At 58.7% G+C, this 57671-nt stretch carries 48 protein-coding genes (2 of these 48 only partly in view); 31 read left to right on the forward strand and 17 right to left on the reverse strand.

What is annotated here, in order from left to right; genetic code table 11:
- Nucleotides 1-2908 carry the 5' portion of a ribonuclease E gene (gene rne, locus BLU07_RS05630; RefSeq protein ID WP_197675068.1) on the reverse strand. 386 nt of this gene lie to the left of the window's left edge, so the window shows 2908 of its 3294 coding nt (coding positions 1-2908); the start codon lies at nucleotides 2906-2908; the stop codon falls past the left edge of the window.
- 529 nt (nucleotides 2909-3437) lie between these two features.
- Here rne and rluC point away from each other — a divergent pair.
- From rluC to sppA, 3 genes are read left to right on the forward strand one after another with little or no spacing between them, the layout of a single operon-like run.
- Complete coding sequence (gene rluC / locus BLU07_RS05635; RefSeq protein WP_092389608.1) at nucleotides 3438-4400, forward strand: 23S rRNA pseudouridine(955/2504/2580) synthase RluC; 963 nt, start codon at nucleotides 3438-3440, stop codon at nucleotides 4398-4400.
- Nucleotides 4393-5070 (forward strand): HAD-IA family hydrolase, encoded by a 678-nt coding sequence (locus BLU07_RS05640; RefSeq protein ID WP_092384990.1) that lies wholly within the window; start codon nucleotides 4393-4395, stop codon nucleotides 5068-5070. The genes rluC and BLU07_RS05640 overlap by 8 nt, the downstream gene beginning before the upstream one ends.
- A 39-nt stretch (nucleotides 5071-5109) precedes the next feature.
- Nucleotides 5110-6081, forward strand: coding sequence for a signal peptide peptidase SppA (sppA, locus tag BLU07_RS05645; RefSeq protein ID WP_092389610.1), 972 nt, complete (start codon nucleotides 5110-5112; stop codon nucleotides 6079-6081).
- A 21-nt stretch (nucleotides 6082-6102) separates the two neighbouring features.
- On the opposite strand, the gene BLU07_RS05650 is transcribed toward sppA, so the two are convergent.
- From BLU07_RS05650 to BLU07_RS05675, 6 genes are read right to left on the reverse strand one after another with little or no spacing between them, the layout of a single operon-like run.
- On the reverse strand, nucleotides 6103-7773 hold the full coding sequence (locus BLU07_RS05650; RefSeq protein ID WP_092384993.1) for a BatD family protein: 1671 nt from the start codon (nucleotides 7771-7773) through the stop codon (nucleotides 6103-6105).
- Nucleotides 7770-9521 carry a VWA domain-containing protein gene (locus BLU07_RS05655; RefSeq protein ID WP_172830090.1) on the reverse strand — a complete coding sequence of 584 codons (1752 nt, stop codon included), beginning with the start codon at nucleotides 9519-9521 and terminating at the stop codon, nucleotides 7770-7772. Before BLU07_RS05655 ends, BLU07_RS05650 begins: the two co-directional genes overlap by 4 nt.
- Nucleotides 9514-10506 carry a vWA domain-containing protein gene (locus BLU07_RS05660; RefSeq protein ID WP_092384997.1) on the reverse strand — a complete coding sequence of 331 codons (993 nt, stop codon included), beginning with the start codon at nucleotides 10504-10506 and terminating at the stop codon, nucleotides 9514-9516. The genes BLU07_RS05655 and BLU07_RS05660 overlap by 8 nt, the downstream gene beginning before the upstream one ends.
- Nucleotides 10499-10960, reverse strand: a complete 462-nt coding sequence (locus BLU07_RS05665) for a DUF4381 family protein (RefSeq protein WP_157719093.1) — start codon at nucleotides 10958-10960, stop codon at nucleotides 10499-10501. Before BLU07_RS05665 ends, BLU07_RS05660 begins: the two co-directional genes overlap by 8 nt.
- Nucleotides 10957-11907, reverse strand: coding sequence for a DUF58 domain-containing protein (locus BLU07_RS05670; protein WP_092385001.1), 951 nt, complete (start codon nucleotides 11905-11907; stop codon nucleotides 10957-10959). Before BLU07_RS05670 ends, BLU07_RS05665 begins: the two co-directional genes overlap by 4 nt.
- A 3-nt stretch (nucleotides 11908-11910) precedes the next feature.
- Complete coding sequence (locus BLU07_RS05675) at nucleotides 11911-12870, reverse strand: AAA family ATPase (protein ID WP_092385002.1); 960 nt, start codon at nucleotides 12868-12870, stop codon at nucleotides 11911-11913.
- A gap of 134 nt (nucleotides 12871-13004) precedes the next feature.
- On the opposite strand from BLU07_RS05675, the gene BLU07_RS05680 reads away from it, so the two are divergent.
- Both BLU07_RS05680 and BLU07_RS05685 read left to right on the forward strand, forming a co-directional pair.
- Entirely contained in the window at nucleotides 13005-17864 is a 4860-nt protein-coding gene (locus tag BLU07_RS05680) for an NAD-glutamate dehydrogenase (protein WP_092385003.1), read from the forward strand.
- Nucleotides 17852-18070, forward strand: a complete 219-nt coding sequence (locus tag BLU07_RS05685) for a DUF2835 domain-containing protein (protein ID WP_092385004.1) — start codon at nucleotides 17852-17854, stop codon at nucleotides 18068-18070. The genes BLU07_RS05680 and BLU07_RS05685 overlap by 13 nt, the downstream gene beginning before the upstream one ends.
- A gap of 97 nt (nucleotides 18071-18167) precedes the next feature.
- Here the strand turns inward: BLU07_RS05685 and BLU07_RS05690 are convergent, their stop codons facing one another.
- From BLU07_RS05690 to BLU07_RS05695, 3 genes are all read right to left on the reverse strand, one after another.
- On the reverse strand, nucleotides 18168-18383 hold the full coding sequence (locus BLU07_RS05690) for a hypothetical protein (protein ID WP_092385005.1): 216 nt from the start codon (nucleotides 18381-18383) through the stop codon (nucleotides 18168-18170).
- Between the two features lie 252 nt (nucleotides 18384-18635).
- Nucleotides 18636-19079, reverse strand: coding sequence for a hypothetical protein (locus BLU07_RS17525; protein WP_157719094.1), 444 nt, complete (start codon nucleotides 19077-19079; stop codon nucleotides 18636-18638).
- Nucleotides 19076-23191, reverse strand: a complete 4116-nt coding sequence (locus tag BLU07_RS05695) for an RHS repeat-associated core domain-containing protein (protein WP_172830091.1) — start codon at nucleotides 23189-23191, stop codon at nucleotides 19076-19078. The genes BLU07_RS17525 and BLU07_RS05695 overlap by 4 nt, the downstream gene beginning before the upstream one ends.
- A gap of 505 nt (nucleotides 23192-23696) precedes the next feature.
- Here BLU07_RS05695 and BLU07_RS05700 point away from each other — a divergent pair.
- Entirely contained in the window at nucleotides 23697-24626 is a 930-nt protein-coding gene (locus BLU07_RS05700; protein WP_092385008.1) for a chemotaxis protein, read from the forward strand.
- Between the two features lie 48 nt (nucleotides 24627-24674).
- Here the strand turns inward: BLU07_RS05700 and BLU07_RS05705 are convergent, their stop codons facing one another.
- A complete protein-coding gene (locus BLU07_RS05705; RefSeq protein ID WP_231701700.1) occupies nucleotides 24675-26612 on the reverse strand; it encodes a transglycosylase SLT domain-containing protein in 1938 nt (645 codons plus the stop codon).
- A gap of 215 nt (nucleotides 26613-26827) precedes the next feature.
- Between BLU07_RS05705 and BLU07_RS05710 the strand changes: the two genes are divergently transcribed.
- Nucleotides 26828-28744 (forward strand): ATP-binding cassette domain-containing protein, encoded by a 1917-nt coding sequence (locus BLU07_RS05710; RefSeq protein ID WP_092385010.1) that lies wholly within the window; start codon nucleotides 26828-26830, stop codon nucleotides 28742-28744.
- A 3-nt stretch (nucleotides 28745-28747) separates the two neighbouring features.
- Here BLU07_RS05710 and BLU07_RS05715 read toward each other — a convergent pair whose 3' ends face one another.
- Nucleotides 28748-29317, reverse strand: a complete 570-nt coding sequence (locus tag BLU07_RS05715) for a Smr/MutS family protein (protein ID WP_092385012.1) — start codon at nucleotides 29315-29317, stop codon at nucleotides 28748-28750.
- Between the two features lie 88 nt (nucleotides 29318-29405).
- On the opposite strand from BLU07_RS05715, the gene prmB reads away from it, so the two are divergent.
- Nucleotides 29406-30326: a 50S ribosomal protein L3 N(5)-glutamine methyltransferase gene (gene prmB / locus BLU07_RS05720; protein ID WP_092385014.1), complete on the forward strand. Its 921-nt coding sequence runs from the start codon at nucleotides 29406-29408 to the stop codon at nucleotides 30324-30326.
- An 18-nt stretch (nucleotides 30327-30344) separates the two neighbouring features.
- Here prmB and BLU07_RS05725 read toward each other — a convergent pair whose 3' ends face one another.
- Nucleotides 30345-31127: a hypothetical protein gene (locus BLU07_RS05725; protein ID WP_092385016.1), complete on the reverse strand. Its 783-nt coding sequence runs from the start codon at nucleotides 31125-31127 to the stop codon at nucleotides 30345-30347.
- 136 nt (nucleotides 31128-31263) lie between these two features.
- Nucleotides 31264-32055, reverse strand: a complete 792-nt coding sequence (locus BLU07_RS05730; protein WP_197675069.1) for a sulfite exporter TauE/SafE family protein — start codon at nucleotides 32053-32055, stop codon at nucleotides 31264-31266.
- Between the two features lie 98 nt (nucleotides 32056-32153).
- On the opposite strand from BLU07_RS05730, the gene aroC reads away from it, so the two are divergent.
- The 3 genes from aroC to BLU07_RS05745 all read left to right on the forward strand — a co-directional run bounded on the left by aroC (nucleotide 32154) and on the right by BLU07_RS05745 (nucleotide 35020).
- Entirely contained in the window at nucleotides 32154-33245 is a 1092-nt protein-coding gene (aroC, locus tag BLU07_RS05735) for a chorismate synthase (protein WP_092385018.1), read from the forward strand.
- 36 nt (nucleotides 33246-33281) lie between these two features.
- Nucleotides 33282-34430, forward strand: coding sequence for an MFS transporter (locus BLU07_RS05740; RefSeq protein WP_092385020.1), 1149 nt, complete (start codon nucleotides 33282-33284; stop codon nucleotides 34428-34430).
- A gap of 62 nt (nucleotides 34431-34492) precedes the next feature.
- The gene (locus BLU07_RS05745) at nucleotides 34493-35020 is read left to right on the forward strand and encodes a cupin domain-containing protein (RefSeq protein ID WP_092385022.1); all 528 of its coding nucleotides are present in this window, start codon (nucleotides 34493-34495) and stop codon (nucleotides 35018-35020) included.
- A 67-nt stretch (nucleotides 35021-35087) separates the two neighbouring features.
- Here BLU07_RS05745 and BLU07_RS05750 read toward each other — a convergent pair whose 3' ends face one another.
- Nucleotides 35088-35666 (reverse strand): Maf family protein, encoded by a 579-nt coding sequence (locus BLU07_RS05750; RefSeq protein ID WP_092385024.1) that lies wholly within the window; start codon nucleotides 35664-35666, stop codon nucleotides 35088-35090.
- 110 nt (nucleotides 35667-35776) lie between these two features.
- Here BLU07_RS05750 and BLU07_RS05755 point away from each other — a divergent pair, with 110 nt between their 5' ends.
- From BLU07_RS05755 to BLU07_RS05850, 20 genes are all read left to right on the forward strand, one after another.
- Nucleotides 35777-36298, forward strand: a complete 522-nt coding sequence (locus tag BLU07_RS05755; protein ID WP_092385026.1) for a YceD family protein — start codon at nucleotides 35777-35779, stop codon at nucleotides 36296-36298.
- A gap of 20 nt (nucleotides 36299-36318) precedes the next feature.
- A complete protein-coding gene (rpmF, locus tag BLU07_RS05760; protein ID WP_092385028.1) occupies nucleotides 36319-36501 on the forward strand; it encodes a 50S ribosomal protein L32 in 183 nt (60 codons plus the stop codon).
- Nucleotides 36502-36504: 3 nt separating this feature from the next.
- On the forward strand, nucleotides 36505-37518 hold the full coding sequence (plsX, locus tag BLU07_RS05765) for a phosphate acyltransferase PlsX (protein WP_092385030.1): 1014 nt from the start codon (nucleotides 36505-36507) through the stop codon (nucleotides 37516-37518).
- A gap of 79 nt (nucleotides 37519-37597) precedes the next feature.
- Complete coding sequence (gene fabD / locus BLU07_RS05770; RefSeq protein ID WP_092385032.1) at nucleotides 37598-38545, forward strand: ACP S-malonyltransferase; 948 nt, start codon at nucleotides 37598-37600, stop codon at nucleotides 38543-38545.
- A 1-nt stretch (nucleotide 38546) separates the two neighbouring features.
- A complete protein-coding gene (gene fabG / locus BLU07_RS05775) occupies nucleotides 38547-39290 on the forward strand; it encodes a 3-oxoacyl-ACP reductase FabG (RefSeq protein WP_092385034.1) in 744 nt (247 codons plus the stop codon).
- Nucleotides 39291-39474: 184 nt separating this feature from the next.
- On the forward strand, nucleotides 39475-39711 hold the full coding sequence (gene acpP / locus BLU07_RS05780) for an acyl carrier protein (protein WP_092385036.1): 237 nt from the start codon (nucleotides 39475-39477) through the stop codon (nucleotides 39709-39711).
- A gap of 224 nt (nucleotides 39712-39935) precedes the next feature.
- Nucleotides 39936-41174, forward strand: a complete 1239-nt coding sequence (gene fabF / locus BLU07_RS05785; protein ID WP_092385038.1) for a beta-ketoacyl-ACP synthase II — start codon at nucleotides 39936-39938, stop codon at nucleotides 41172-41174.
- An 8-nt stretch (nucleotides 41175-41182) separates the two neighbouring features.
- The gene (gene pabC, locus BLU07_RS05790; RefSeq protein WP_092385040.1) at nucleotides 41183-42013 is read left to right on the forward strand and encodes an aminodeoxychorismate lyase; all 831 of its coding nucleotides are present in this window, start codon (nucleotides 41183-41185) and stop codon (nucleotides 42011-42013) included.
- A complete protein-coding gene (gene mltG / locus BLU07_RS05795; RefSeq protein WP_092385042.1) occupies nucleotides 42010-43086 on the forward strand; it encodes an endolytic transglycosylase MltG in 1077 nt (358 codons plus the stop codon). The genes pabC and mltG overlap by 4 nt, the downstream gene beginning before the upstream one ends.
- Nucleotides 43083-43715 (forward strand): dTMP kinase, encoded by a 633-nt coding sequence (gene tmk / locus BLU07_RS05800; RefSeq protein WP_092385044.1) that lies wholly within the window; start codon nucleotides 43083-43085, stop codon nucleotides 43713-43715. Before mltG ends, tmk begins: the two co-directional genes overlap by 4 nt.
- Nucleotides 43708-44700 (forward strand): DNA polymerase III subunit delta', encoded by a 993-nt coding sequence (locus tag BLU07_RS05805; protein ID WP_092385046.1) that lies wholly within the window; start codon nucleotides 43708-43710, stop codon nucleotides 44698-44700. Before tmk ends, BLU07_RS05805 begins: the two co-directional genes overlap by 8 nt.
- A 74-nt stretch (nucleotides 44701-44774) precedes the next feature.
- Entirely contained in the window at nucleotides 44775-45131 is a 357-nt protein-coding gene (locus BLU07_RS05810; RefSeq protein WP_092385048.1) for a PilZ domain-containing protein, read from the forward strand.
- Nucleotides 45132-45276: 145 nt separating this feature from the next.
- Nucleotides 45277-46053 (forward strand): TatD family hydrolase, encoded by a 777-nt coding sequence (locus BLU07_RS05815; RefSeq protein WP_092385050.1) that lies wholly within the window; start codon nucleotides 45277-45279, stop codon nucleotides 46051-46053.
- 278 nt (nucleotides 46054-46331) lie between these two features.
- The gene (locus BLU07_RS05820; RefSeq protein ID WP_092385052.1) at nucleotides 46332-48485 is read left to right on the forward strand and encodes an adenosylcobalamin-dependent ribonucleoside-diphosphate reductase; all 2154 of its coding nucleotides are present in this window, start codon (nucleotides 46332-46334) and stop codon (nucleotides 48483-48485) included.
- Nucleotides 48486-48528: 43 nt separating this feature from the next.
- Nucleotides 48529-49230, forward strand: coding sequence for a TSCPD domain-containing protein (locus BLU07_RS05825; RefSeq protein WP_092385054.1), 702 nt, complete (start codon nucleotides 48529-48531; stop codon nucleotides 49228-49230).
- Between the two features lie 225 nt (nucleotides 49231-49455).
- Nucleotides 49456-50373 carry an AAA family ATPase gene (locus BLU07_RS05830; protein WP_092385056.1) on the forward strand — a complete coding sequence of 306 codons (918 nt, stop codon included), beginning with the start codon at nucleotides 49456-49458 and terminating at the stop codon, nucleotides 50371-50373.
- Nucleotides 50373-51323, forward strand: coding sequence for a DUF58 domain-containing protein (locus BLU07_RS05835; protein ID WP_092385058.1), 951 nt, complete (start codon nucleotides 50373-50375; stop codon nucleotides 51321-51323). The genes BLU07_RS05830 and BLU07_RS05835 overlap by 1 nt, the downstream gene beginning before the upstream one ends.
- Nucleotides 51320-53356 (forward strand): transglutaminase TgpA family protein, encoded by a 2037-nt coding sequence (locus BLU07_RS05840; RefSeq protein ID WP_092385060.1) that lies wholly within the window; start codon nucleotides 51320-51322, stop codon nucleotides 53354-53356. Before BLU07_RS05835 ends, BLU07_RS05840 begins: the two co-directional genes overlap by 4 nt.
- 88 nt (nucleotides 53357-53444) lie before the next feature.
- Entirely contained in the window at nucleotides 53445-53900 is a 456-nt protein-coding gene (locus BLU07_RS05845; protein ID WP_092385062.1) for a DUF3429 domain-containing protein, read from the forward strand.
- Between the two features lie 182 nt (nucleotides 53901-54082).
- Nucleotides 54083-54418, forward strand: coding sequence for a PilZ domain-containing protein (locus BLU07_RS05850; RefSeq protein WP_092385064.1), 336 nt, complete (start codon nucleotides 54083-54085; stop codon nucleotides 54416-54418).
- Here BLU07_RS05850 and cobA read toward each other — a convergent pair.
- Entirely contained in the window at nucleotides 54415-55194 is a 780-nt protein-coding gene (cobA, locus tag BLU07_RS05855) for a uroporphyrinogen-III C-methyltransferase (protein ID WP_092385066.1), read from the reverse strand. The genes BLU07_RS05850 and cobA overlap by 4 nt on opposite strands.
- A gap of 145 nt (nucleotides 55195-55339) precedes the next feature.
- A protein-coding gene (locus BLU07_RS05860) for a nitrate reductase (protein ID WP_092385068.1) crosses the window boundary here: on the reverse strand, nucleotides 55340-57671 show its 3' portion. The gene runs 380 nt beyond the window's last position; 2332 of the gene's 2712 nt are visible here — the last part of the coding sequence; the start codon falls outside the window, past its right edge; its stop codon occupies nucleotides 55340-55342.

The raw sequence follows: 57671 nt of genomic DNA on the forward strand, positions 1-57671 counted from the left end.
ACGCACGACCTGAGGCTGTCAGCGCAGGCGCTTCCACCACGGGCTGGACTTGTTCGGCAGGCGCTGAAGGCGCTGCTGTTTCCGGCTCTTTTGCTACGGGTTCGGCCTGAATTTTAACGTCGGGCTCAGCCTCTGCAGGAGGAGTGACGGACATCTTCACTTCGCCTGATGCGGGTTCGTCGCTGGTGGGCGATGGTTCGCTCGCCGCTTCGGGTTTTGCCGGCGCTTCTTCAACAACCGTTGCCGGCTTTTCGGTTTCAACCGCTTCGCTAGCGTCACTGGCAGCCTTGACTGAGGCTTCCGCATCGGCTTCAGCAACCGTTTCACTGGCGTCAGCTTTTGCTGCCGGGCGCTCGCGACGGGGACCGCGCGACCGGCGTGGACGGGTTGGTGCTGCGTCGGTCTCGGTAGTCGTGCTTTCGGTAGCAGGCGTCGGCTCGCTGTCTGCCTGGGGGGGCTGCTCAGTCGGTTTGACCCGGGCCTGCTCTTGCTCGGCGGTATCGTTGTCCCTCGGTTGTGCCTGGGCAAATGCATCGACGGCTTGTTCAATGCTGGCTTCTGCCTGATCGGCAGCCTGATTGAGGCTGTCTTCTACCGGTTTCTTGAGATCGGCCACAGAAGCCTGCTCAGTAGCTTCTGCAGTGCTGGCCTGTTCAGACTGCTCACCCTGATTGGCACTGGCTTCTGCTGACTGATTTTCATCCGGATTCGTCCGGCGACGATTGTTGCGACGACGCTGGCTATTCCGCGAGCGGCGGCGTGGACGCTCGCTGTCGGTCGCTTCTTCGCTGCCGGCCTCGGTATTTCTGGTCGGTTCGTTGTCAGTGTCCTCACTGCTTTCCTTGCGAGGACGACGCTCCTGGGGTGCCGGAGTTGCCTTGCGAGCTTCGTTGTTGTCAGTGTCGGCTACGGCGCTGGCATTGCTCGCTCCACTCGGGCCGCGACGACGCCGGCGACCTTGCGGGCGCTCTTCACTGCTCGCTTTCTCGCTGGGAGCTGATTCACTGCGTGCCGGGCTGCTGGCGGCTGGCTTGGCTTTGTCACCCTCGCTCCGCTCTGTGCGCTCGTTACGTGGCCGACGGTTGCGCGTGTTGCGTCGCTCGTTGCCACCGCGACTGTTGCGCTGATTGCGGTTTTTCTCTTCGGGCTTGGGCTGCTTGTCTGCGCTGGCATCCTCTTCGCTGTCGGACTGGTCGGCAGCAAACAGGCCAACCAGAGATTTGATCAAGCCTTTGAACAAGCCGGGTTGCGACTCTTGTACCGCCTGAGTCGCAGCAATGGGCGTTGCCGGGGTGGCGGGAGTCGGTGCCGGACGCGTTGGTTCAATGCGCTTGACGGCGGCTTCCGGGCGCACAATGGCTTTGGTCTGGCTGACCGGGACCGGCTCTTCAGCTTCAATCTCGGTGCTCATGCTGTAGCTGCTCTCGCCGGTCATCACGGCTTCGCTATCGTCGCGCAGGCGCTGGACGTCGAAGTGCGGCGTGACCATATGCTCGCTGGGCAGCACCAGAATGCGCACGCGGGTGCGACTTTCGGTGGCGGCGAGAGCTTCGCGTTTTTCATTCAGCAGGAAGGTTGCAACCGCAACAGGTACATGAGCGCGTACTTCCGCGGTGCGGTCTTTCAGCGCTTCTTCTTCGATCAGGCGCAGGACCGACAGTGACAGTGATTCAACGTCACGAATGGTGCCGCGGCCATTACAGCGAGGGCAGACGATACCGCTGGTTTCACCCAGTGACGGACGCAGGCGCTGGCGGGACATTTCCAGCAGACCGAAGCGCGAGATGCGGCCGACCTGAACGCGCGCACGATCCGCTTCCAGGCTCTGGCGCATGCGGTCTTCCACGGCGCGCTGATTGCGTGCCGGGGTCATGTCGATAAAATCGATCACGATCAGGCCGCCGATGTCACGCAGGCGCAATTGGCGAGCGATTTCTTCAGCGGCTTCCAGGTTGGTGTTCAGTGCGGTTTCTTCGATGTCGCCGCCTTTGGTGGCGCGTGCCGAGTTGATGTCGACGGAGACCAGTGCCTCGGTATGGTCGATAACAATCGAGCCACCCGAGGGCAGTTTGACTTCACGTTCGAAGGCGGTCTCGATCTGGCTTTCGATCTGGAAGCGGTTGAACAGGGGCACGCTGTCTTCATACAGCTTGATCTTGCTGGCGAACTGCGGCATTACCTGATCGATAAAGGCAAGGGCGTCGTCGCGTACCGAGGGATTGTCGATCAATACTTCGCCGATATCCTGACGCAGATAGTCGCGGATGGCGCGGATGATGACATTGCTTTCCTGATAGATCAGGAAGGGGGCCGATTTCTCGGAAGCGCTCTTGATCGCATCCCACAGCTGCAGCAGGTAATCCAGATCCCACTGCAGTTCTTCGGCGCTGCGGCCAAGACCGGCGGTACGCACGATCATGCCCATATCAGCAGGCACATTCAGGCTGTTGAGGGCTTCGCGCAGCTCGTTGCGCTCTTCGCCTTCGATACGACGGGAAATGCCACCGGCGCGCGGGTTGTTCGGCATCAAAACCAGGTAGCGACCAGCGAGGCTGACGTAGGTGGTCAGGGCGGCGCCCTTGTTGCCACGCTCTTCCTTGTCGACCTGGACGATGACTTCCTGGCCTTCCTTGATCACTTCCTTGATGTTGGCGCGGCCTTCCGGCTGCCTGGAGAAGTATTCGCGGGCAATTTCTTTCAGCGGCAGAAAGCCGTGACGCTCGGAGCCGAAGTCGACAAAAGCGGCTTCCAGGCTGGGTTCGACGCGGGTGATGCGGCCTTTGTAGATGTTGGCCTTTTTCTGTTCGCGGGCGCCAGACTCGATATCGAGATCATAGAGGCGTTGGCCGTCGACCAGAGCAACACGCAACTCTTCGGGTTGAGTTGCGTTAATCAGCATTCTTTTCATGAAGTACCGTTGTGTTTCCGATGCTGTCCGGAGCACACGAGTACGGCACCTACGACTCTTCCGTTAGGTGTCAGGTGTGTTTCTGTTTGGGCCAACCTTGCCCTTGTTCAGAGTTCGCGCAGTGCCGGGGCAGTGCGCTGACTAGCTGTGTCTGGCGAGTACAGAAAAACGTCTTAATGGAGGAATCAGCCGGATTGGGACGGGGACATTGATTGGCATGTCGGCACGCGTCGCATCATCCTGAAGCTGTACATCTCCACCTATACACTTACCCATCTGAATCGGGTGCCGCTCGTCGACTGTTCGGAGAGCGGGTTTAAAATGACCCGCCAATGGGGCGGGGCTTCAGTGGTCAGCGGGCGGGGCAATTCCTGAAAGGCGCCAGCAGCGCCCGTCTGACAGTGTTTCTGGGGACGGGATCCGCGTTATGGCGTGATCATCTTTCCCCGGCTGCGGGTATAGCAGCTTCGCGGAATATAGCAGTATTTTTTAAGTGCTTCAATTGAATGAAAAAATGTATCATGCACAAATGAAAGAAATAGCCAGCAATTCCCCTGCCCAGGTGCAGTTTGAAACCATCTCGGCCGAGCAGGCCGGGCAGCGTATCGACAACTTTTTGATCACCCGTCTCAAGGGTGCGCCGAAAACCCTGATCTACCGGATTTTGCGCAAGGGGGAAGTGCGCATCAACAAGGGTCGGATTAAACCGGACTATAAATTGCAGGCCGGCGATCTGTTGCGCATTCCCCCGGTTCGCTTGCCCGAGGCCGATGAACCGGTGTTGGTCGGGCAAGGGATTCTCACTGCTCTGGATAATGCCATTATCCACGAAGACAAAGCGTTGATTGTCGTCAACAAGCCCCCGGGATTGGCTGTGCATGGCGGTAGTGGGTTGCATTTTGGCGTCATTGAAGCCATGCGACAGCTAAGGCCGGATTGCCCGCAACTGGAATTGGTGCATCGGCTTGATCGGGATACCTCGGGCTGCCTGATGATTGCCAAGCGGCGAAGCATGTTGCGCCACCTGCATGCAGCCCTGCGCGCTGAAGGCGGTGTCGACAAGCGCTATCTGGCACTGGTGAGAGGGCGTTGGCCTACCGGTACCAAGCGCGTACAGGCGCCGTTGCAAAAAAACAATCTGCGCTCCGGGGAGCGCATGGTCGAGGTAAACACCGAGGGCAAGCCGTCACTGACCGAGTTTTCGGTGGTACAGCGTTTTGGCGACCTGGCGACGCTGGTTGAGGCAAGACCGATTACCGGGCGTACCCATCAGATTCGCGTGCATGCCAAGCATGCCGGGCACCCGATTGCCGGGGACCCGAAGTACGGTGACGACGAATTTTCCCAGACAATTCGTGAGCTGGGTGGCAAACGGTTGTTCCTGCATGCCGCTTTTCTTGCGCTTGAACTACCCGATGGTCAGCGCCTGGAATTGCGTGCCGAGCCTGGTCGGCAGTGGGATGCGACGCTGCGGAGGCTGGCAGATGACTGAGTTGCAGACATTGATTTTCGACTGGGATGGTACCTTGGCCAATTCGGTTGAAAAGATCGTGTTATCGATGCAGCGGGCGGCCGACGATGTTGGGCTCGACCCGTTATCGGCACAGGCTGTCAGAGAGATCATTGGACTTGGCCTGCCGGAGGCAATTGCTGTGCTCTACCCGAATGTAGAAGATAGGCAGTTGGCCGAACGACTCGGTACCGCCTATGGACAGCACTACCTCACCCTGGAAGAGGTGCCATCGCCATTGTTTGACGGTGTGCGAGACGCGTTGGATATTTTCCGCGATGCCGGGTTCCGGTTGGCGGTAGCGACGGGTAAAAAACGCCGGGGGTTGGCGCGCGTGCTGGAAAAGCACGGGCTTTCCGGTTTTTTTGATGCCACCCGCTGCGCCGATGAAACGGCCAGCAAACCGAATCCGCTGATGCTTGCGCAAATTCTGTATCAATTGGATACCCCGGCAGAGCGCGCCATTATGCTGGGTGACAGTGTGTTTGATCTGCAAATGGCACATAATGCTGGCGTTCGCCCGGTTGCAGTCAGCTACGGGGCAATGACTCGAGAGCAGCTTCTGGCCTGTGAACCAGAGCACTGCCTGGATACTTTCAGTGACTTCCATCACTGGGTCATGCGTGAGCAGACTCAGGGTGTTGGTGTTTAAGGAGCACGCATGTCGTCAGATCGGTGGACCCGGGGTGAAATGGTCAATGCGAAGCAGGCGCAGGCCAACAAGGAAGATGCCAAAGCCTGGACGTTGCTGGAGAACACCCTGCAAGCCTCCCTGCAGGAGCAACGGCGCACCCGACGCTGGGGGATATTTTTCAAGAGCCTGACTTTTCTGTACCTGTTTGTCGCCATCATGTTGTTTTCACCCCTGGGCAATATGGATGCGGCGAGCACGTCGACCGGGCCGCACACGGCAGTGATCGAGGTGCGTGGGCTGATTGCTGATCAGCAGGAAGCCAGTGCCGACAACCTGATAACCAGCCTGCGCCGTGCTTTCGATGATGAAAATACCCGTGGCATTGTCATGCGTATCAACAGCCCGGGTGGCAGTCCGGTGCAGTCAGGCTACATCTATGATGAAATTCGTCGTTTGCGCAAGGAGCATCCGGATACTCCCGTATACGCAGTAATCACTGATCTGGGTGCCTCGGGCGCCTACTATATTGCTGCTGCTGCAGACGAAATATATGCTGATCGTTCCAGCCTGGTTGGGTCGATTGGCGTGACCGCGGCCGGGTTCGGTTTTGTTGGTACTCTGGACAAACTGGGTATCGAACGGCGCACCTACACTTCTGGCGAGCACAAGGCCTTTCTTGATCCCTTCCAGCCCGAGCGGCAGGATGAGCGACAGTTCTGGGAAAATGTGCTGGAGAATACGCATCAGCAATTTATTGATCGCGTCAAGGAAGGACGCGGCGACCGCCTGGCTGACAATGAAGACCTGTTTACCGGCTTGATCTGGAATGGTGAGCAGGCCCTGGAGTTGGGCCTGGTTGATGGCCTCGGCAGCACTTCCATGGTCGCGCGCGATGTGATCGGGGTTGAGAACACGACCGATTTTACCTATCGCGAATCGCCCTTCGAGCGTTTTACTCGTCAGCTTGGTACTTCCGTAGGCAATACCCTGGCGGTGCACCTGGGCTTGAGTGGGCCGGTTATTCGATAAGAAGGTGGCTGCCAGGCCAGCTCAGGTTTTCGGGTAAATGTCTGGCAGCTCACTGGCCTTGGCTTCTGGTTCGAGTCGCTGTTCCTGGATGACACGCCGTACTGCACGCCATAGCTGCTTGCCGCGCCATGAATCCGGGTTCTGGCCGAACAGGCTGGCATTCAGGTGTTCCAGGGCAACTGCCAGTTCCGGGTGTTCCTGGCTGAGATGAAGCAAACCGTCGCTATCCTGTTGTTTGGCCCAGGCTTCCAGCGCCTTGCGGGCTTCGGCCGGGTGGTTGTGACGGCAGGCTGCCTGCAAGTCGGCCAGAGGGTTGTTGTCAGCGAGATCGACGGGGCCATCACCACCGCTGTCGAGGACGAATTCAAGCAGTCGGCGCCGCGTCCGCACGAGTAGCCAGATTGAACTGGCGAGGGCGAGTGCCAGCACGGCGCTGAACAGTTGCCACGGCCATATCAATGCCACCGGTTCAGCCGGGTCGCCGGGTGCAGCCTGGGGGCCGCCGGTCAGGAAGCTGTCGGTACTTTTGACCCGCAATGCCTGGGGTTCAAGACGGATTATTTCCAGGCGATCATTGTCGATATCCCACCAGGGCAGGGTAAGGCCATCAAGCAGGTATTCGCCGCCCTGCTGGGCAACAATGGCGGCACTGTCCTCGCGTTCGGCCTGGGCACCGCTGGCAGTCAGCTCTGTTGTCAGTTGTGGTTGGTCGGCATACAGACGCAGGGCAGGGTCGGCGTTGGCACCAAGATGATTCAGCCCGGGAAGCTGGCTGGCGAGCACGCCGCTGGCCTGGATGTGTATGGTGCGGGTGAGCGGTTCGCCGGTCAGCAGATCCTGCTCCGGGTCTGGCTGCCAATGCTGCTGCAGACTGAGCTGGCGGGCAGGTAGCCATTGGGCATCCGCCGGAAAAGCAGCGGGAATGGGTTGCACTGCCAGCTGTATGCTGGGAGAGCGCACTTGCATCAGTTGGCCGCTGCGCGCAGAGAAACGTTCCCCCGGATCACGCGGAACCAGAATAGTGGCGCTGAATAACTGTGCGGGTATCTCCAGGTTACCACTGCGTTGAGGATAGATCGCATAGCGGGCTTCAATCACCCCATGCCGTATTCCACCAATGACCTGCTCGTAATTGTGCGGCTCCCCCAAACGCTCAACTCTTGCATCGGGGATGTCGAGCCCGCTGAGTATGGAGTCATCGTACAGCGAGACTGAATGGAAAACACGCAACGTAAGTAGAACCTGTGCCTGCACATAGGGCGTTTCATTGTCCACTTCACTGTCAATGAAAATGGGTGCCAGTTCGAGCCCGGCATCCTCTGCGGCCTGCTCCGGTGTGAGGACCATCAGGCTGATGGCTTCGCTTTGCTCTCCATTCAGATTGAGCGGCGGGATTTCCAGATAACCGGCTTCACGCGGGCGCAAACTGATAATCCAGCGAGTGACCGGGCGAGTTCGGCCGTCCAGCTGACTGATAAGACTCAGCTGTCGGCTGGCACGCACTTCAAAGTGACTCTCCAGTGGGCTCAGGTCGGGACGGTTGGCACGGCTGCTGGCCACTGTTTCCAGCGTCAGTTCGAGGCTGTCGCCGAGCAGGAGCCTGGTGCGGTCGACGCTGGCTTCCAGCGCCCAGCCCATGTTGGTCCAGCTCAGGCCAAGTAGTACCAATAGCAGGTAGCGGCGGAAGGTCATGGTGATTCCTGCATCAGTTGGTATTCGTGACGAAATTTGCGGCGCAACAGCTCGCCGGGATTGTCGTCAATTTCGTCTAGCCAGCGTCGCTGCGCGGCCTGTTCGCGAGTATTCGTCCGAGGTTGGTGTTCGGTGCCTGGTTGCCTGTCATCTGCCTGCGAAGAGTCTTGAGCCTTGCCATTCTCCGCGGCCGTAGCGCTGGACTCAGAGGGGCTGGTTGCGGTCTCGTTCGGCAATGATCCGGCCGGTTCGGAATCCGCCGATAAATCCGCAGTGGACGGTTTTTCATCGTTCGCCTGGTCGCTGTCTTTAACCGTTTCCGAGGCTTGACCGGTGTCTTCATCCGTTTCACCCGGATCAGTCGGGTTTTCCTGTTGGAGGTTTTCCAGATAGGCCTCAACCCGATTACGGTTATGTCGTGCTGCCTGATGGTCGGGCGCTCGGGTGAGCGCTTGCTCGAAGGCTTCGAGCGCGGCTGTATAGCGTCCCGCAAGGGCCAGCGAGGTCCCGTGGTTGAAATGATAATCCGGATTTTCCGGTGCTTCGGCAACCAATTGTGCCCAGGCATCAGCAGCCCGGGCATAATCATCAGCGGCATGCCAGGCCCAGGCGCGCCATGCCGGGTGCTCAAAGCGTTCAGCGGCGGCGGCAGGCTGCTCTCGCTCCAGCAGCTGCATGGCTTGTTGGTCTCGGCGTTGCCACAAATCTTGCCACCAACTGGCTGCAGCCGGAGCTGGCAGCCACAATACGGCGAGCAGAACGACCAGCAAGCCGCGGCGGGCCCCCAGCGCTGCTAGCGGTACCAGCAGAAGCAATAGCCAATGCCCCTGGTCCGCCAGGCTTCGTCTGGGGTCCGGCAGGCGCTCGCTGGACTGAAACAGGTCACCCAGCAGGTAATCGATATCCGTGTCATCCAGCGTCAGGCCATGATACCCGGCGCCATGGCGGCGAGCGATTGAGGCCAGGGCGGGCGCATCCAGGCGCGAGAGCATGATGCGGCCGTCGCTCTGCCGCATGAAACCACCGTCGGATACCGGAATCGGTGCACCTTCGGCACTGCCTACGCCAAGAATTACCAGGCGTGAACCAAGTTCACTGGCGTGCCGTTGCAGTTGCTCCTGTTGGGCTTCGGGCAGGCCGGCGGTGATCAGCAATACATGCGAGCTGTCGGGCGGTAACTTGTCCAGTGACTCCCGTGCCAGCTCCAGCGCCAGGTCAAGACGCTGGCCGTCACGTGGCATGATTTCCGGGTGCAGGCTGTCGACCATGGCGCGCAGGGTTTGCGCATCAGTGGTCAACGGCGTGACCCGGTGGGCACTGCCGGCATAGACAACAAGGCCGAGCTGGCTGTCAGCATGCCGCTGGCTGATGTCATGAATCTTGCGTTGTGCCAACTGTAGCCGGTTGGGCAACAGGTCGTTGGCCAGCATCTGGCGAGATACATCCAGCACCATGACCAACGCTGATCGGTCATTCAGCAGAACCTGCTCGTCGGTTTCCCATGCCGGTCCACCGAGTATCAGGATTGCCAGGCTCCAGCCGAGGCCGAGCAGCCAGTAGCGTCCTTGACGCTGGCTGTTGGCTTGCTGCTCAAGCAGCCAGGGCTGCAAGCGGGCGCTGATCAGTCGCTGCCACTGTTGGCTGCTGCGACCGCGACGATACAGTTGCCAAACCAGCCAGGCGCCGGGTAACCAGAGCAATAGCCACCAGGGTCTTAGCAAGGTCAGACCAAACAGGCTTTCAGGCATGCCTGACCTCCGCATGCAAACGTCGGGCAGCAAAGCCAAAACCGATCAGCAAAGCGGCCAACACGGGCCAGTGATAGAGTGGTCTGACACTGCGCATGGGGCGTGTTTGCTGGATCGCCGGTTCGAGTTGATCAATGCGTTGATAGATGGCCTGCAGGCTATCGCTATCTGCTGCGCGGAAATATTCACCGTCGGTCAGCAAGGCAATATCCTGCAGAGTGGCTTCATCCAGATCAATCGATGGATCGGCACTGAAGCTGAACTGACCTTCCGGGTTGCTCGCTTGGGGATTGTCGGCGCCGACGCCGATGGTAAATACGCGAATACCTTCGGCAGCAGCCAGGCGGGCGGCCTGAATCGGTGTCAGCTGTCCGGCGTTGTTGGCACCATCAGTGATCAGTAACAGCACCCGGTTCTGGTTGGGTTGATCCTGCAGGCGTTTGATTGCCAACCCCATGGCGTCACCGAGCGCGGTCTGGCGGCCAGCAAGGCCGATAAAGGACTCGTCCAGCCACTGCCGAAGCGTATCCAGGTCATGGGTCAGGGGCGACTGAACATAGGCCGCTGATGCAAACAGAATCAGGCCCATGCGATCCCCATTGCGGCGTTGAATGAAAGCGTCGAGTAGTGCCTTGAGCACTGTCAGCCTGTCGGCTTCTTCCCCGTTCAGTTGCATGTCACGGAATGCCATGCTGCCCGACAGATCCACCGCCAGCATGACGTCGCGACCACTGATAACCTGAGGCAAGGGTTCGCCGGGCAGTTCCGGGCGCATCAACGCAAGGACAAGCAAGGCCCAGATCAGAAGATAGAGTTGCCGCAACGAATGACTGCCCGGGTTGCTGGCAGCGGGCAGGGTGTGCAGGCGTTGCAGGAAAGGTACCCGCAGGGCTGTTGCCGGTTGGCGTATGGCCGGCATCAATTTGCGCAGCAGCCAGGGCAGCGGGAACAGCAAGAGGGCGAATGGCCAGGCAAACTCAACCATGGGTATGCCTCAGCCAGCGGCGTAATTCCTGCAACAGTAACTGACGTTGCAGCAGGTCAAGCTGCATGCCGGGCTGGTAATGGCCGTCAGCCAGCGGCTGCAACAAGTCGCGTTGCGCCTGGGGACGGCGGGCGCACAGATAATCCAGCCAGTCATTGCCATGATAAAGCATGGCGGCATGATGTCCCTGTTGCTTGCAGGCGCGCTTGAGCACCAGGTTCAATTCCGTCAACCAGGGGCCGTCCGGCAGGTCGGGATCGACGTCTTCCAGCCAGCGTGCAGCCTGGCGTTGCCGTTGTTGCCGCCGGTAAATAAAGCCAATGCCGATGCTCAGCAGGAGCAACGTTGTCAGTACCGCGAGCAGTAGCAGCCACCAGCCGGGTGCCAGTGGCCAGAAAGCAATGGGCTCAGGCTGAATGGGGGGAATCAGCGCTTGCTGTAAAGGGCTGCTCATGGGGCATGCCTCGGCAGCTGCCCGTTCAGCCACAGACTGAGTTGCGCCAACGCGGGCGTGCCGGTAATCAGTGGCAGCAGGTGGGCGTGTATACGGCTTGCGAGTTTCTGCCATTGTTGCTGCTGGGTGGCATAGTCGGCCTGATAGCGGTAGCGCACCCGGGCGTCACGACTGTCGATCTGCAGTTGCTGGACTCCATCGGTAAAGTCCCAGATGCCGGCGGGCAGCTCGGCATCCAACGGATCACTTATTGGCAACAGGACAATTTCATTGTGTGCCGCAAGCATGGCCAGCTGGCCTTGATCCAGGCGGTGGATGGCGCTGTGGTCGCACAGGATGAAGACAATGCTGCCCGGGCGCAGGATCTCTCGTGCGTGACGCAGAGCCAGGTTGACTGGCTCTGGACGCTGGTCAGGCAGCGTCTGTTCGCGGACACCGGACAATTGATGGTTGGCCTGATGCAGGTGTCGCAACAGATTGATCAAGGCATGACGGTTGCGACGCGGGCGGCTTTCGCGGCATTGAAGGTCATTGACTATCAGGCCGCCAATGCGATCGTTATTGGCCAAAGCAGACCAGCCAATAAGTGCAGCACATTCGGCGGCCAGCACCGACTTGAATTGCAGTTGACTGCCAAAGAAAAGCCGGCTGCTCTGTTCGCAGAGAACGAAAACCGGGCGCTCGCGCTCCTCGTTGAATACCTTGGTATGTACCGCACCGGTTCGCGCCGTCACCCGCCAATCAATGCTGCGCATATCATCGCCAGGCTGGTAGATGCGCACCCGGTCGAAATCAACCCCGCGACCACGCAAGCGGGCACGTTGCTTGCCATGCTGTCGGCCGCTGCGCTGCGGGCTGCCAAATAATCTCAGCTCGCGACAATGCAGGCGAGCTTCGAGCAAGTCGGTCAGGCTGACCAGTACTCCCGGCGCCGAAGATTCCTGCATGGCTCAGACCACCGCAACCGAATCCAGCAACAGAGTGATCGCCTGATCGCTGTCAATGCCGTTGGCTTCGGCCTCGAAACTGAGCAGCAAACGATGACGTAGAACATCGTGTACGACGGCCTGAACGTCCTCCGGGCTGACGAAGTCGCGGCCAGCCAACCAGGCATGTGCCCTGGCGCAGCGATCCAGTGCGATGGTCGCACGGGGACTGGCCCCGAGTTCGATCCATTCGGCCAGTTGCTCGTGATATTCCCCCGGGCGTCGAGTCGCCATGATCAGTTGGATCAGGTATTCCTCAACGGCGTCGGCCATATACAGCGCAAGCACTTCCTGGCGCGCAGCCAGAATCTCTTGCTGACTGACAGGTTGCTGGATTACCGGCTCCTGGCCCTGAGCTTCACCACGGGCAAAATGCAGGATCTGGCGTTCCAGGCCAGCATCGGGGAAGCCGATACGCGCGTGCATGAGAAAGCGATCAAGCTGCGCCTCCGGCAACGGGTAGGTGCCTTCCTGTTCGATCGGATTCTGGGTTGCCATGACCATGAACAGCTCTGGCAAAGGGTAGGTGGCGCGACCGACACTGACTTGTTGTTCGGCCATGGATTCCAGCAGGGCGGACTGAACCTTGGCTGGCGCGCGGTTGATTTCATCGGCCAGTACCAGGTGATTGAAAATCGGGCCCTGCTGGAAGCTGAAGCTGGCGGTTTCCGGTCGATATATCTCGGTACCCGTGATGTCCGCCGGCAGCAGGTCAGGGGTGAACTGGATGCGCTGGAATTCCGCTTCTATACCATTGGCCATGGCCCGTATCGCCTTGGTTTTGGCCAGCCCGGGCGCACCTTCAACCAACAGATGGCCACCTGCCAACAGGGTGATCAGCATGCGCTCGATCAGGTACTCCTGACCGAATATCTGCTGCTGGATAAAGTCCTTGAGTTTGAGCAGGGCCTCGCGTTGGCTCATGGCGGCCTTCCATTTCTATGATCGGATTGGCGTTTCACCTGATGTCAGCTGACATGCGTCATCTTACTGATACTGGCGTGGTCTAGACTAACCCATGAGAATGATTTTGTCGGTGGTGTTTTCGAGGAGGTTTCATGGCGCATATTATGGCCAGCAGCAAAGATGAATTCCTGCAACAGCTCAGTGACCGCCTACTGCCGCTGGTCAGCAGCGACCATCGGGCCACGCTGGAATGCTTTGCACGTCGGCTATTTGCCATTGTGCCCCTGGTTGAATTACAACAGCGTCAGGACACTGACCTGCTGGGTTGTACCCTTGCATTCTGGCGGTTCTATCAACATTTCAGCGGGTCGCAGGAGCAACTGCGGGTATTCAACCCGGACACCCAGGAACATGGTTGGCAGTCGACGCACAGCATCATCCAGATTATCCATCCTGACAGCCCCTTTCTGGTTGATTCCGTGCGCATGGCGCTGAAGCATCATGGCCTGGCAATTCACAGCCTGCAAAATGCAGTGCTGCGCAGTCAGCGCGACGCCGGAGGCAATCTGCAACAGCTGTTTGCCAGTAATGACAGCCAGGGTTCTGCTGAATCGATCATGCATATCGAGGTTGACCGCTGTTCGCGAGCCGGTGAGTTGCAGGCAGTCAATGATCTGTTGCAGTCCGTGCTGGCCGAAGTGCGTGCGGCAGTAGGGGACTTCGCTGCCATGCGGGAACAGGTGGAGGCACGGATAAAGGCGTTGCAGCAACGCAGGAAAAGCTTCTTCCCGGTAGCCGAGCGCGAGGAAGTCGTCGCTTTTCTGCAATGGCTGCTGGATGACCATTTCACTTTTCTCGGTTACGAATGCTTTGCCATCAATCAGGGGCTTCCCGACGGAAATCTGGGGCTGGATAATGGCCAGAGTCTGGGTGTTTTGTGTCAGGGGGCAATTGATGATCGCGTCGATGACATGCCCGATACCGTTATCGAGTACTTGCGCAGCCCGCTGCTGTTGTCTTTTGCCAAGGCTTCGCAGATGAGTCGGATTCATCGCCCCGCATACCCTGACTACGTCTCCATCCGCGAAGTGGATGCCAAGGGAACCGTGATTTGCGAGCACCGTTTCATGGGGCTGTATACGTCCAAGGTGTACAGCACCAATGTGGCCAGCATTCCCTGGTTGCGGCAGAAGGTGGAATGGGTCAAACAGGAAGCTGGTTTTGATCCCGGCGGACATCTGGGCAAGGAGCTGAATCAGGTATTGCAGGTACTGCCCCGTGACGACCTGTTTCAGATGAGTGCCCGCGAGTTGTGTGATACCGCAGTGAGCATCGTACAGATGCAGGAGCGGAGCCAGATCCGACTGTTTTTACGGCGCGGCAACTATGGACGCTTCTACTATTGCTTGGCCTACGTGCCGCGCGAACTTTACTCCACGGCGATTCGACAGAAGATCCAGCAGGTGCTGATGCGGCGCCTCCAAGCCAGTGAATGTGAATTCTGGACCTATTTCTCGGAATCCGTGCTGACGCGGACTCAATTTATTCTGCGGGTAGACCCGCAACAGGCGGTGGATGTGGATCACGACAAGATTGAGCAGGAAGCTGTTCAGGCCTGCAGCAGTTGGCAGGACGATTTCAGGATGCGTCTGCACGACCGGCTTGGAGAAGCTCCGGCCATGCAGGTGCTGCAAGATTTTCCCGATGGCCCGCCGCCCGGTTACAGCGACCGTTTTACGCCGGCGAGTGGGGTGGTGGATGTCGAACACCTGCAGGCACTGACCACCGAGCAGCCACTGGGAATGAGCTTTTATCAACCCTTGGCACAGAAGAGCGGGGTGCTGCACTGCAAGCTTTATCACCTGGGCGAGTCATTACCCCTGTCGGATGTATTGCCGATCCTGGAGAACCTCGGGTTGCGCGTGCTGGGTGAATACCCTTTCCAGTTCCGTCATCAGAATGGCGCCGAGTACTGGATTCACGATTTCGAGTTCACCTGCAGCGAAGCCCTGGATATTCAGGAGGTCAACCAGTTGTTCCGTGAGGCCTTCCTCGCTATCTGGAATCAGCAGGCCGAGAATGACGGCTTCAATCGTCTGGTGTTGCATGCGCACATGCCCTGGCGGGAAGTGAGCCTGTTACGAGCCTATGCGCGGTATCTGAAACAGATCCGGCTCGGGTTCGAGCTGCCCTATATCGCCAATACCCTGAGCAATCATGCGACCATCGCGCATGAACTGGTGCGGTTGTTCAAGACCCGTTTCTACCTGGCGCGCAAGCTGGGCAATGACGATCTGGCGGATAAGCAGAACCGTCTGGAACAGGCGATCATCAGCGCCCTGGATGATGTCGCCGTACTCAACGAAGATCGTATCCTGCGGCGTTATCTGGACCTGATAAAAGCCACCCTGCGGACCAACTTCTACCAGGTGGATGCCAATGGCGATAGTCATGATTACCTGAGCTTCAAACTGGACCCGCAACAGATTCCGGATTTGCCGCTGCCGCGGCCGATGTATGAAATCTTTGTTTATTCGCCGCGTTTTGAAGGTGTCCATCTGCGTGGCGGCAAAGTGGCGCGCGGTGGCTTGCGCTGGTCTGACCGCGAAGAGGATTACCGTACCGAGGTGCTTGGTCTGGTCAAGGCACAACAGGTGAAGAACGCCGTTATTGTGCCGGTAGGTGCCAAGGGTGGTTTTGTACCCCGGCGCTTGCCGCAGGGCGGCAGCCGGGATGAGGTACAACAGGAAGCTATTGCCTGCTATCGCCTGTTCATTCGCGGCTTGCTGGATCTGGCGGACAATCTGGTCAATGGCGAGTTGGTACCACCGGACGGTGTGGTTCGGCACGATGATGATGACCCCTATCTGGTGGTGGCCGCAGACAAGGGCACCGCGACCTTCTCGGATATTGCCAACGAGATAGCGGCCAGTTACGACTTCTGGCTGGGTGATGCCTTCGCCTCGGGCGGCTCGGCCGGTTACGACCACAAGAAAATGGGCATCACAGCCCGTGGCGCCTGGGTGTCGGTACAGCGGCACTTCCGCGAGATCGGTATCAATGTGCAGAAAGACCCGGTCACTGTGGTCGGCATCGGCGATATGGCCGGTGATGTGTTCGGCAATGGTTTGCTGCAGTCGCGCAGCCTGAAACTGGTTGCCGCATTCAACCACCAGCATATCTTTATTGACCCTGATCCCGATCCGGAGACCAGCTATGCAGAGCGCGAACGCCTGTTTGCGCTGCCGCGTTCCAGTTGGGCGGATTACGACAGCACGCTTATTTCCCGTGGTGGCGGAATATTCGAACGCAGCCTGAAACAGATCAAGCTGAGCGCAGAAATGCAGAAGCTGCTGGCCACCAAAGCCACTGCGTTGACACCGGCAGATTTGATCAGCCTGTTACTTAAAGCACCCGTTGATCTGATCTGGAATGGTGGTATCGGCACTTATGTCAAAGGCGCGCAGGAGCAACATGCCGATGTCGGTGATAAAGCCAATGACAACCTGCGCATCAATGGCAGCGAGTTGCGCTGCAAGGTGATTGGGGAGGGCGGCAACCTGGGCATGACCCAGTTGGGACGTATCGAGTTCTGCCTCAAGGGCGGCCGAGCGAATACCGACTTTATCGACAATGCCGGTGGGGTTGATTGCTCGGACCATGAGGTCAACATCAAGATCCTGCTCAACGAAGTGGTCGCCGAGCAGAACATGACGGGCAAGCAACGCAACAAATTACTGGTCGAGATGACCGATGAGGTTGCCGAGCTGGTGCTGGCCAACAATTACAAGCAGACGCAGGCGATCAGTCTCGCCCAGCGACAGGCGCTGCAGACCATGAGCGAGTATCGTCGCTTTATCAGTAACATGGAAAGCAGTGGCAAGCTGGATCGAGGGTTGGAATATATCGCCGATGATGAGCAGCTGTCCGAGCGCTCGGCGCTGGGCAAGGGGCTGACCCGCCCAGAGCTGTCGGTACTGGTGTCCTATGCCAAGGCGGATCTGAAGGAAACTCTGGGTAGTTCGGGCATTGCCGATGACGAGTACCTGACCGCAGAGTTGCATAGTGCATTCCCTCGGGTGCTGGGAAAGAAATTCGCCAGGGCGCTGGATAATCATCGCTTACGCAGTCAGATCATTGCTACCCAATTGGCCAATAATCTGGTCAATCATATGGGCATTACCTTTCTGCGCCGTTTGGAGCAGTCTACTGGCGCCCCGGTTGGCGAAATTGCCAAGGCCTACGTGGTCGGTCGGGATGTGTTCGGCCTGATGGACAGTTTTGCGGCCATCGAGTCACTGGATTACCAGATACCCGCCGAGGTGCAGCTGGAATTGATGGATGATCTGATGCGCCTCGGCCGGCGGGCAACCCGCTGGTTTATCCGCAACCGGCGGACCGAACTGTCGCCTGCCCGGGAAGTCGCACATTTTGCCCCGCGCATCCGTGAATTGGCCAGCGACTTCGAGCGACGCCTTCAGGGCCCGGTACTCAGCCAGTGGCAGGACAAGGTCAAGCGCTATACCTCAGCCGGCGTGCCTGAGGAACTGGCGAGCAAAGTAGCCGCTACGGGCCAGTTCTATACCATGCTGGGGATTATCGAGGCAGCCGATGCCGTTGCCCAGCCGCCGGAACGGGTGGCTGAGGTATTCTTTGCCATTGCCAGTGAACTGCAGTTGCCCTGGTTTGCCCAGCAGGTCAACAATCTCCAGGTGGATAATCACTGGCAGGCGCTGGCGCGGGAAAGTTATCGGGATGATCTCGACTGGCAAACCCGTGCCATGGCGGTGTCTGCACTGCAAAGTGGCCAGTCGGAGCAGTCAGTCGAGGAGTTGGTGGCTGACTGGATAAGCCGTCAGGCCTTCATGGTACAGCGCTGGCAAGCTATGCTTACCGATCTGAAGAGTGCTGGCAGTGGCGACTACCCGATGGTTGCGGTAGCCATGCGCGAGTTACTCGATTTGGCGCAAAGTGCGCGATTGTCTGTCGAGGCCAGTGAGTGCAGCAGCTGATATTCGATATTGCCTTGCCTGCTGAGCGCTACCTGGCCTGGTACCAGGGGCGCGCAGGTCGGGTCTGGCTGCGCAGTCGTGATGGGCGCAGCATCAGCCTGCCTGCCCATCACCTGCGGCGCTTTCTGCGCCATGATGGCGTATACGGCAGCTTTGTCATGCGCTTTACCGATGATGGAAAATTGCATGATCTGCAGAGGCTTTAGGGTGACTCACCGAACCAGAGGTTAAAATCAGGCGCCGCCAGTAACAAAAGCCAATCTTCATCATAATTGAAGTGGCTCCTCTCCCAGCGGGCTTTGTTCAAACCGGTGCGGGCATCGTACGGGTGGCTGTTCTGCCAGCTCCTGCGGTCTGGTCTTCAAGGGTGAGCTGGCAGAGCTTGTTATAGTGCCGTTCGATGTGGATGTCCAGGGTGGTGTTGACGGCACCGAGCAGCTGGCTATCCCGATTCCATTCGAAGGCTTCGGTTTGCGCCAGGGAGCTGTCGTTGGCGGGCAGGTGTCTAGTTGTAGTCATAGCTGCTCAGGTGGCTGCTGTTTTCAAGGCAAAAGGCAAGACTCGACCCCGCAACCACACCCCAAAGCAGCGGCCTGCCATATCCAGAGCGCGCTCCGGGCAAAGACCGCCGGATCACCCCTGCAGTTTTTATAACATAGCTAGGCGATCTAAGATTTCAAGTGCAAATTTTTATCTCATGTTTTGTCTTGCAGACTGAGTCCGGCTACTCGACTCTGAGCATGAGCATGAGCATGAGCATGAGCATGAGCACTAGCGCATTTTCATTCTTTGTGTTTTATACTCAGCTGAAATGACAATTAGAGCTGCGAAGATGCAAGCAAAAGACATTGATAAAGCATCGGTTAATATCCAGCTAAAACCTGATTCAGTCAATTCCCCATCCATGAATAGCGCTCCTTCTCCCCACTGGCTAAGTTTCTTATTGCCTGCCAACCATATTTGGAAAGCTCTGAACACTACAAGAGGAGTTAAAAATGATACCTGGAACCAGAAAAAAAATGCTGCAGACTTAAGGAGAAAACTATCTTTTGGAACTATGTGTCGAAAAAGCAATGCCAACGGAAGCCCTATAATAAGTGCAGATATCGTAAAATATACGAAGCAAAAAATCATTGCCGGCCACGTTACATCCCAAGCAGGAGAGTAGTGCGTATAGATAACGCTTGCTGCGAATAAACAAAGAACAATTTTCATTTATTGCGCGCCGACGGATGGTAGTCAGGGTAATGAATAAAGGTCCATATTTTATTATCTGGAACACCCCATACAGCCCAGTCAAGGTTCTCATTGATCCAGGCAAGATTTCCAGTACCTTCGCCATATGTTCTTATAATAGTTTCGCCGCCCTTGGATATTACTCTCCTATGAACCCAGCCAGAGTGTAAGGTGTGATCATCTAATGTTATATTCCAAACTCCTAGTCCATCCGGGTCAACAACATGGACAACACTTCCAAAACCTTCAATATGGGTGATATCACCTGTCTTGACAGGTGATAGCCCAGAGGCGCCAGGAGCCGGATGACGTAACAAACCTTCTCCCGCAGTCTCAATAGGGCATGATTGTTCTCCACCTCCACATACGGTGGTTTCTAACCCGTATGCATGTGGGCGTCTATTGATGTCAAACTTCCTCGTTTTCTGTAGCCACCCCTCATCTGCTGAGGTCTCACCACTTAGCCCCAACGGATCTGCCCACCCTGTTGGTGCATGGGGGTAAGCATAGGTGTTTATTCCACCTGCTAGCCCAATCGGATCCTGATTCACATATCTTCCCAGCGCTGGGTCATAGTACCGATGCCGATTGTAATACAGCCCACTTTCTTCGTCTTCGTATTGCCCCTGATAGCGTATGGGCTGTGTGGTGCTTCCTTGTTCATTCTTGATGGCAGCCCAATCATCCGGTCTGGCCTCCCAGAGCAGTTGGCCTTGTTCATCTGTGAGCGCTAGCGGTGTACCGAGGTGGTCGGTGTGGTAGCTGGCGTAGCGGGGTTCGCTGGCTTCTTCTGCCAGGGCCTGGCGCAGCATATCCGGCATGGGTTCGCCGGCGCTGGCCAGTTGGCGTTTGACCTGCAGCAGCATGGGGTCGTTGTTGGTTCTGTCCTGATCGATGCGCAGTAGCGGTACGAAGCTACCCGGTTCGTACAGGGTGGTGCGCATTTGCCATTCGCCGTCTTCGGTTAATCGTGCTTCGGCGCTTTGCTGGTCGCCATCCCAGCCGTAGCAGGTGATCTGCGTGGGGTGTGTTTGACCGCTGGTGTCGGTGTACTCGACCTGTTTGCAAAGGCGTCGGCCCAGGGGGTCATAACCATAGTCGGCGGTCCAGCGTTCGCCGTTGGCTGCTGTGCGTTCCAGCCGGATCAGGCGGTTGGCGCCGTCGTAGCCAATCTGCAGGCGGCTGCCGTCGGGGCTGAGCCGTTCGATCAGGTTGCCGATACGGTCGTAGTGGTACTGCTCGCCCTCGTGGCTGAGGATGCGGTTGTCCGGCCAGCAGGCGGCGGTGGGGGCTGGTTGGCTTTTCCCTTCACCGAGCAGGTTGAAGTCGGGGTTGTGCAGGTTGGCGGCGACGGTGGCGGCCCAGTCTTCGGGTTTGGCGCCGGCCTGCGGGCCGTGGTCAAGGCGATTGCCGGCAGCATCAAAGCGATAAGCTTGAGTCTGTTTGGACTGTTCTGACTGCTGATGCAGGCTGCCGGTCAGTCGTCCGCTGGCGTCGTACTGGTAGCCGATACGGCCGTGGCGGTTGTCCTGCAGTTGTTGCAGTTGGTCCTGGCTGTCGTACTGGTAACGGCGTTCCCAGTGCAGGGCGCTGGGGCTGTCGGGCGAGGGTTTGAGTTGGCTGTGTTCCAGGCGGCCAAGGGCATCGTACTGGCGCTGGTGCAGGTGCACTTGGTGGGTGTCGGTCTCACCTCGTGTGTAGAGTTCGCGTTGGGTTTCCTGGTACAGGGCGTTGCGGGCGAAGTGGATACTCAGCGGGCCGCTGCTGATCCCCAGCAGGTGGCCGGGACCGTAGCTGAGCCAGTCGATGGGAGGGATGTCGCCCAGCTGGCTCTGTTCGCGGCGGCCACGGGCATCGTACTGGTGGCTGGCTTGCCAGCTCCAGTGGTCACCCAGGTGCTGGGCTTCGAGGCTGAGCTGGCCTAGCCGGTTGTAGTGCCGTTCGATGCGGATGCCCAGGGTGGTGTTTTCGGCGCCGAGCAGTTGGCCATCGGGGTTCCATTCGAAGGCTTCGGTCTGGGCCGGGGCGCTGTCGGTGGCGGGCAGGTGTCTGGCGGTCAGGCGGCCGACGCGGTTGTAGTCATAATGGGTGGTCTGGCCGTTGTTGTCTTCGTGGGCGATGAGTTCGCCGGCGTCGTTGTAGTGGTAGCGCTGGGTACGTCCATCGAAGCCGATCTCTTCGATCAACCGGTCGAGGGCATCGTAGCTAAAACGGCTGTGGGCGCCGTTCTCGTTGGTCAGCTGGATCAGGCGGCCAGCCTGGTCGTATTCATAGTGCAGGGTCCGCCCGGCACTGTCGCGTTCTTCCAGCAGCAGGCCGCGCGGGTTCCAGCGCAGGCTGCGCTGCTGGTTGCCGGGGCCCTGTTGGCGGATCAGGCGGCCCAATGGGTCGTACTGGTACTGCAGGCTCTGCTCATCCGGGCGTTGCAGGCGGATCAGACGGCCGGCGCTGTCGTAGTGGTAGCGCACCGGCTGGTCGAGGGCGCTGCGGACTTCGGTCAGGCGTCCTTCGCCATCGTACTGGTAGCGGGTGCTGTGGCCGGAGCAGTCGGTGTACTGGCTGAGCTGGCCGAGGCGGTTCCACTGCAGTTGGCGAATACCGCCGCTGCTGTCTTCCAGGCGGGTGGGCCGGTCTGGCAGGGCTGAGTTGTCGTAATGGTAGCGGGTCACATCGCCGCTGGGCGTGGTCACGCTGATCGGGTTGCCGCGTTCGTCACGGGTGATCCTGGTGCGGCGCTTGCCGGGGCTGCACCATTCCAGCAGCCAGCCGGTCTCCTCGTCGCGGGTATGGTTTTCCGAGCTGCGGTCGGGGTAGGTGATGGCCTGCAGGTGGCCGCGGGCATCGAAGCGATAACGCAAACAGCGCTCGAGTGGATCATGGATGGCGCTGAGCAGGCCGGCGGCATTGTAATTGTAGGTAATACGGGTGTTGTCGGCGCGCAGGTGGGCGCTCCAGCGCTGGTCGGGGCCTTCGCCGGTGAATTCGTAGCATTCGCGGCGGCCGAGGCTGTCGATTACCTCGGTGTGGTCGCTGTGATAGTGATAGGTGCGGGTCAGGCCGGAGTGGCTCTGTTGGCGGATGACCTTGCCCTCGGGACTCAGGGTATCCCACTCATAATCGGTGCTAGCGCCACCGGGTTGGCCGTGGCTGACCATCATGTGCTGGTCCCAGGCAAAGTGGCGGACCTGTTCGCCGGCGCGGTTGTAGACGCCAATCAGATCGCCCTGGGTGTTGTACTGGTAGCGCACCAGCCAGTCGTGCCCGTTAGCGGTGGGGTCGAAGTCATCCGGGATCGGGCCGCAGGGGTTGGCCAGAATCACCCCGGCCAGGCGCATCTCGGGGAGTTCAGCGCCCACGTTGCCAACGCTGGAACGGGGCTGATAGATCATTGCGTAGCTGCGATCGGCGCTGTCCTGCACGCTGGTGAGCAAGCCGTCCTGGCTCCAGCGGTAGCGGGTGGCATAGCCATTGCGGTCGAACTGGCTGCGCAGGCGCCAGGGGCCTTCGGCACTGGGCGAGAAGTGCAGGAAGCTGTCGCCGGAGAGCAGAATGACCGCCGTGGGGTCCTGCTGCAGGGCGGCGGGCACCCCGGCCCAGTTGGGGCCCCACGGGGTGAAGACGCCAACGGCCTGGCCATTGGGCGCGCTCTCGGGGATACCGCCACGGCGCAGCCAGAGTGTTTCGGTGGCGGAGAAGTAATAGTGCCCGGGTTCCAGGACCGGAAAGCTGATCTTGCGGCCCTGCATATCGGTGAGGATGCTGGCGTCATCGCGCAATTCCAGTTCCAGGCCAGCACCGGTGACCGACCAGCCCTGACCCAGCGGGCCGACGCGGGCATCACGGGACAGGTAGCTGCGGCTGAAGGCAAACACGCTCGGAGCAGGCAAGGCAAAGTCGACTTCGCCGGGCAGCAGCTTGGCGCCGAGCAGCGGGTTGACCGGATCGCCGCACAGAGGCTTGCAGGCCGAAGCACTGTCGGCCTTGCCGAGGGCGGTGCAACCGATGAAAACGTTGGGTGAACCGGTGACAATGGCACCGCCCTGGACTTGCTGGCCGACATGGCCAGCCGGCATCCCGCTGGACTCTGACATGAACATTTCCTTGTTCAGGTGGCTACGATTGATCAGACATACCCGGACAGGCTACCGCCGACCTCGTGGGCGCCGGAATCATAGCAACAAGCCGGAGAAGAGGTGTCAGTGGGTTGTCGGAAATGGGACGCAGTTCACGGTTTTTTTGGTCTCAAGGGTAGATAAGACGTTCAATCAGCAGTATTGGATGTTTTTCAGGGTCTGTGGGCCCTGGTGGCCTTCTTCGCAAACGATTTCAGGAACCAGGGCCGTAATAGCGCTGTTGATCTGAAATTGGATGGATAAACGACGCCTTGACTGCCTCTCACAGATCGTCATTAAAGATGCTATTCTGAAATCATTGTTGAAGTGAGAGGTTTGGCCGATAAAGACAGGTCAAGCTGGCAGGCCCTCTGCTGCAGGCTCACTCGGGGACCTTGATTGCCTGTTGCAGGGCGTCGGTATTCCTGATTGTTCCGGCCGGTTGATTGGCCCTTGAGATGTTCACAATCAGTGCGAGGCAATTATGGCGGGTGTGCTTGATACGGTAAACCAGCGGACACGACTGGTCGGCGAGAACAGGTTGGAGATTCTGCTGTTTCAACTGGCGGGCCCACAGTACTTCGCCCTTAACGTGTTTAAAATCCGTGAGGTCTTGCAACTGCCGAAGATGACGCTGATGCCTGACCGGCATCAGCATGTGGTCGGCGTGATTCATTTGCGTGGCCAGACTATTCCGGTTATCGACCTTTCCGGGGCCATTGGTTTGCACCCGCAGAAGGCTGATGCCAACAGTACGGTTATCGTGACTGAGTACAACCAGTCGGTGCAGGCTTTTCTGGTCGGTAGTGTGGATCGTATCCTCAACCTGAACTGGGATACTGTTCAGCCGCCACCACGCAGTGCCGGCCGTTCGCATTACCTGACAGCGATCACTCGGCTGGAGGATATGCGCCTGGTGGAAATCATTGATGTCGAGAAGGTGCTGGCGGAAATTGTGCCCTTCAATACGCGTATCAGTGAAGGGCTGCTGGACATGGAGTTGCTCGAAAAGGCCCGTGGCCGTGAGGTGTTGTTGGTGGATGATTCGCCGACCGGGATCAATCAGCTGAAAGAGACCCTGTCCCAGCTGGACCTGACCATGCATGTTGAGACTGATGGCCTGCGCGCCTTGCGCCGGCTACAAGCCTGGGCAGAAGAGGACGGCAAGTTGTCCGAGCGCTTGCTGATGGTGATCACCGATGCCGAGATGCCGGAAATGGATGGTTATCGGTTGACCTCGGAAATCCGCAAGGATTCGCGGATGAGTGATCTCTTTGTCGTTCTGCATACCTCGCTTTCCGGTTCTTTCAACCAGGCAATGGTGGAAAAGGTCGGGTGTGACGGTTTCCTGTCCAAATTTCAGCCGGATCAACTGGTTGAGGTGGTTCGCAAGCGGCTTGAACGGCTGGATTGAGTATCCCCGGCGTTTGTACCGGCACGCTATGGCGTGCCGGTACAAACGTCAATCAAATGCAGGCAGGTAGCGCTCGTGTTGTTCCATCACCGGTTGCTGGATACCCAGCTTGTCGCCGTAGATGACGCCGTAACTGAGTACGCGTTGCACATAACTGCGGGTTTCATCAAAGGGAATCGTCTCGACCCAGAGATCGGCGGGCATGTTGCTGGCGTTGCGCGTCCACTGCCGCACTCGTCCGGGTCCGGCGTTATAGGCGGCTGAGGAGAGCACCCGATTACCCTTGAATTGCTGCTGCAGTTGCGCCATATACGCGGTGCCCAGCGCAATATTGCGGTCTGGATCCAGTACCTGGTGGGTGTTGTTCAGGCTGATGTTGTAGCGGCGGGCAGTTTCCCGAGCCGTAGCCGGCATCAGCTGCATCAGCCCGAGGGCACCAGCAGGCGAGCGAGCATCACTCATGAAGCCACTTTCCTGTCGGGTAATTGCGTAGACCCAGGTTGAACTCAATGCCCGCTCACGGGCGTGGTGCTGGATTTCCTGCTGATAGGCCAGCGGGAAACGGATATCCAGGTCGTCCCAATGCTGCGCCTGGCTGATGGAGCGAATAGCCGGGAAATACCAGTCCATATCGCGTGCCATACTGGCCTGGGCGATCAGCTCCTCCCGGCTGAAGTTTCTCGCTACGTGATACCACTCGCGGCGGGCATCGGTAATCTGGCCGCGGGCATAAAATTCTTTGGCTCTTTTGACCCCGGCGCTATTGCTGACACGGGCAAAGGCTACGCGGTCAACCGCTACCGGCTGGTGGTTCAGGGCGTAGGGTTGCTGGGTGCGTTCGGCAGCGAGAAAGCCATAGAAATCGCGCTCCTGTGCAAGTTCACCATACTCTTCCTGCAATTCGCCGATCTGCGGTTGGGCCAACTGAGCGCTGCGCAACAGCCAATACTGCCAACGGCTTTGCTGGCTCAGGTCGTTCGGCATGTTGCGGGTCAAGTCATGTGCGGTTTGCCACTGGCCACTGCGCAAAGCCAGTCGCACGCGCCACTCACTGATGCGTTCATCCGTCATGTCCGGGTCGTTTTCTGCCATAAAGGGCAGGGCTGCCGGATTGAACCGTTGTGCCAGCCGCACTCCGATCGAACGGGTGATATCAATGCGGTTCTGATCACTGAATGGCAGATCACGGTAATGTGGCCACAACGCCAACGCAGCTTCAGGGGCTTCATTTCCCATACGGCGCAGGGCAACGGCGACAATCTCTGCCAGGGCGTCAGCCGGACGTTGAGTGTTTGGCTGATAGTCGCTCAGGTTTTCCAGTCGGCTCGGCTGGGTGGCGGTTGCCACAAACAATTCGGCCAATGCCTTGCGCTCGGGTTGATAACGAATCAGGTAGCTAGCCAGTGCATCCTGACGGTAGAGCAGCGCCAGGCGCATGCGCTCCCAGGCAATGGTTTCGGTCAGGCCGCCAGCATCTCGCCAGCGTTGAAACAAGGGGTCGCAGGCATTTGGTTGCGACCGCCCGACTGTCCATAGTGTGGCGGCCTGTTCCATGGCCTTGCTGCGATCGCTGGACCAGAGGTCCAGCGCCAGTTTGCAATCCAGTTCGGTATTCTGGCTGTCACTGTCGTAGTGGGCACGCAAGCGGGCAAAGTCACCGCGCGACGCCAATAGTTGCAGCGAGCGGTTTTTCAGTCGTTGGGCCTGCGGCAGGTCACCGTGGCTGATCAGAAACGCTTCGACTTCCTGTGTGGTGGCGTTGTTGAGACGGTTTTCCAGGTCCTTCATTACCAGATAGGGATATAGCGGGTAATCCTGCAATCCGGATGCGGCGTGGCCATTAGGGTCCAGCGACTGGCCTTTGCTCAACCGGCTCATGGTCTGGTCATACAGGGTACGTTGCTGCTGCAGGCGATCAGCCTGCGCAGGAAGCACAATGCAAAGTGACAGAGTGATCAGGGTACACAGTGAAAAAAGACGCGACATGACATTCCTTGCCGGACGGGGCGTATGGCGGTGAAACGAACAACTGATGACAGGCATGCGAGGGCCGGCATGCGGCCCGCGAACACAGAAATCATCCTTGATTTTGGCTGCAGAGTAGCGGCTTTGTTCCCTGAGCGCCAAGGAGTTTTTTTCGGCTTTGGTACAGCAGCCGGGATAACAGGTAGAATGCCGGCAATTCGATACAAAGGTGATCTATGGCGCTGCTTTCTCTGACCGATATTTCTCTGGCCTATGGCCTTAATCCGCTACTCAAGGGCGTCAGCTTCAAGCTGGAGCGAGGTGAGCGGGTTTGTCTGATCGGTCGCAATGGCGCCGGTAAATCCAGTCTGTTTCGGCTGGTCGATGGTGAACAGGCCGCTGATGAGGGTGAGATCTTTCGTGCCCCGGGTCTGAAAGTCGGCCAGTTGCCGCAGGAATTGCCGGATGCTGACGATTCCCTGGTCTATGACGTGGTGGCTGCTGGTCTGGCCGGTGTCGGTGAGTTGTTGGCGGAATATCACCACCTGGTGCATGGACCGATGGGTGACGCCGAGCTGGAAAAACTGGAAAAGGTCCAGGCGCGGCTGGAAGCGCAAGACGGCTGGCGATTGAATCAGCTGGTGGAAACCACCCTGACTCGCCTCGGTCTGCCGGCCGAAAAGCGCATGGCTGATCTGTCAGGTGGTTGGCGTCGGCGGGTGTTGCTGGCTCAGGCGCTGGTAGCCGAGCCGGATGTCCTGTTGCTCGACGAACCAACCAACCATCTGGATATCCATACCATTGACTGGCTGGAAAAGGTACTGCTTGAGTTTCGTGGTGCCGTGCTCTTCATTACCCACGATCGTCAGTTTCTGCAAGCGCTGGCAACGCGCATTCTCGAGCTGGATCGCGGTAACCTGATTGACTGGCAAGGTGATTACCGCAGTTTTCTTGAGCACAAAGAGCAGCAGCTGTCGGCGGAAGCAACCGCCAATGCCTTGTTCGACAAGAAGCTGGCCCAGGAAGAAGTCTGGATTCGCCAGGGCATCAAGGCCCGGCGCACGCGCAATGAAGGCCGGGTACGGGACCTCAAGGCCATGCGTGAAGAACGCGCCCAGCGCGTCGAGCGCCAGGGTAAAGCCAGCTTCCAGATGGAAACGGCCGATGCGTCCGGCAAACGGGTGATTGAAGTGCGCAACCTGGTCTACGCCTGGCCCGGCCAGCGGCCGCTGATTGACGGCCTGAATCTGAACATTCTGCGCGGTGATCGCATCGGTCTGATCGGTAATAACGGCAGCGGCAAGAGTACTCTGTTGAAGTTGCTGCTCGGTCGCCTGCAGCCCACCTCCGGCACCGTACACCATGGCACCAGGCTGGAAGTCGCCTATTTCGACCAATTGCGCGATCAGCTGGATATGAACAAGAGTGTGATCGACAATATTTCTGAAGGCCGCGATTTTATCGAGATCAATGGCCAGCAGCGGCATGTGATCAGTTATCTTGGCGACTTCCTGTTTTCACCCGAGCGAGCGCGCACACCGGTCAAGGCGCTTTCTGGCGGCGAGCGGGCCCGGCTGATGCTGGCCCGGTTGTTCAGCAAGCCAGCCAATCTGTTGGTACTTGATGAACCGACCAATGATCTGGATGTGGAAACCCTGGAGCTGCTGGAAGAAGTCCTCGCCAGTTTCGATGGCACGGTATTGCTGGTCAGCCATGACCGGGCGTTCCTCGATAACGTGGTTACCAGTTCTCTGGTGTTTGAAGCGCCCGGAGTCGTGCGTGAATACGTCGGCGGGTTTGCAGACTGGCTGCGTCAGGGTGGTCGGGTATCCATGCTCGCGGAGTGGGATAGCCCGCAGCTGCCGCCTCAGCCCAGCCAGCCGGTGGAGGAGGCCGTGGTTGCGACGCCAGCGGCCAAGCCGAAAGCCAAGCTGAGCTACAAGCTGCAGCGTGAGCTGGACGAGCTGCCGGCCAGGCTGGAAGCACTGGAAGCTGCAGTTGCGACCTTGCAGGAACGCATCAATGATCCTGCCTTTTACAGCCGCCCGCATGAAGAGACTGCCCCGATTCTGGAGCAGGTGGCCGCCAAGCAGCTTGAGCTGGATCAGGCCATGGAGCGTTGGGCCGAACTCGAAGAGCAGGCCGGAGGCTAGCGGTCAATCCTCGCGGCCTTCGAGCATGTCACGCCGAAGCAGCACGTAGACCGAGCCGGTTCCACCATGGCGCGGCAGACAGGAACTGAAGGCCAGCACCTTGGCGTGCTGGCGCAGCCAGGTATTGACGTGACTTTTCAGGATCGGTTTGCGGCCATCCTTGCGCACTGCCTTGCCATGGGTGACGCGCACGCAGCGTACTTCCAGCCGGGTTGCTTCGGCGAGAAAGTCCCATAACAGGTTGCGAGCTTTCTCGACGGTCATGCCATGCAGATCAATACTGCCATCAAAGGCGATTTGCCCGCTTTTCAGTTTGCGTAACTGGCTATCCTGCACCCCGTTGCCGGCCCAGGCGAGAAACTCTTCCGGTTCCACGTCGACGACAAACTGGTCAGACAGGCCGTCAACGCGGATGCGGTCAGCGGCCTGAGTGGCTTGCTGGCGTTTGTACTGTATCTGTTCGCGGCTGGCCCTGGGCTTGCCGGTATCCGCACGGTCATCAGCCCGGATGCGTTTGACCCCGGCTGTGGCCTGGCGGAACAGGTTCAGATCATCGTTGGGCTCGTCGGGCATGGGGCTGGCTATGTCTGCTGGGAATTTGCCCCAGTTTACCATTGCCCATGTAGAATGGGCCAAGCCCGAGCCGCTACCAAGGATTGCCATGAGCGAGATTGATACCGACAGCCTGACCCGCATTCGTGACCTGATTCGCTGGGGCGTGAGCCGCTTCCATCAGGCAGGTTTATTCTTCGGGCATGGCACTGACAATGCCTGGGATGAAGCGCGTTTGCTGGTGCTGCATGCCCTGTATCTACCCTGGGAAACGCCGGAAAGTTATCTCGATTGCACGGTGACCACGGAAGAGCGCGATGCGGTGCTGGATTTGCTCAGTGAGCGTATCGAGCAACGTATTCCGGCTGCCTACCTGATCGGTCATGCGCGTTTTGCCGGCCTGGATTTTCTGGTTGATGACCGCGTTCTGGTGCCTCGCTCTCCGATTGCCGAGTTGATTGAGCAACGCTTTGCTCCCTGGTTGGAGCGCGAGCCATTGCGCATTCTGGATCTATGCACCGGCAGTGGTTGTATCGGTATTGCCTGCGCCTATGCGTTCCCGGAAGCCGAGGTCGTACTGGCTGACCTGTCCTTCGATGCCCTGGCGGTAGCCGAAAGCAATATCGAGGCGCATCAGCTGCAGGACCGGGTAGAAGCACGTTGGTCTGATGCTTATGACGGCACACCGGGCGAGCGCTTTGATCTGATTGTGACCAATCCGCCTTATGTTGACGCCGAGGATATGAGCGATCTGCCCGATGAGTACCATCACGAGCCGGAGATGGGGCTGGCTGCCGGCGCCGATGGACTGGATCTGGTGCGACGGATTCTGGCCGAAGCCGCTGACCATTTGAGTGAAGACGGCGTGCTGGTAGTTGAGGTCGGCAACAGCATGGTGCATGTGGCGGCGACCTGGCCGGAAGTCGATTTCGAGTGGGTGCGCTTCAGCCGTGGCGGGCATGGTGTTTTTGTCTTGACTGCCGAGCAGTGCCGGCATTTTCAGGGGCTGTTTCTAGAGACTGATACCTGAGCAGCGGGGCTCTTTGTCTCAGCGCAACACGACCCAGAGCAGCAATAGCGCCTGAAAAATGGCAAATATTATCAGGCAACCGATAGCAAAGCGGTGGCTGAGGTCATTGCGCTTGCTGACTTCCAGCCGGGCCTTGAGGGCATTGAGCTTCCCGGTCTGTTTCTGGTGCTCGGCTTCCTTCTCGCGCAGCTGGCGCAGCAGATCGCTGACCGACAGTGGCTGCACCTTGTCGCTGTTCCAGCTGCCGAGCAGGTCTTTGACCCGGTTGGCCTGGGCACGGCCCTGGCTTTTCTTGTCATCGGTATAGTTCAGCGTGAACCCCACCCGCTGCAACAGGTTCTCGCGTATCTTGCGCTCTTCCTCGGTGCTCGCCTGGTCGTTATTCAGGGTAATCGGAGTGACCGAGTATTCAGGGCATAACCGCTGACACCAGTCGATCAGTTGCCCCAGCATAAAACCACCCAGGCCACGCCCGGCCGGGTTCAGATTGACCGCACCTAACGGGCCAAAGCGCACGCGCTGGTGTTTATGGTCGATCAGTACTTCCAGGGTGTTGCCATCTGTCGGCAGTGGTTCGCCTTCCTTGCGTACTTGCAGGCGCAACAATTCCAGTGAGCCGATACGGTCCTGGGTGACGGCAATCTGGAGCAGGGCTTCGTTATGCACCATTTGCCGGTTGCGGAAGACAGGCTTGAGCTGCAGCCAATACATATCCGACGGCCGCGAACGGGCAAAGATATCCCGCGGCGGAGCCGGTTTCTGTTCGACGACCTCTGTCGTGCTGTCATCTGTATTGGTCATGGGGCGTCCTGGCTACATGAGTCATTCCGGTTTATCGGCCGCTGGGGCAAGATCCTTAATCCACGTATATCGTACAAGAATCTGGAGCGTGTTGGCGGGCAATCCACCATGGCGCCGAGCCCTGAAAGGGCAATATCTATACCAATGCCTGCCATACCAAACGTAACGCAAGCAGAGTCAGAAGACCATTGAAAATCCAGCCGAAGTGCTGGTTGCTCAGGCGACCGAGCAGTTTGATGCCTATCCAGGTGCCGATGGCGCCAGCGGCTACCATCAGCAGCATCAAACCTAGCCAATCATGGAAAACAAAGCCCGCCACGCCATAGACAACGGCCTTGGACGCATGTTGCAGGCTCATGGCAGCGGCAAAAGTGGCGACCGTAGAGAAGCGCTCGCCAGCCTGTTGCTGTTTGATAAAGGCCGCGACCAGAGGCCCGGTGGCACCGACAAACATACTGATAAAAGTGGTTACCCCGGCTGCGATGAGGGTGCCCACGCGACCGGTCGTCAGTTTCGGGATTGCCGGGCCCCAGACCAGCAGCATAATAAAGGCAGCAATGCAGAGCTGCACCAGCGCCAGTGGCAGATCGACCAGCAGCCAACTGGCCAGCCAGGCACCGATGATTACCCCGGGCACAAAGCTGGCAATCACCCGCAGGTTGATGTGTCGCAGGGTGAGCAAGGCACGGTTCAGATTGGAACCTAACTGGACGATGCCATGCACTGGAATAATTGCCGTCGCCGGCATCACCATGGCCATCACCGCCAGCAAGAGCACGCCACCGCCAATACCGACCGCAGCGGTGATGATTGAGGTGAACAAGGCCAGGGCGATCAGCATGACGCTGATGGCGGGGCTGAGATCGGCAGGCAGTAGTTCCAGCATGGCGAATCCGGGATGAAAGTCAGTCAGCGATAATAGCAGCATCGGCCGCCTGGAGGCCGCCAGCGAACGGGTGCAAAGGGTGTGGTTGGCGGCTGCTCAGGGTATACTCTGCGTTTTGTCCATTACTGCAGGTAGCGCGCATGTCCGGTAATACCCTGGGAACCCTGTTCACCGTCACCACCGCTGGCGAAAGCCATGGCCCGGGGCTGATGGCCATTGTTGACGGCTGTCCACCGGGCATTGCATTGAGCGCGGAAGATTTGCAGGCGGATCTGGACCGGCGCAAGCCGGGCACCAGCCGACATACCACCCAGCGCCAGGAGGCCGATCAGGTCGAAATCCTCAGTGGTGTTTTCGAAGGTGTTACCACAGGTTGTCCGATCGGTTTGCTGATTCGCAATACCGACCAGAAATCCAAGGATTATTCAGCGATCAAGGACCAGTTTCGTCCTGCGCATGCCGATTACACCTACCACCATAAGTACGGTGTACGGGATTACCGTGGTGGTGGGCGCAGTTCGGCGCGAGAAACCGCCATGCGGGTAGCGGCTGGCGCCATCGCCAGAAAGGTTCTGGCTGCGCAGGGCATTCAGGTGCGTGGTTATATGAGTCAGCTGGGTCCCTTGAATATCGAGTTCAAGCAATGGCAATCGGTCAGCGAGAATGCCTTTTTCTGCCCGGATCCGGATCGTGTCGCCGAGCTGGAAGCCTATATGGATCAGTTGCGCCGCGACCAGGATTCGGTCGGAGCGAAGATTACCGTCGTAGCCGAGGGTGTGCCGCCGGGCCTGGGTGAGCCGGTGTTTGATCGGCTGGATGCTGAGCTGGCCTATGCCCTGATGAGCATAAACGCCGTCAAGGGCGTTGAAATCGGTGATGGCTTTGCGTCGGTTGCCCAGCGCGGTACTGAACACCGTGACGAGATGACCCCGGATGGTTTTCTCAGTAACCATGCCGGTGGGGTTCTCGGAGGCATTTCTTCGGGGCAGCCGTTGATTGCCCATCTGGCGTTGAAACCGACCTCCAGCATTACCACACCGGGCCGTTCGATTGATCGTTTCGGTCAGCCGGTGGATATCATCACCAAAGGTCGCCATGACCCCTGTGTCGGCATTCGCGCCACACCGATTGCCGAAGCCATGATGGCCCTGGTACTGGTTGATCACCTTATGCGTCATCGGGCGCAGAATGCCGATGTGCGGGTGACAACGCCGGTTCTGGGTCAGTTGTGACGGTTGTACCGGGCGTTAAAGCCCGGTTGTGATCTGATGCCCTATTGGCGCCTGTCCGGTTTCTATTTTGCCTATTTTGCTCTGCTGGGCGGCGTAGCGCCGTTTCTTGCTTTGTATTTTGCCCATCTGGGGTATTCGCCGGCACGCATTGGCGAGCTGATCGCCATCCCCATGTTGATGCGCTGCCTGGCGCCCAGCCTGTGGGGATGGCTGGGCGACCGCAGTGGCAATCGCTTGCTGATTGTGCGCGCCGGAGCATTGCTCACTGCCATCATGTTCAGCGCTATTTTCTGGCGCCAGGACTATCTCTGGCTGGTCTGGGTGATGGCCAGTCACAGTTTTTTCTGGCACGCCATCCTGCCGCAATTCGAGGCCATTACCCTGGAGCATCTGGGCGATCGCTCTGCACGCTATGCGCAGATTCGCCTGTGGGGTTCCATCGGCTTTATCGCCACCGTGATTGGTCTTGGCGGGCTGATGGATGTTCACGGCCTCGGGCTGTACCCGGCAGCCATGATGGTCATCATGGTATTGATCAGTGTGTGCAGTTTCTGGGTACCACGTCCGACGGTCATGTCCGGAGCACGGGTGCGCGGTAACCTGCGCGCTTTCTTGCGCCAATTGCGCCAGCCTGGCGTCGTTGCCTTTTTTGTCGCCGTGGCGCTGATGCAGTTGTCCCATGGTCCTTATTACACGTTTCTCAGCGTCCATCTGGAAACCCTGGGCTACAGCCGCAGCATGATCGGGTTGCTCTGGGCGCTGGGGGTTGTGGCGGAAATCGTTCTGTTCATGCTGATGGTGCGGGTGCTGGCGTGGCTCAGCTTGCGGCAATTGCTGATTGGCAGCTTGTTGCTGGCGGCCGTGCGCTGGGTATTGATTGGCACCCAGGCAGACCAGCTTGGTGTATTGCTCTTTGCTCAGTTGTTGCATGCGGCGACCTTCGGCAGCTTCCATGTTGCGGCAATTCATTTTGTCCAGCGACACTTTTCCTCGGCTTCTCAGGGGCAGGGACAGGCGTTGTATGCCAGTTTGTCGGGGGTGGGTGGTGCCTGTGGCGCACTCTATGCCGGTTACAGCTGGCATAGTCTGGGCCCGGCCTGGACCTTTGCCATAGCCAGTGTGGCGGTGGTTGTCGCCGCCATACTGTTGCTGCGCCGGCTGCCGGCATCTGCGACCATTGGCTAGGCAGGGTTTCGGTTGCCGGGACGGGTCCCTATACTGGAGGAAATCCTGTTTGTGAGTAGCGCATGCCCCTGTTAGCCATCTATCCCCGTGACCGTCTGATGTTTCCTGACAAGGTGTTGACCCACGACGAAGATATTCAACGGCACCTCACGGGCCTCACGGTCGGTCTGCGCTCACTGGCAGCCCCGCCGGTGGCTGAATTTGAAGCGCCAGAGGCCTTCCTCGCCCTGTTGGTCGAGCAGCATGATCTGGCTGTATTCGATTATGCAGAAGTCTTTCATCACACCGCGCCACCGGCCTATGCCGAGCAGGTCGATGCTCAGGCGCAGACGGTGCATCGCCATGCTCAGCCCACTGCACGCTGGTTGCTCAAGGGCGGGGGCAGTTTTTGTCTGTTTACTGCCGGTGAGCTCTATTACCTGGATTGTGCCCCTGGTGATTTGCTGCTGCTGCCGGCTGGCATGCCGCATGCGTTCTTGCCGCGGGTCGGTCAACCCGGGTCTGTTTTGCGGCTGGCAGCGAAGGTCGAGGATCTCACCAGCCTGGATAGCCCTGATTGCTCGCTGGAAGGTTTTCAGCCGCTGGATTAAGGTGCTGCTGCAAGACTTCCTGCCGCATCTGTGTTTTCAGCACCCCTATCAGCGCCCCTTGATGTTGTCAGGGTAGCTGCACCCCTTCATTGCGCAACATGGTACAGAGCCTGATCAGCGGCAAGCCGATCAGGCTATTGGGATCATTGCCATGCAGTGCCTCAAACAGACTGATACCAAGGCCTTCGGATTTGAAGCTGCCGGCGCAATCGTAGGGCTTCTCGGCCTGAAGGTAGCGTTCGATTGTGGCATCGTCCAGCGTGCGAAAGACGACATCAAAAGGCTCTATTGCCGTTTGCATCTTGCCGGTGCGACTGTTGAGCAGGCACAGAGCGGTGGAAAAGCGGATCCGCTGGCCACTGCAGCGCTGCAGTTGGGCAACCGCTGCAGCGTGGTTGTCAGGTTTGCTGACAGCTTCGCCGTCCAGCAGCAGGACCTGGTCGGAGCCGATAATCAGATGCTCGGGGTAGGCAGGGGCCAGTGCGCGAGCCTTGTTTTCGGCCAGACGCAGGCAGAGCGCTGCGGCATTTTCGTCGGGCAGCGGGCTTTCGTCGATATCCGGACTGGCGCAGTCAAAGTCAAGACCGAGGCGAGCCAGCAGTTGGCGCCGATAGGGTGAGCTCGAAGCCAGAAGCAGGGCGGGCATGCAGGTATCTCCGTTTTTTGCCGTGGTGCGGCAGTTTAGCGTGAAAAATCCGACCTTTGGCGCCAAATAGCTTTGACAGCAGGCGCGCTGCTCCCTAGAATTGCGCGCTTATGTCTGGACCCATACCCGAATTCATTGATCCGCGTCGGCTAGCGGATCGCGGCGTCACCCTGCAAGGGGCAATCAGCGCCGATCGTTTGCCCCGTCTTCTGGCTGCAGTCAATGCGGTTGCTGATGAGGTCAACGTTGTGTTGAACTTTGCACGTGATGAACAGGGGCTGGCCACTTTGCACGGGCATTATCAGGCACAAGTGGAAATGACCTGTCAGCGGTGCCTGGAGGGTGTAACCCTGCCACTGGATAGCCGCTGCGAGGTCGGGTTTGTGGTCAGTGACGAGGCAGCCAGACAACTGCCACGTCATTATGAACCGGTCATTGTGGATGATGAAAAGCTCAATCTTCTGTCGCTGATTGAAGAAGAGCTGCTGCTGGCATTGCCGGCAGTACCCATGCATCCTTTGGAAAAATGTCAGCACCCTGACGGCTTTACGCCGGATGAGGGCCCTGAAGAGGAGGAGGCCGAGCGCCCCAACCCCTTCAGTGTGCTGGCCAAGTTGAAACGCGATACCTAAAGCTCAGGAGCTTAAACGTCATGGCTGTACAGCAGAACAAAAAGTCCCGTTCCGCACGTGGCATGCGTCGTTCGCACGATGCATTGACCTCACCGGCCCTGTCGGTGGATAACTCTACCGGTGAAACCCACCTGCGTCACCACGTGTCTCCGGACGGTTTTTATCGTGGTCGCCAGGTCGTCAACAAGGACAACGACGAATAAGTCTTGTCCCCGTCAGTCCGACTCGCGATTGATGTAATGGGTGGGGACTTCGGTCCCCGCTGCATTGTCCCCGCTATTGCCCGCAGTTTGTCGCGCCTGCCTCAACTCGACGTTATTCTGGTTGGTGCCGAGCCTGCTTTGCAGTCCGCCCTGGCTGCTTGCCCGCTACCCGCTGAACGGGTCAGCTTCCGTTATACCTCTGAAGTCATTCTCGCTGATGATCCGCCTGCCAGTGTTCTGCGCCGCAAGACCGATGCGTCTATGCGCGTTGCGCTTGAACTGGTGCGTGATGGTCAGGCTGCCGGCTGCCTCAGCGCGGGTAATACCGGCGCGCTGATGGTGCTGTCGCGCTCGATTCTCGGTACCTTGCCCGGTGTTGACCGGCCAGCCTTCATGGCTGCTCTGCCCGTGGCCGGCAAGGCCTGTTATTTGTTGGATCTGGGGGCGAATGTCGATTGTACTGCGGATCAGCTGTTTACTTTTGCCATCATGGGGTCGGTTGCGGTCAGCGAGTTGGCGGGAATGCCGGCGCCGCGCGTCGGTCTGCTGAATATTGGTACCGAGTTGCACAAGGGTAGTCAGCGTGTCCGTGAAGTAGCCGAACGGCTGCACAATTGCCCGCAACTGAACTACGTTGGCTCGGTAGAAGGCGATGGTCTGTTTCGCGACCAGGCGGATGTGGTGGTATGTGATGGCTTTGTCGGCAATGTGGTGCTCAAGGCCAGCGAAGGCCTGGCGGACTACCTGCAGGAAGAGATGCGTCGGTCCCTGGATCAGCAGCCGTTGATGCGGTGGTTGGCCCCCTTGTTGCGGCGAGTAATCGCGCCGGTACGTGAACGCCACGACCCGGCCTTGCACAACGGCGCCAGCCTGCTGGGCTTGCGTGGAGTGGTAGTAAAAAGTCACGGCGCAGCCACTGAACGGGCCTTTGCGGCGGCAATTGAGCGCGCCTGTTTGATCAGTCAGGCCGGTTTGCCGCAGCGCATTGCCGAACGGCTGGCTGGTTCCGGACTGTGACCCCGCCTGCGTGCGGGGCTTCCAACAACGCAACGGGCACTCAGATTGCCCAGGATTTTACAACAACGAGGACAGTGGCATGAAGCAATCCCTTGCTTTCGTTTTCCCGGGTCAGGGCTCCCAGGCGGTTGGCATGTTGGCCGCCCAGGCGGAAGGGCACGCAGTGGTCAAAGAGACCTTTGCCGAAGCGTCCGAAGTGCTCGGTTATGACTTGTGGCAACTTTGCCAGCAGGGCCCGGAAGCCGATCTGAATCGTACCGATCGCACCCAGCCTGCCATTCTCACTGCTTCAGTGGCATTGTGGCGCCTTTGGTGCGCACAAACAGGTGTGCGCCCGGCTTTTGTTGCGGGTCACAGTCTGGGTGAGTACTCGGCGCTGGTGGCTGCCGAGGTCATCAGCTTTGCCGATGCTGTTCGGCTGGTTGAGCGGCGTGGACAGTTGATGCAGCAGTCGGTACCCGAAGGGCAGGGCGGAATGGCGGCCATTCTGGGCCTGGAAGACCAGCAGATCATCGATATTTGCGCTCAGGTTGCGAATGGCGAGGTGGTCAGTGCGGTCAACTTCAATGCGCCGGGGCAGGTAGTGATAGCCGGTCAGGCGTCTGCAGTGCAGCGTGCGGTGGAGGCCTGCAAGTCTGCAGGGGCCAAGCGTGCGATGCCTCTGCCGGTCAGTGTGCCTTCTCACTGCGCCCTGATGCGTCCCGCCGCCGAAGAGCTGGCGAAGGACCTGGCTGCGCTGCAATGGCAGCAACCCGGGATGACTCTGGTGCAGAATGTCAGCGCTGCTCCGGCAGAAAATCTCGATAGCCTGCGCGAGCAACTGGTTGAGCAGTTGTACAGCCCGGTACGCTGGGTAGAGTCTGTGGCCTGGATGGCCGAGCAGGGCGTCTGTGACTTGGTTGAATGTGGCCCGGGCAAGGTGCTCAGCGGTCTGAACAAGCGCTGTGCCAAGGGTATTGGCACGCACAATATTGACAGCGTTGACGGTCTTGCCGCTGCGCTGGCTGCACTTGAACAAGGAGTTTGATATGAGTTTGCAAGGAAAAGTAGCGCTGGTTACCGGCGCCAGCCGGGGTATCGGTCAGGCGATTGCCCATGCGCTGGCGGCTCAGGGCGCTACCGTGATCGGGACGGCTACCAGTGATCAGGGGGCGGCAGCCATTGGTGAGACGTTGAGTGCAGCCGGTTACAAGGGCACCGGGCTGAAGTTGAATGTCTGCGATGCCGAATCCATTGCCAGCGTACTGGAAACCATCAACAAGGATTTCGGCGCACCGGCAATTCTGGTCAACAATGCCGGTATCACCCGTGACAATCTGCTGATGCGCATGAAGGACGAGGAGTGGGACGATATCATCAACACCAACCTGACCTCGGTCTACCGTCTGTCAAAAGCCGTATTGCGTGGCATGAGCAAAGCGCGCTGGGGCCGTATCATTAATATCAGCTCGGTGGTCGGCGGCATGGGCAATGCCGGTCAGGCAAATTATGCTGCGGCCAAGGCCGGGCTTGAGGGGTTTACCCGTGCCCTGGCGCGGGAAGTGGGCTCGCGCGCTATTACCGTGAATGCGGTGGCCCCCGGTTTTATTGATACCGATATGACGCGTGAACTGAACGACAATCAGCGCTCGGCCATGCTTGAGCAGATCCCGCTCGGTCGTTTGGGTGCTGCTGAAGAAATTGCCGCGACTGTCGCTTTTATCGCTGATGAGCGTGCCGCTTACATCACCGGGGCGACAATTCCGGTCAATGGTGGCATGTTTATGAGCTGAATGGCTGGTCACGCAGCCACTGTCGTGGCATGCTTTGCGTCTGGCAAGAATCAACCGGGTCGAAGCGGACTTTCTTTGACCATTTGCAGGTAGAAGTGATTCGCGCTTGAAAAGTCGCAAATTGTTTCTATAAACTACGTGCAGTCCGGTATCTCGGCACTGCAAACAGGAGTGAGAACAAGGTATGAGCACCATCGAAGAACGCGTCAAGAAAATCGTAGCCGAACAACTCGGCGTCAAAGAGGAAGAAGTAACCAACAGTGCTTCTTTTGTTGAAGATCTTGGCGCTGACTCCCTGGACACCGTGGAGCTGGTCATGGCGCTCGAAGAAGAATTCGAGACCGAAATTCCGGATGAAGATGCCGAGAAGATCACCACCGTTCAGGAAGCAATCGACTACGTGAACGCTCACCAGAAGTAATCACGCAGTCAACTGAAAGGTTGCAAAAGCCGCAGTACCCATACGGGGCTGCGGCTTTTTTATTGCCGGGCTGTCGGTTAAGCCCGCCGGGGCAAGAGAAGGTTGCCGTCCGTCCTGTTTATCCGGACAATAAGCCGAATTTCGGCACCCGCTCTGTGGCGATGGGCATTAACAGTCAGCCGCCAGCGGGGCCCAGGTTCAGAGCAGATAATAAGGAGTGCGCTGTGTCGCGTAGACGCGTCGTGGTAACCGGTTTGGGTATGTTGACCCCTCTGGGCAACACCGTGGAGCAGACTTGGCAGGGTGTGGTGGCCGGCAAAAGCGGCATCGCCACCATCGAGCATATGGATGTCAGCGCGTTTGGTACCCGTTTCGGGGGGTCGGTACGCGATTTTGACCTTACGCCCTATATGGAGCCGAAAGAAGCGCGCAAGCTGGATCTGTTCATTCAATACGGTATTGCCGCGTGCGTGCAGGCCTTGACTGACTCCGGGCTCGATATAACCGATGCCAACCGCGATCGCATCGGGGTTGCCATGGGGTCCGGCATTGGCGGGCTGACCAATATCGAGAAAAACGTTGAGGTGCTGCTGAACAGCGGCCCGCGACGAATCTCCCCTTTCTTTGTGCCAGGCTCGATCATCAATATGGTTGCCGGCTACCTGTCGATCAAATATGGCCTGCAAGGCCCCAACTATGCAATTACCACGGCCTGCACCACAGGTACGCACAGTATTGGTATGGCGGCGCGCAACATTGCCTATGGTGAGGCCGACGTCATGGTCGCCGGTGGCTCGGAGATGGCTACGACCGGGTTGGGGCTGGGTGGCTTCAGTGCTGCACGGGCACTCTCAACGCGCAATGATGATCCACAGGGTGCCAGCCGCCCCTGGGACCGTGGTCGCGACGGGTTTGTACTGTCCGACGGCTCCGGTGCCCTGGTGCTGGAAGAGTACGAGCAGGCCAAGGCGCGGGGCGCCAATATCTACGCTGAAGTGATCGGTTTCGGCATGAGTGGCGATGCTTTCCATATGACGGCCCCTCCGGAAGATGGTCGTGGCGGAGCCAAGTGTATGGCCAATGCCCTCAAGGATGCCGGGGTAAACCCGGATTCAGTGGGGTATATCAATGCCCACGGAACCTCGACGTCAGCAGGTGATATTGCCGAAACGCAGGCAGTGAAAACCGTATTTGGTGCGCATGCCGGCGACCTGGCAATCAGTTCGACCAAATCCATGGTTGGCCATTTGCTGGGTGCCGCCGGCGCCGTGGAAGCCATTTTCAGTGTGCTTGCACTGCGTGACCAGGTTGCGCCACCGACTATCAACCTGGATGATCCGGATGATGGCTGCGACCTCAATTACGTGGCTCACGAGGCTCAACAGCGCAAGCTCGAGGTCGTCGTGTCGAATTCCTTCGGTTTTGGTGGTACCAACGGCAGTCTGGTTTTCCGCCGCCTCTGAGGAGCACCATGGTCGAGCTCAGCCCGGGTTTCACCTTGATTGATGGCCAACCGTGCACGGAGCTCAATGTGCGTGACCGCGGGCTGGCCTATGGGGACGGGCTGTTTGAGACGCTGCGGGTAGCACAGGGTCGCATCCCCTTGCTGGAACAGCATCTGGCGCGACTGAGTCGCGGGGCAGACCGTTTGCACATTGCCTGTGATACCCGGCTGTTGGCGCAAGAGCTGTCGCAGCTCGCGCTGCAGCTGGGTGGCGGTATTCTGAAGCTGATCCTCACTCGCGGTGACGGCCAGCGAGGCTATGCCTTGCCAAAGCCCCAGCGCCCCCGGCGTATTGTCCAGGTGGCTGCCTTGCCGGCCTATCCGCCCGCCCATGCCGAGCAGGGGGTTTGTTTGTATCCCTGTGCCACTCGTCTGGGCCAGCAGCCCTTGCTGGCCGGAATCAAACACCTCAATCGACTTGAGCAGGTGCTGGCACGGGCGGAGTGGGATGATCCTGCCTATGCCGAAGGTCTGGTCTGTGACCAGCAGGGCGCGCCCGTAGAGTGCACCGTGAGTAATCTTTTTCTGCGCTACCAGGGAGGGTGGTTGACGCCGGCGCTGGATCAGTGTGGTGTACAAGGTGTCATGCGTGATTACCTGTGCACGCAACTGGACGCAGTGGGGCAGCCGGTTGGCGTGCGGCCGGTGACTCAGGCTGAATTGCTGGCCAGCAGTGAGGTCTTCTGCTGCAATAGCGTTTTCGGTGTCTGGCCGGTTATCGGGCTGGGCAGTCAACAGTGGTCTATCGGCCCTCACACTCGTCAGGCGCAAGCCCTGGCGCAACAGGTTCTGCTGTGAAAGCTTTCGTTAAATATACCGCTTTGCTACTGATTTTTCTTGTCGTTGCCACTGGCAGCGTGCTGACCTGGGGGTACTTCACCTTGCAGCAGACGCTTGCGCAACCCCTGGCTATCACTGAACCGCGGACCCTTGAGGTTGAGCCCGGAACCTCTCCCGGGCGTCTGCTGGCTTCACTGGAGCGCGATGGCTGGTTGCAGCGGGCCGAATGGTTGCGACGATACTGGCAGTTTCAGACGCCGGAAGCAGTGCTGCAGGTGGGTGAATACGAGGTGCCGGCCGGAATAACCGCGCAGCAACTGCTCGGCATGCTGCAGCGGGGTGATGTCGTCCGCCGTCAGGTCACCCTGGTTGAGGGTCGGACCTTTCAGCAGTTCCGCCAGGTGTTGGCAACCGCTGAACGCTTGCAGCAAACCCTGTCGCTGGAACTGACTGCGGAAGAGGTCATGGCCGAACTGGGCCTGGCCGGTGAACACCCGGAAGGGCGCTTCTTTCCGGATACCTATCAGTACACCCGCAGTACCAGTGATCGCGACATACTGCTACGGGCTTATGAGCGCATGGCAACCACTCTGGAAGAGGTATGGGCGCAGCGCGCGGACGACCTGCCCATCGAGACCCCCTACGAAGCCTTGATTCTTGCCTCGATCATTGAGCGGGAAACCGGTGCGCCCCATGAGCGCGGCGAAATTGCCGGGGTGTTTACCCGGCGTCTGCGCATTGGTATGCGACTTCAGACCGATCCGACGGTGATCTATGGCATGGGCGATGCCTATGAAGGGCGCATTCTGCGCCGTCATCTGCGTGAACCAACGCCATGGAACACCTATACCATTGATGGACTACCGCCCACTCCGATTGCCATGCCGGGTCGTGAGGCCTTGCTGGCTGCAGTGAATCCCGAGCCGGGCAGCAGCCTGTACTTTGTTGCCCGCGGCGATGGCACGCACAAATTTTCCGACAATCTGCGCGAACATAACCGCGCGGTACGCAATTATCAGATAGAGAACCGGGCGGACAACTATCGCTCGAGTCCGGCGCCTAATCCCCCGGCAGAGGAAAGCCAGCCATGAGTGGTTTGTTCATAACTCTGGAAGGACCGGAAGGCGCAGGCAAGTCCACCAATCTGCACTACCTGGCAGAGCATTTGCGAGCAGCGGGTTGCGAACCCTTGCTGACGCGTGAGCCGGGCGGTACGCCGGTCGCAGAAGAAATTCGCTCGGTGTTGCTCAGTCAGCACAGTGAGCGCATGGACGACGATGCCGAGTTGTTGCTGGTATTCGCCGCCCGTGCGCAACACCTCAACAGCTTGATTCGCCCGCAACTGGCAGCCGGCAAGGTGGTCATCAGTGACCGTTTTACCGATGCCACCTATGCCTACCAGGGTGGTGGCAGGGGGATTGATCCGGCGCGCATTGCGGTACTGGAGGACTGGGTGCAGGGTAGCCTGCGGCCTGATCTGACGCTGATTTTTGATCTGCCGGTGGAAGTCGGTATGGCGCGTGCCCGGGCTCGCAGCGCCCTGGACCGCTTCGAGCAGGAGCATGTGGACTTCTTCCAGGCAGTGCGCAGCACTTACCTGGAACGCGCCGCCGCCTTTCCGGAGCGCTACCGCGTCATTGATGCCAGCGTCCAGCTGTCCGCAGTTCAGCAACAGTTGCACGCCGTGGTCGAAGAGATTCTGGAGCGTTGGCATGACTGATGCCGCGCAGCCCTGTCCCTGGCATCTGGCTGACTGGCAGCAGCGGGTCAGTCGCCAGCAACAGCCACATGCCTGGTTGTTTTCCGGCCCGGCGGGTATCGGCAAGCGGCAATACGCCAATGCGCTGGCTGCCAGCCTGCTGTGCAGTCAGCCGGTACCCGGCCCAGCCTGCGGACAGTGTCGTAATTGCCTGCTGGCCCAGGCGGGCACTCACCCGGATTGGCTACTGCTGGAACCCGAAGAAACCGGCAAGATGATCAAGGTGGATGCGGTGCGTCAGCTGGTGGACTTCATGGCGCAGACTGCCCAGCAGGGCGGGCGCAAGATCATTGTTCTGCATCCGGCCGAAGCGATGAACCACAATGCCGCCAACGCCTTGCTGAAATCGCTGGAGGAGCCGACCGCAGATACCTATTTGCTGCTGATCAGTGATCAGCCAAGCCAGTTGCTGCCGACTATCCGTAGCCGCTGTCAGCAGGTCAGCCTGCCGCTACCGGATGCGGCTACTGCGCTGGCCTGGCTGCAGCAAGCGCAGCCTGAACTGGGTCAGGAGGCTGCGGAACAGTTGCTTGTCATGTCTGCCGGTGCTCCCTTGCGCGCACTGGAGCTGGATGCTCAGGGTGCCTTGAGCTGGCGGGCCGAGGTTGTCGCCGGGATCAAACAACTGCTTAAAGGTGAGCAAGGGGCATCATCCCTGGCTGAACGCTGGAAAGCCGTGCCCCTGATCTTGCTGCTGGACTGGTTTTGTGACTGGACGCTGGACCTGCTGAAATACCGTCAGGGTGTCGGTCAGCTGTGCACCAATGCCGATATGGATAAAGTCCTCGGCTATATGGCCGACAGAGTGGATATGCTCGCCTTGCAGGAATGGCAGGACTGGTTGCTGGCCCATCGCGGCATGCTGTTGGGCAAGGCCAACCTGAATCGGGTGTTATTGCTGGAAAGCTTGTTATTGCAGTGGAAACAACTGGTACAAAGGCGTTAGTCTAGACCTAGGCATTACAAGGATTTAGTGTATTGTCTTAGAGTAATCATTCATTCGAAGCGGGAACATCGACGATGAACAACCCAGCTGCTCCAGGTCCGCGTAATGGCATCCTGTCGCTGACCATCAAGGACAAGTCGGTTCTCTATGCCGCCTACATGCCCTTTGTAAAGCATGGTGGGCTGTTTATTCCGACCAACAAGCATTACCGCCCGGGTGATGAAGTCTTTATGCTGCTCAACCTGATGGATGAGCCGGAAAAAATCCCCGTTGCCGGCAAGGTGATCTGGATTACCCCGCGTGGTGCCCAGGGCAACCGGGCTGCCGGGATTGGTGTTCAGTTCAGTGACCAGGACAATACTGCGCGCAGCAAGATTGAGACCTACCTGGCCGGTGCGCTTAAATCGGACCGTCCTACGCATACCATGTAGCTGCAGGTGAGCAGCTGCAAGCTGCAAGCAAAACCAGGCCTGAACACCGTGTCATTGTCACGCCGCCCGGCCTCTGTCCTTTGTTATACCACAAGCTTCGACCCGCTTGTTGCCAGAAACCAGCGCCAGCTGCTGAGAATTATTTATGTTGATTGACTCCCATTGCCACCTGGATCGTCTCGATCTGACCGCCCATCAGGGCTCCCTCGACAGCGCACTGGATGCTGCCCGTGCGCGAGGCATCGGCAAGTTTCTCTGTATCGGTGTGGATGCCGCCAATGCCCCGGTGGTCAAGGGGCTGGCGGAGCAGTATGCCGATGTCTATTGCAGTGTAGGGGTTCATCCGCTGGATTTGGCCGCCAATGGGCAGGCCAGCCTCGACTGGTTGTTGCAGGCGATCGACCATCCCCGCGTGGTCGCCATAGGTGAAACAGGGCTGGATTACCATTACCATCCGGAGCACGCCGAGGCCCAGCAAGCGTCATTTGCTACCCATTTGCAGGCCGCCAGGCAAAGCGGTAAACCGGTGATTATTCATACCCGTAGTGCCAGGGAAGATACTCTGCGCCTGCTGCGAGAAGCGGACCTCGCAAACACGGGCGTTCTGCACTGCTTTACCGAAGACTGGAACATGGCCCGGCAGGCACTGGATCTGGGCTATTACATTTCGCTCTCGGGCATTGTCACCTTCCGCAATGCCAGCGATCTGCGTGACGTGGCCAGGCAGGTTCCTGCTGACCGCCTGCTGGTTGAAACCGATTCGCCTTATCTGGCTCCGGTACCGCATCGCGGCAAGCCCAATGAGCCTCAGTTCGTGCATGAGGTCGCCAGCTTCCTCGCCGAGCTACGTGGTGAATCTCTGGAGCAACTGCAGCAGTCAACCACTGATAATTTTCATCGTCTGTTTCCGCTGGCTGTTTGATGCAACGTCGATAGCCCGACATTGTTCGGTACATTGATCCGACGGACTGAATCTGGTCCCGTATCCGGTGAGAGTCACGCCCTGCAAGGCCTCTTCATTCGTCAACCCTCATGCAACAAAAAAAGCTTGCTATTGGTTGTTGATATTTACCATATCTAGGTCTAGGATTTGCAAAATCACACAACAGATAGTGTTTTTGCCGGCCGACGCACCAAAAGGGATATGCCCTGTCATGGTGCTTCACAGGCACCATGAAGACGCCAACAAGGGAGAAAACAATGAGTCAGACAGCCAAGGTGCAAAGCCTGCGCAAAGTGGTCAACAGTATTCCCCTGCAGCCCGCCTCCGAGGACATCTGGGATACCAAGTACCGACTCAAAACCAAGGACGGCACGCCGATCGACAAGAACGCTGACGAAACCTATCAACGGGTTGCCCGCGCTCTGGCCGACGTGGAAGCACCGGATGCCCGCGAGCACTGGTACGAACAGTTCCTGTGGGCCTTGCGTCATGGCGCCATCCCTGCCGGCCGGATTACGTCGAATGCCGGTGCGCTGGAGCACAAGCCCGCCACCTCGACCATCAACTGCACCGTTTCGGCGACTGTTGGCGATTCGATGGATGACATTCTGGCCAAGCTGCATGAGGCCGGGCTGACACTCAAGGCCGGCTGCGGTATCGGTTACGAATTCTCGACCCTGCGTCCCAGAGGGGCTTACGTCTCGGGCGCTGGCGCCTATACCTCCGGCCCGCTGTCGTTTATGGATATCTACGACAAGATGTGTTTCACCGTGTCCTCGGCCGGTGGGCGTCGTGGCGCACAGATGGCGACCTTCGATGTCGGCCACCCGGATGTCATGGACTTCATCAAGGCCAAGCGCGAAGACGGTCGTCTGCGTCAGTTCAATCTGTCGCTGCTGATCACCCAGGATTTCATGGAAGCCGTTGAAGCCGACGCCGACTGGAAACTGGCTTTCCCGCTGACCGCAGAAGAGGCCGAAGCAGACGGCGTTGATCTGAATGATGAAGAACAGGTGATCTGGCGCGAGTGGCCCAACAGCCAGCGCTACCTTACCCGTGAAGACGGCCTGGTTGCCTGCCGGGTGTTCCGCACGCTGAAAGCTCAGCGCATCTGGGACATGATCATGACCAGCACCTATGACTTCGCCGAGCCGGGTTTTATTCTGATTGATCGCGTCAACCAGATGAACAACAACTGGTTCTGTGAAGAAATTCGTGCGACCAACCCCTGTGGTGAGCAGCCGCTGCCGCCCTATGGCGCTTGCCTGCTGGGTTCGATCAACCTGACCCTGTTCGTGCGTGAACCCTTCACTGACAAGGCCTGGTTCGACTGGGATGAATACCGCCGTGTGGTGGACGTCTTTACCCGCATGCTGGACAACGTCGTGGAAATCAATGGTCTGCCGCTGGAACAGCAGCGTAACGAGATCTTTCGCAAGCGTCGTCACGGCATGGGCTTCCTTGGCCTGGGCTCGACCATGACCATGTTGTGCATGAAGTACGGCGACGAGAAATCCCTCGAGTTTACCGAGGAAGTCTCCAGGGAAATGGCCCTGCAGGGCTGGCGCACAGGCCTTCAGCTGGCCGAAGAGAAGGGCGCCGCGCCCATCATGGATGAAAGCTTTACCGTGACTGAAGCCATGTTGGCCAAGCGTCCGGATATGGTCAAAGACGGTTTCAAGGTCGGTGACGAGGTTGCCGGCAAGGTACTGTGGGCCAAATACAGCCGTTATATGCAGCAGGTAGCCGGTGAAGATCCGGCGCTGGTCGAGGCATTGGCCGAGAAGGGCTCACGCTTTACCCATCACAGCTCGATCGCACCGACCGGGACCATCTCCCTGTCGCTGGCCAATAATGCGTCCAACGGCATCGAGCCGAGCTTCGCCCATCACTACTTCCGCAACGTGATTCGCGCCGGCAAGAAGTCAAAGGAAAAGGTTGATGTATTCAGCTTTGAACTCCTGGCTTACCGTCACTTCATCGACCCGGAGGCGCTGCCGAGCATGGATGCGGCCACTCGCAACCTGCCCGATTATTTCATCGCTGCGGATGATGTCAGCCCGATCCAGCACGTGGATGTACAGGCTGCGGCACAAAAGTGGATCGATTCCTCGATCTCGAAAACCGCCAACGTGCCGACCGATTATCCCTACGAGGATTTCAAGGATATTTACCGTTACGCCTATCGCCAGGGGCTCAAGGGCTGCACCACTTTCCGTTTCAATCCGGAAGCCTTCCAGGGTGTATTGGTCAAGGAAGAAGATCTGACCAATACCACGTACCGCTTCAAGCTGGAAGACGGCAGCATGATCGAGGTCAATGGCAACGAAGAGATCGAGTACGATGGCGAGCTGCACTCGGCAGCCAACCTCTACGACGCTCTGAAAGAAGGTTACTACGGTAAATTCTGAACCTGATCAGCAAGCCCTGCCATGGCAGGGCGAGGACACCAAGATGGCATTGAAAATCAACAGCAAGATTGTCGACTACGCCGTAGTCAAAGCCGACGCAGAGGCCAAAGAACTGGCCGCCGCGGCAGCACTTCCCGATATCGAGGAAATGCACGAAAAACTCAAGCGCCCGCAACAACTTGAGGGCAGCACCTACAAGATCAAGACCCCGGTCTCCGAGCACGCACTCTATGTCACCATCAACGATGTGGTGCTCAATCCGGGCAGTGATCATGAGAGCCGGCGCCCGTTCGAGATTTTTATCAACTCGAAGAACATGGAGCATTACCAGTGGATCTCGGCTCTGACGCTGATTATCTCTGCGGTGTTCCGCAAGGGTGGGGACTGTACTTTCCTGGTTGAAGAACTGCGCAGTGTGTTCGATCCGAAGGGCGGTTACATGAAGCGTGGTGGCCGCTGGATGCCTTCTCTGGTAGCCGAGATCGGTGATGTCATTGACCAGCATTTGAAAAAAATCGGCATGATTGCCGATGAGATGGATGAGCATCAGGCCGCTTATCTGGAACAGAAACGCGCTGAATTCATGAGCCTGAAACCGCAGGCCCAGACCGATGCCAGCTGTGATGATGCCACTGAAAGCTACCCGCCCGGAGCGCAGATGTGTGGCAAGTGTCATACCAAGGCCGCGGTGCAGATGGATGGTTGCATGACCTGCCTGAACTGTGGCGAAAGCAAGTGCGGCTGAGCGACTGACCTTGTTCTGAAAACCGGGGCGCCATCAGGTGCCCCGGTGTTCGTCACCCCCTCCATTCCCGGTCGTTATTGACTGTCTTTCATTCAATCCGGCTTTCGCCTGAACAACAAGCTGTTACAAGCCATTGCCCGTTGCTTTGCATTCTGCGTCACAGGCCCTAACATCAGTAGCACTGCAGTCGCTTTGACTGAGAAGTTGGATGGATAAGGAAGCTACATGAAGGATACGTTGACCCAGGCTATGGCCGAAATCGATCGGGTACTACTGGGCAAGCAGCACGCAACGCGTCTGGCGGTCGCCTGTATTCTGGCCCGCGGTCATTTGCTGATTGAAGATCTTCCGGGGATGGGCAAGACCACGCTGTCGCAGGCACTGGCCAAGGTCATGGGTTTGAGTTACCAGCGCATTCAGTTCACCAGTGATCTGTTACCCGGTGACATTCTCGGAACCTCGGTATTCGATCGCAATACGGCCCAATTCGTGTTTCATCCCGGCCCGGTGTTTGCCGAACTGGTGTTGGCTGATGAAATCAATCGGGCCACGCCGAAAAGTCAGAGTGCCTTGCTCGAAGCCATGGAGGAAGGCCAGGTAACCGTTGATGGCGCCACTCGCCCGTTGCCGGATCCGTTCTTCGTCATTGCTACGCAAAACCCGGTATCACAGGGCGGGACCTTTCCCTTGCCGGAATCACAACTGGACCGTTTTCTGATGCGCTTGTCGCTGGGCTATCCCTCGTCAGCGGCGGAGAAATCCCTGTTGATGGGTGCCGGGCGTCAGGTGCGGCTGGAGCGAGTCGAGCCAGTATTGCAGCGTGACAAATTGCTTGCCCTGCAAGCGGCAGTCCCCGAGATTACCGCGAGTGAAGCCATCGTTGACTACATCCTGCGCCTGGTCAATCGTACCCGTGAAAGTCAGGTTTGTGCCTGGGGGCTATCGCCCCGCGCCAGTCTGGGTTTGCTGGCGGCTGCCCGCGCCTGGGCCATGCTTGAGCACCGTGATTATGTCATCCCCGAGGATGTCCAGGCCGTGTTGCCTTCGGTAGTCAGTCACCGGCTTCGTGCCAGCGAAGATCCAGCGGGGCATGGTGGTGGTGGTTTGGCGCAATGGTTGCTGAATGAGGTGGAGGCCATCTGATGGCGTGGTTCCGTGCCTGGTTTCAGCGCTGGTTGAAGCGCCGCATACCGGCCGCGCGGGAGGTCACGCTGAATCACCGGCGAATTTTCATTCTTCCCAGCCGGGCCGGTCTGGGCTTGTTGCTGTTGCTGGCCATCATGTTGATTGGCGCGATCAATTATCAGAACAGCCTGGTGTATGGCGTCACTTTTCTTCTGGGTAGCCTGTTCTGGGTCGGGCTGCATCATACCTACCGTAATCTGGCCGGGTTGCAATTGCGCGCTACCGGAGGTGCTCCGGTATTTGCCGGGGAAAATGTTCCCCTCAGTCTTACGTTGGCGGCTCCGCGACGCCTACAACAGTCGTTGGTCCTTGCCTGGCCGGACACGCAGCCACAGAGAGCAGATGTAGGCAAGAAGGATGAAGCCCAGCTCACCCTGTATCATCCCGCACATCAGCGTGGCTGGTTCAGTCCCGGTCGCTTGCGCATTGAAACCCGGTATCCATTGGGCTGGTTTGTTGCCTGGAGCCTGATTGACTTGCGCTGGCAGGTGCTGGTCTACCCGAAGCCGCTGCAGGCCGACCTGCCGCGTCAGCCCGGGCATGGACAGGATGACGAAGGTGAGCCGGGTTTGAATGAAGGGGTGGATGATTTCCAGGGGTTGCGACACTATCAACCTGGTGATTCCAGGCGGCGTTTGGACTGGCGTGCCTGGTCGCGGGGCCAGGGGCTGCACAGCAAGGTATTTGCCGAACCGAGCCAGACGACCTGGTGGCTGAACCTGGATCAGGCACCAGGCGCCGATCTGGAGCAGCAATTGAGCTATCTGACTGGCTGGATACTGCAGCTCGAACAGCGTCATGAGCCTTATGGTCTGGCCATGCCCGCTATTCGACTGGGCCCGGCGCAGGGTGAGCGCCATCGGGATGCCTGCCTCAAAGCCCTTGCCTTGTATGGAGTGTCAGCGTGAGTGTTGCCGCCCTGATTCCGCGTAACAGTCTTGCCTGGTTACTGACCGCGCAAATAGTCGTGCTGGTGCCGCACCTGCCCCGTTTGCCATTCTGGGTAGCGATCGTCTGGCTCGGTTGTGCATTGTGGCGGGTGCAGATTCAACGCATGCGCTGGCGCTACCCGGGCACTGTGTTCAAGGTCTTTGCTCTTGTTGGTATCAGTGCAGGTACTTTTCAGGCGCAAAGCACGCTCATTGGCCTGGACGCAGCGGTGATGCTTCTGTTGCTGCTGTTCATGCTCAAACTGCTCGAGATGCGCAACCCGCGTGACGCCCTGGTAGTGGTCTATCTCGGCTTCTTTATCGTTGCCACAGCCTTTCTGTTTGATCAGGGTATACCACTTGCGCTGTATCAATGTTTCTCTTTGCTGGTATTGGTATCGGCACTGGTTGGCTTGCAACAATCACCCGGACGCAATGATCCGGCGCGCGCCATGCGTACTGCCGGCGTTCTGTTGCTGCAAGCCATACCGCTGATGCTGGTATTGTTCATGCTTTTTCCGCGCATTGGGCCACTGTGGTCGGTCAACGCACCGGGGCAGGGTGCGACCACCGGGCTGTCGGAGAGTATGTCACCAGGCGATATTGCCGATCTGGCACGCTCCAGTAACCTGGCCTTCCGGGTCAGTTTCGATGACGAGATTCCGGCACAGAGAGACCTGTACTGGAGGGCACTGACCCTGAGTACCTTCAATGGCCGTGAATGGTCCCATTCGCAGCTGTCCAGTCAGGCGTTGACGCGGCCATGGCAGCCGCAGGGTGAACCGGTCAGTTATCAGGTGCTGACCAGTGCCAGCCAACAGCAATGGGCATTCAGTTTGCGCGGCGCTACCAGTGAGGATGACAGCCTGGTACTTACCCGCGACTTCATGCTGCAAGCACGCCGCCCCTTTACCAAGACGACCGCTTACCGGGCAACGTCATGGCCAGACAGCCTGCTTGATCCCGAAGAACTGGACCCTTTGCAGCAACGCTTGTATCTGTCACTTCCGGAAGGCAGCGATCCACGAAGCCGCGCCTGGGCCGAAGAGCTGCGCCAAGAGCATCCAGAGGATGAAGACCTGGTGGCTGCCCTGTTGCAGCATTTCAATCGCGAACCTTTCTATTACACCCTGCGACCACCGACCTTGGGTCGACATACCAATGATGAGTTCCTGTTTGAAAGCCGGCGCGGTTTCTGCGCCCATTATGCCGGAGCCATGGTGTTCGTTTTGCGCGCCGCAGGCATTCCTTCACGGGTGATCGCCGGTTACCAGGGCGGCGAGATCAATCCAAACGGTAATTATGTGCTGGTTCACCAGTTCGATGCCCATGCCTGGGTCGAAGCATGGTTGCCGGGGCAGGGATGGGTTTCAGTTGACCCGACCTTCCAGGTTGCTCCCGAACGTATCGAACAAGGCTTGCAGCAAGCATTGCAGGGGGAGGGCAGCTTTCTCGAGGATTCACCGCTGTCAGCTGCACGGTATCGCAATATCGATTGGGTCAACCGGTTGCGATTGAGCTGGGATGAAGTCAATTTCCAGTGGCAGATGCGTGTGCTGAATTATCAGAGTGAGCGTCAGGGTGACTTTTTCCGGCGTTGGCTGGGTACCGCTGACTGGCAGCGGGTTGCCGTGGTTATGATGGCTGCGGCTATACTGGTGATGGTCCCGTTGGCGCTCTGGACCCTGCGTCCCGGCAAGAGGGCGCGTGACAAGCGCATACGTGCCTGGCAACGGCTTGACCGTCGTTTGCAGCGCATCGGCTTGCAAGCCCGGCGCGGTGAAGGGCCTCGCGGCTGGCAAGAGCGGTTGTGTGCCGCCTTGCCACAGCAGCGTGAAGCCATTGACGCTTTTTTTAACGAGTATGAGCGCTTGACGTACGCGAGCAATGAAGCGCCGAACACGCTGCAATTGCAGCAGTTGGACCAGCGCCTGAAGACTCTGTTAAGCAAGCTTCCACGCCGCCGGCCACGCGCGCCCAGCCGGGAATTGCCTGCGACCATGAAGTCATGATGTGGATGATGGCTTGCCGCCAGAGAATCGCCATTTATAATGGGACGACATTCCGACATACCCGTCGCCGTTGTACGTAGAGGACACCATGCATCCATTCAGCGCAACTCGTCCCCCCAGGCTGGCTCTGGTTCTTGGAGCTGCCGGTCTGGTGCCTTTTGTGCTGGGGGCCATGGGGCTTTGGGTCACACCAGAGGCCTGGCGCGAATGGGTCATGGATGAATTGCTGGGTTACACCGCGGTCATTCTGGCTTTTATGGGAGCCATTCACTGGGGGTTGGCCATGCGAGCTGATGAAGCCAGTGACAAGGCGCCGGTTCAGTTGGGCTTGTCGGTAATTCCTCCGTTGCTCGGCTGGTTCGCTCTCAGCATGCCTTTACAGCTGGGCATTCCATTGTTTTTTGTCGCTTTTGCCGCTTTGTACTTTGCTGATATCTGGGCAGTCAATCATGGTCTGGCGCCAGTGTGGTATCCGTCTTTGCGCAAACCCCTGAGTATTGTGGTTATTGTTTCCCTGCTGGTGGCCTGGGCATCAACCTGGTGAAGCCTCTCTGGTCGACCAATTGTTCAAAGTGTGACGGGTTTAACAGAATATTTCACGCTGCTGGCTGTTCGCCATTACTTTAATAGTGCACACTTGATCTTGATTGCTTGGGTGTGAACTGCATTCGTACCCAATCAACACGTACCCCCGTTTCAGTGGTACGGGATCGGTCAGGAGTAGATATGCACGACGAACGCCGCAGATTGGAGCGACACCCCGTGAGCAATAGCCTTGAAGTGTATGATTTGAGCAACGGCCATCATCTCGGCCGGGTTGTAGACTTGCATGTGGAAGGTCTCATGCTGCTGAGTGAGCTTCCGATTGAGCTGAATCGTCAGTATGCACTTCAGGTCAACCTGCCGATGACGCTGAATGGTCGCCGCGAATTTCTTATCGACGCTGAAAGCCTGTGGCATCGCAAGAGTCTTAATGGTAGCCAGTACTGGACGGGGCTGCACTTTACGGACATCCCCGAAGAATCTCGCTCGTGTATTGAAAAAATGGTCGCCAGTCGTTAACCCGTCGTCGCGCCTGCCAGCCGGGGGCTTGACCGTTTCGACACCGAGCTATCCTCGAGTACGCCTGCAGCGTAGCCGGCAACATCCCCAATGATCAGCACGGCCGGGCTCTGCAGGCCGACGTCTGTGGCTACCTGCTCCAGACTGTCCAGTGTGCAGCGGGTTTCACGCTGCTCCGGCAAGCTGGCACGTTCAATCATTGCCACCGGGGTGCAGCCGGGCAAACCACCAGCCAGCAAACCGGTTTCGATTTGCGCCAGTCGGGCGACCCCCATATAGACCACCAGGGTGGTGCCGCTTTGTGCCAGGGCTGACCAGTTCAGCTCGCTGTCATCCTGAGTATGCGCAGTCACCAGCGTAACGCCACGGCTGACGCCACGCAGGGTCAGCGGAATACCGCACTGGGTAGCGCCGGCCAGCCCGGCGGTAATGCCGTTGACGATTTCCGCCTGCACGCCGCGCTCAGCCAACCAGCGGGCCTCTTCACCAGCGCGACCAAAAATGCACGGGTCACCGCCTTTGAGACGCACCAGGCGCTTGCCCTGGCGGCCGTAACGCAGCATCAGCCGGTTGATAAAGGCCTGCGGCGTCGAGCGGCAGCCACCGCGCTTGCCGACGCGGATAATGCGGGCCTGCGGGCAGTGTTCGAGAATCGCCGGATTGACCAGGTCATCCACCATGACCACCTCGGCCTGCGCCAATACCCGCACGGCTTTCAGCGTGATCATTTCAGGGTCGCCGGGACCGGCGCCGACCAGCCAGATATTTGTGTTCATGGGGTGTTCCTGTGTGGTCATGGTTTTCATGCTGGCGCCTCTATTCCTCTCTCCCCAACCCCTCTCCCGCGAGGGGAGAGGGGGCTTGAACTTAACCCGGTGCGAGCTGCCCCCCCTCGCGGGAGAGGGGGCGGGTTGGGAGAGCTCAAGCCTCGACAAAATTCACTCGCTTGCTCAATAATTGCCGGACTTCGGGCACGCATGACCCGCACTCGGTGCCGCAGCCCAGTTCAGCCTTGAGCCCGTCCAGGTCCAGCCCACGGGCGATGCCGGCTTCGATCTGGCTCTGGCTGACGTTCATGCAGTTGCACAGCGTCTTGTCATTGCTGATGGTCGCGCCCCCGGGCGGGCTGCTGAGCGGGGCCATAAACCACTGGCGCAGGGCGGCATCGGCTTCGCCACTGTTCCAGACATTGCGCAACCAGTCGCGCGCAGCCGTTTCACCAGTGAGGCGGATTGCCGTGATGCGTCCATCCTCGATACGCACCCGCTTGCCCACGGCGCGACGCGGATCATCGTAGGCCACCACCGGCCCGCTATCCAGGCCAAGCAAGGCGTCAACCCGGGACAGCCAGTCAACCGATGCCGCTTCGGTATGCGCAACACGGACCAGCAGGGCTGAGCGCTCACGTCCGGTCAGGCTGAAACTGGCGTAGTCAAAGTCTTCACACAACGGGCGCAAGGCCGATAGCTGTTCCTGTACCCGGCCTTCCACCAGAATAAACAATTCCCAGGGCAGGGCGACCGGCTGCAGGCTGATCGCGGCCTGCTTGAGCTCCGGCTGTTTAGACAGTGGATCATAGGCCGGCTGGGTCAGCACATTGACTCCCAGCCCCTTGAGAAAGCGATCACCCCAGTGCATGGGAATAAAGGCCTGGCCGGAGCGGACCTGTTCATCGCCCTGAACCGGGAGAATCAGGCTGCCACGCTTGCTCTTTACCCGCACCAGCTGGCCATCCTGCAGTTTGCGGCTGCGCAGCTCATCCGGATGCAGACTGATCAGCGCCTGCTCGACATGGCCGAACAGCTGCGCTGCGGTACCCGTGCGACTCATGCCGTGCCACTGATCACGCAGGCGGCCGGTGTTCAGCAGCAAAGGGAAACGCGCATCGCGCTTTTCCTGCGGCGGTTGGTACTGCTCGGCGATAAAGCGCGCGCGGCCGTCCGGGGTGGGAAACTGACCGTCGCTGTACAAGCGCGCAGTACCCCGTTCAGCGCCAGCCGGAAACGGCCATTGCTGCGGTCCGAGCTCATCGATCATGGCATGGCTCAGCCCGCTGTAATCCAGGTCACGCCCGGCCGTCAGCCCCTTGTACTCGTCAAACAGCTCGCTTGGACGGGAAAAGTCGAACAGGCTCGGTTGCCCAGGGCGCAACTGCTTCTCCAGCCGTTGCGCCAGATCACAGACAATGGCCCAGTCCGGGCGCGTCTCGGCCGGTGCCGGGATTGCCGGCCTTACATGACTGATGCAACGCTCGGAATTGGTCACCGTACCTTCTTTTTCACCCCAGCTGGCTGCCGGTAGCAACAGGTCGGCGTAACGGCACGTCTCCGTGGTGGCAAAGGCTTCCTGCACCACCACGAAGGGGCAGTTGGCCAGAGCCTCATGCACCAGCGTCTGGTTCGGCATGGATTGCGCCGGATTGGTACAGGCAATCCACAGTGCCTTGATCTTGCCTGAACGCACCGCCTCAAATAGCTCGATCGCACTCAAGCCAGGGTTCAGGGGCATCTGTTCGACACCCCAGTAGGCAGCCACTTCGCTCTGATGCTCGGCATTGGCCGCCTCGCGATGGCCCGGCAACAGGTTGGACAGGCTACCCGTCTCACGTCCGCCCATGGCATTGGGCTGCCCGGTCAGGGAGAAAGGCCCGCTGCCCGGTTTGCCGATCTGTCCGGTCGCCAGATGCAGATTGATCAAGGCACTGTTCTTGGCACTGCCGGAACTGGACTGATTCAGGCCCATGCACCACAGCGACATAAAGCTCGGCGCACTGCCAATCATTCGCGCCGCTGCCTGCAGGTCATCCGGATGGATACCACACAGCTCACTGACCATCGCCGGGCTGTAATCACGTACCAGGCTTTTCAGCGCATCAAAGCCTTCGGTATGCGCGTCGATAAAGGCTCTGTCTATCCAGCCTTCCCAAAGCATAATGTGCAGCAGGCCGTGAAACAGCGCCACGTCGGTGCCCGGTTGTACCGCCAAATGCAGATCGGCAATTGCGCAGGTGTCCGTGCGTCGCGGATCGATCACGATAATCCGCTTGTCCGGGTTGGCTTCCTTGGCTGCCTCCAGCCGACGAAACAACACCGGATGGGCAAAGGCCATGTTACTGCCCGCAATCAGCAGACAATCACTGGTCTCGATATCGGAGTATGAGCAGGGCGGGGCATCGGCACCCAGGCTGCGCTTGTAACCCACCACCGCACTCGACATGCACAGCCGCGAATTGCTGTCGATATTATTGGTACCC

The organism is Halopseudomonas salegens, assembly GCF_900105655.1.
Classification (GTDB): domain Bacteria; phylum Pseudomonadota; class Gammaproteobacteria; order Pseudomonadales; family Pseudomonadaceae; genus Halopseudomonas; species Halopseudomonas salegens.

Coding starts and splice junctions, on each gene's coding strand:
- rluC (WP_092389608.1), top strand. CDS start 3,438: ATGAAAGAAATAGCCAGCAATTCCCCTGCCCAGGTGCAGTTTGAAACC.
- BLU07_RS05640 (WP_092384990.1), top strand. CDS start 4,393: ATGACTGAGTTGCAGACATTGATTTTCGACTGGGATGGTACCTTGGCC.
- sppA (WP_092389610.1), top strand. CDS start 5,110: ATGGTCAATGCGAAGCAGGCGCAGGCCAACAAGGAAGATGCCAAAGCC.
- BLU07_RS05650 (WP_092384993.1), bottom strand. CDS start 7,773: ATGACCTTCCGCCGCTACCTGCTATTGGTACTACTTGGCCTGAGCTGG.
- BLU07_RS05655 (WP_172830090.1), bottom strand. CDS start 9,521: ATGCCTGAAAGCCTGTTTGGTCTGACCTTGCTAAGACCCTGGTGGCTA.
- BLU07_RS05660 (WP_092384997.1), bottom strand. CDS start 10,506: ATGGTTGAGTTTGCCTGGCCATTCGCCCTCTTGCTGTTCCCGCTGCCC.
- BLU07_RS05665 (WP_157719093.1), bottom strand. CDS start 10,960: ATGAGCAGCCCTTTACAGCAAGCGCTGATTCCCCCCATTCAGCCTGAG.
- BLU07_RS05670 (WP_092385001.1), bottom strand. CDS start 11,907: ATGCAGGAATCTTCGGCGCCGGGAGTACTGGTCAGCCTGACCGACTTG.
- BLU07_RS05675 (WP_092385002.1), bottom strand. CDS start 12,870: ATGAGCCAACGCGAGGCCCTGCTCAAACTCAAGGACTTTATCCAGCAG.
- BLU07_RS05680 (WP_092385003.1), top strand. CDS start 13,005: ATGGCGCATATTATGGCCAGCAGCAAAGATGAATTCCTGCAACAGCTC.
- BLU07_RS05690 (WP_092385005.1), bottom strand. CDS start 18,383: ATGACTACAACTAGACACCTGCCCGCCAACGACAGCTCCCTGGCGCAA.
- BLU07_RS17525 (WP_157719094.1), bottom strand. CDS start 19,079: ATGAAAATTGTTCTTTGTTTATTCGCAGCAAGCGTTATCTATACGCAC.
- BLU07_RS05695 (WP_172830091.1), bottom strand. CDS start 23,191: ATGTCAGAGTCCAGCGGGATGCCGGCTGGCCATGTCGGCCAGCAAGTC.
- BLU07_RS05700 (WP_092385008.1), top strand. CDS start 23,697: ATGGCGGGTGTGCTTGATACGGTAAACCAGCGGACACGACTGGTCGGC.
- BLU07_RS05705 (WP_231701700.1), bottom strand. CDS start 26,612: ATGTCGCGTCTTTTTTCACTGTGTACCCTGATCACTCTGTCACTTTGC.
- BLU07_RS05710 (WP_092385010.1), top strand. CDS start 26,828: ATGGCGCTGCTTTCTCTGACCGATATTTCTCTGGCCTATGGCCTTAAT.
- BLU07_RS05715 (WP_092385012.1), bottom strand. CDS start 29,317: ATGCCCGACGAGCCCAACGATGATCTGAACCTGTTCCGCCAGGCCACA.
- prmB (WP_092385014.1), top strand. CDS start 29,406: ATGAGCGAGATTGATACCGACAGCCTGACCCGCATTCGTGACCTGATT.
- BLU07_RS05725 (WP_092385016.1), bottom strand. CDS start 31,127: ATGACCAATACAGATGACAGCACGACAGAGGTCGTCGAACAGAAACCG.
- BLU07_RS05730 (WP_197675069.1), bottom strand. CDS start 32,055: ATGCTGCTATTATCGCTGACTGACTTTCATCCCGGATTCGCCATGCTG.
- aroC (WP_092385018.1), top strand. CDS start 32,154: ATGTCCGGTAATACCCTGGGAACCCTGTTCACCGTCACCACCGCTGGC.
- BLU07_RS05740 (WP_092385020.1), top strand. CDS start 33,282: ATGCCCTATTGGCGCCTGTCCGGTTTCTATTTTGCCTATTTTGCTCTG.
- BLU07_RS05745 (WP_092385022.1), top strand. CDS start 34,493: ATGCCCCTGTTAGCCATCTATCCCCGTGACCGTCTGATGTTTCCTGAC.
- BLU07_RS05750 (WP_092385024.1), bottom strand. CDS start 35,666: ATGCCCGCCCTGCTTCTGGCTTCGAGCTCACCCTATCGGCGCCAACTG.
- BLU07_RS05755 (WP_092385026.1), top strand. CDS start 35,777: ATGTCTGGACCCATACCCGAATTCATTGATCCGCGTCGGCTAGCGGAT.
- rpmF (WP_092385028.1), top strand. CDS start 36,319: ATGGCTGTACAGCAGAACAAAAAGTCCCGTTCCGCACGTGGCATGCGT.
- fabD (WP_092385032.1), top strand. CDS start 37,598: ATGAAGCAATCCCTTGCTTTCGTTTTCCCGGGTCAGGGCTCCCAGGCG.
- fabG (WP_092385034.1), top strand. CDS start 38,547: ATGAGTTTGCAAGGAAAAGTAGCGCTGGTTACCGGCGCCAGCCGGGGT.
- acpP (WP_092385036.1), top strand. CDS start 39,475: ATGAGCACCATCGAAGAACGCGTCAAGAAAATCGTAGCCGAACAACTC.
- pabC (WP_092385040.1), top strand. CDS start 41,183: ATGGTCGAGCTCAGCCCGGGTTTCACCTTGATTGATGGCCAACCGTGC.
- tmk (WP_092385044.1), top strand. CDS start 43,083: ATGAGTGGTTTGTTCATAACTCTGGAAGGACCGGAAGGCGCAGGCAAG.
- BLU07_RS05805 (WP_092385046.1), top strand. CDS start 43,708: ATGACTGATGCCGCGCAGCCCTGTCCCTGGCATCTGGCTGACTGGCAG.
- BLU07_RS05810 (WP_092385048.1), top strand. CDS start 44,775: ATGAACAACCCAGCTGCTCCAGGTCCGCGTAATGGCATCCTGTCGCTG.
- BLU07_RS05815 (WP_092385050.1), top strand. CDS start 45,277: ATGTTGATTGACTCCCATTGCCACCTGGATCGTCTCGATCTGACCGCC.
- BLU07_RS05820 (WP_092385052.1), top strand. CDS start 46,332: ATGAGTCAGACAGCCAAGGTGCAAAGCCTGCGCAAAGTGGTCAACAGT.
- BLU07_RS05825 (WP_092385054.1), top strand. CDS start 48,529: ATGGCATTGAAAATCAACAGCAAGATTGTCGACTACGCCGTAGTCAAA.
- BLU07_RS05830 (WP_092385056.1), top strand. CDS start 49,456: ATGAAGGATACGTTGACCCAGGCTATGGCCGAAATCGATCGGGTACTA.
- BLU07_RS05835 (WP_092385058.1), top strand. CDS start 50,373: ATGGCGTGGTTCCGTGCCTGGTTTCAGCGCTGGTTGAAGCGCCGCATA.
- BLU07_RS05845 (WP_092385062.1), top strand. CDS start 53,445: ATGCATCCATTCAGCGCAACTCGTCCCCCCAGGCTGGCTCTGGTTCTT.
- BLU07_RS05850 (WP_092385064.1), top strand. CDS start 54,083: ATGCACGACGAACGCCGCAGATTGGAGCGACACCCCGTGAGCAATAGC.
- cobA (WP_092385066.1), bottom strand. CDS start 55,194: ATGAACACAAATATCTGGCTGGTCGGCGCCGGTCCCGGCGACCCTGAA.